Here is a 57671-nt window from a genome sequence, read left to right on the forward strand (position 1 = left end):
CTTTTTCTTACTGATATCGTACTTTTGTTGTCTATTTGTAACGCGTCGCGACCTACGTAATCACACACCGGGAAGCTCGGCGGCAGCGTCAGATGTGGATAAGGGACAGCACCCGCTCCCTCCCGCTTCCCAACCTCGACATCTGTCGCAGATTGCACGGTGAGGGCGGATCACCGCGCCAGCCAGCACTGCCGGTGCTTAACAGCGTGGGAGAATGCCGAAAGCGTCTCCAATCGAGTGATGTTTGCAACTCTTCTGATTGGCATTGCACAGCGCCAGGGACTCAGATGGCGTGCCACCGGAAAAGGGTGGCCGGGCTTCGAATCCCGTGTTGGCTTTGAGTAAGTGCGCTTGCCAGCCGGCGTCACCATGCGTGGCGCCGGCTGGCAATCCGTCTGCCGGCTATGGCGGGCGGTGCGTGGGGGCCTTCGGGCCCGCCGGACTGACATCAACCCGGTGTTCGAACCACGCGCCGTCCGCCACTTTTATGGGTGGCGGCTACCGATTGCCCTGCACGGAGCCTTGCCATGAACGAATCGGACTTTCCGCATTTGCACGCCTACCGCAGTACCGCCCGCGACGACGGTTCGCCACAGGCTGCGCCTGCTGTGGACAGGAACACCTTCATTGCCAACCTCAACCGTATCGGCTCCGGTGCGGCGGCCGACGGACAACCCTGGCCGGAGCGTCACCAGCTGCCCGGGCGCTGCCTGGCCCTGGCCGATGCAGATTGCGCGTTGAGCGGGTTGCGGGTGGTGCTGGAAATATTGCTGGCGGCGGAACGCACCCGGCAGAACGGCGAACCGGAAGAGTACGTGGGCGACCGGGTGATGGAGGGGTTGGTCATGGCCTGCCAGTCGTTGTGCGCGCAGGCGGTGGGGCGGTTGCAGCCCGAAGGGTGAACGCGATGCGCCACGCCCTTCGGCGAGGACCGCTTTCAGCAGGTGTCAGTGCTCGCTGAAAGCGCTCCTCAGATCGAGCCCGATAATCGGTGAGAAGTCCACTTTGCACAGCTCCAGCTCGAAGAGCTGATCGTGATTGTCCAGGCACAGGGTGACTCTCACCGGCACGCCGTCGGCATCGGCAAGCATTGCAGTGGCAATGTCGCTTCCGAAGACCTGGGTCCTGCTGGACAGGAACACCACGCCTCCGAATCCGACGACCTCCACGTCCTCCACCTGGGCGAGCGCCAGATCCTTCAACAACCGTTCGGACAGCTCGGTCGTCTCCGGCAGCAGCCTATGGATGAGGGAGACCTCGTCGGGGGTGAGGAATCTGGGCACGGAATGTCCTTCAGGGCACTGCATCCGCCATCGGCTGATTCTCGATCCGCCATGTCCTGGCGTAGATCAGAATGACGCTTCCGGTTGAGCTGGTCTCGATACGGAAACACTTCAGGCCGGACAGCGGATAGCCGACGGCCTTCCAACGATCAAGAAGATCAGCGAGTCCCGGCTCGTCATCGTCGACCCTGGCGAACTCAATTCCCTCGTCACCCAGTACGCCGAAGTTCATGAGCGCCGAGCACCCGTAGGCTTCCGAGAAGCAAACGGTTGCCTGCCGGCCGTCCGGCCAGCGCACGTGGACCTTTACCTCATCGCATACGCCTGGATTGCTTCTATCGATGTTGATAGCCAGCAACGTGGCGTCACACCATTCGAACGCGTTGAAATCCTCATTCATCTACGGGAACCTCTCAGACGTATACAGCTGGACGACCGAAACGTGACACCGCCGCCATTTGCTATGGCGGGCATAAGTGCTCCTGCGGGCCTTGTGGAACGGCCAGGATCTCGGCACGACGGTCGGCATCAGAGAATCGCTCGTTCCGGCAGACTGTCGGCCTAAGTAGTCATCAAACCCCGACACGGAAACAGCCAGCACTCGGCAGAGCAGCATGGTGGGATAGAGAGTCCTCTGACTGGCGACGAAGGCGTACCTCACGTGGACTCTTTGGCAAAGAACGCCGCCGCCCCTTTTTTAGGATTTCACACTCCATCCGTAGCAAGGAACGACAGAATCGGTAGCAACGGGCGCGGCCTCGCGGAAACCGCCACGTCCATGCGCCTCAGTCTCGCCGCGCATGGCCAGCCCGCTACGGATTCCTGACCCGCCACAAACAGCCCAAGCCTCGCCCCGGCAGTCGGCATCAAGGGGTGAAAGGCTCAGACCTGTAGTCACACCCATTGATGTCGCGAAACACTACTGAGTATTCCTTATGTTCATCTGCCTGCCCGGGAACGAAGAGACCGTTTGCATCAAACAATACTACCTGCGGCTTGCCGCGACTGACACGCAGACTCCGGGTGGGGCCAGCAACCTCCTCAAGGATCGGGTTGAAAATCTTCCAACTTGGGCTTCCCTTCGGTCTCTGCTCGGTGACCGCGCTCCGGGCAGCGACATGACCGTCGGGACCGTCGAGCGCAATCCGGATTGCGGGACCAGACATATGCGTCACCTCGAATCTACCAACCCAGGATTCGGCAACTGAAGCCGATTCGACATACCTTATCTGGGCCTCACTGCAGACCTTGTGACCATCAAGTGTGGAACATGCCGCACTACTCAGTGCGATCGCTAGGAAAAGCGCGACATTCTTCAATTCACCGCCCCCTGATTATCAATCGATGCTTGCCACTATCATCCCACTGTTGCCTTGACCTGATCACCGCAGGAAGAATGCTCTCCGACAAATGGCTCTGCATTGCGGCAGCACTTTGCACCTCACATTCCTGCGCGCTCTGATACCGGTTTGCGCCAATACTAGCTTCGAATCGCTCTGCGGCCGCTCTTGCATTTTCGGCCCAGCCCTGCAGGTCTCCGACATGATCCATTTCGTCACGCATCGTCGAACGCCTGATGGCAGGAGAATCATATCGGTCGCGCATCAGCACAGTGGGGGTGAGGCCAACGGCATATTCTTCAAGATAGTGGCCCGCAGCATCGCAATTGCACTTAGGGCTGATAGTCCATTCCATGGTCGTCCGAGCAAGCGTATTGGCCCTGAATTCAGATGTCGGTGCGCCCGGGTACGTCGCAGTCATGTCGCCATTTCGAGTTCCCCTCTTCCATGCAACCGGATTCAACTCCCAATCCAGCAACCCAAATGGATCCATCGAAGCGACCGGCCTCGCACTCGCATAGAGATACAACAAAATGCCACCATTCAATCCCAACGGATCGCCCTGAGAATACCGCCCGACCTCAGGGTCATACTCTCGCTGCGAGTTGTAGAAGAAGCCGCTCGCATCGGTCGCCTGCTGCCCCGGGAAACGGAGGGCCAATAGAAAGGACAGGCCATCACCATCTGGATCCGCACTCGGAATCTGGTTGCCGAACACCTCGCTCTTGTTGCTCCACTCCCAGATCGCAGCATTCCGCGTCGGGTCGATCACCACGCGCGGTGTACCCAGATGGTCCGGCTGGACATAGGCCAGCTCCGGCACACCTGTGCTTGGCACATTGATGAGTGCCACCGGGTAGTTGTCCAGCCAGATCGCCTGCTGCTGAGCCTCGCCCGTCGCCGAATAATTGCCCAGCCACTTCCCTGCCTCGCCATAGAGCGTAATCTGCGCTGCACCACCGGCCGGCTTGCGCAGCACGCGCTCACCACGATGGTTGTACGCGTAGCTCTCCAGTGTGGCGTTACCCTGCTTCACCACGTTCATGCGGTTGGCATCGTTGTAGGTGAACGTCTTGCTGCCAATGATGGTGGTGTTGCCCACAGCGTCATGGTTGCGCGCTTCGCCATCCACCGCAGTCAGGCGATGGCTGGTTGCGGGATAGGTGTAGCTGGCGGTGCCTGCCGAGGTGGTCAGTGCGGTCCGATTGCCGGTGGCGTCATACGCGTAGGTCTCAATCGGCGTGCCGGTAGCGCCGTCCTGGGTCTGGGTCAGTCGGCCTAGCGCGTCGTAGGCGTACTTGGCGAGTACCGTTGAGCCTGTGCCGTTCTTCAGCTCGGTGATCGAACCGACCGGGTCATAGCCGTAGCCCAGCGACAGGCCGCCCGCGGCCGGGTCGTGCACCGCTTGCGGTCGATAGTCCAGGTCCAACGGACGCTGCAGCTGGCGGCCATTGCCGTAGGTCCAGCCAGTCGCCGGCCCGAAGGCTGCATAGGTCACGTTGTTCACCACGATCTGGCGCGCCTGGCCGGGCCGGGTCAGGCCGATCTGGCTGATGCGGCCCTGGATATCACGCACGTAGTCGGCCACGCTGCCATCGGGGTAGGTCAGCGCGGTCAGGCGACCCGACTTGCTGTAAGCGTAGCGCAGCGTGCTGGCGACGCCGTTGACGGTCTGCACCTTGCGGGTGACCTGGCCGAAGCGATCATGGCAGTACTGGGTGCTGCCATTGGCATGCAGCACCTGGCCCACGCGCCCCTTGGCAAAGCGCTCGTCGGCGGCGCAGGCAGTCGGTGTCACGTCATAGCTGTAGCCCACGTCCAGATTGGGGTCTGGATAGGCAATGCCGATCAGGCGATTGAGCGCATCGTAGTGATAGGTGGTGGTGACGCCGCGTGCATCGGTGGCCGTCTTGCGGTTGCCGGCAGCATCCACGGTGAAGCTGCTGGCGCCACTGTCCGGGCTGACCTGCCCGGTCAGGTCACCGAACCCGTTGTAGGCATAGGTCGTATGCAGGCCTTTCGGGTCGGTGACCTGGGTGACCTGGTCCAGCGCGTTGTACTGGCTGCGGATCTCCGCCGCCACGCCGCCGACATCCTGCAGGGTCTGCGCCAGTCGGTTGAGCGGATCGTACTGCTGGCTGGTCACGCGCTGCAGGGCGTCGGTCACGGTCTGCGGGTTGCCGTTGGCATCGTAGGCAAAGCCGGTGGCGTGATTGCTCGCGTCCTTCAGTGCGGTCAGCTGGCCGAGCGTGTTGAACGTCCGTGCCAGGGTGCGACGCAGGGTGCCGCCAGTATCCAGCGTGTCTTCCTTGAGGCGGTTGCCGGCGTTGTCCAGCGTGTAGTATATGGTGTTGCCGGCGTTGTCGGCGATATCCGTCAGCCGCTGGGCGGCGTCGTAGACATAGGTAACGCTGCTGCCGTCAGGCTCGGTGACCTGTTGCGCCTGGCCGGTCGGCCAGTAGCTGATCTGGGTCACCCGGTCCTCGGCTGTGGCGGCACCGCGCACGGTGACCGAGGTCGGCCAGCCGCGGGCATGGTAGGTGTAGTCGGTCACAACGCCGTTGGTATCCTTGACCGACAACGGCCGCCCGAACGCGTCGTAAGCCAGAGTCTCGGCCGTCTGGCCCAGCGCATTGGTCACGCTGCGCAGGTCGCCCTTGCGATAGCTGCAGGCACCTCCGGTCGCGCACCCTGCATCATCCGCCGAGTAATAGGCATAGGTAACGGCATCGGCCACATCCGTGCGCGGGCCATCCACACTCTTCAGCAGCCCCTCCACCGGGCAGCTGCCTGCCGCTGCCACATCAGCGGCTTCGCAGTACGTGTAGCTGGTGATGCGCGTCTGACCGGAAGCGGTGTCGGTCACCGTGTTGGCCGTCGGCTGGCGTCGGGAATTGAAGGCCGTGCGGGTTTCGCGGCTACCGATCCGGGTGGTCAGTACCGCATTGGTTTCGACGTCGCGCGCCGTGGTCACCATACGCTGCTCGGGCAAGCCGACCGCTTCGGTCACGGTATGGATGCTGACGGCACGACCGCTTACCGGATCGGTGCCCTGCGCATAGGTGTGCTTGGTCTGGATGCCGCGGCGATCGGTGTAGGTATCCAGACGCCGGCGGAAGTCGACACTCTGGTCGTAGTAGGTTCGGCTGACCGTTCCCTGCGAATCCGTCAGGCCGGTCACCTTGCGCGACGGAGCGCTATCGCCTCCGGGTGTCAGGGTGTAGTCGGTCTGCCGCCCCAGCGCGTCGGTCACGACTGCACCGCCGTTGGGGCTGTAGGCCAGTGTCACACCATCGGCACCGCCGGCATGCTGACTGGAGATCACACGACCGATGGAATCGTAGGTGAAGGTGCTGTAGCGGCGACCGTCCTCGGCGGTGATACCGGTCAAGTGCTGGGGGAAGTCCTGGTTCTCGTAGTGATACGTCCGCACACCACCACCCGCATAGGTCACCGTGGCGACCTGGTTCTGCGGCGTGTAGGTATAGGTGGCGAGCGCAACGCCTTCGACCAGCACCGAACTGATCAACGCCTCATAGTCGTTGGACTGGTAAACGAACTCGAGCGTGCGGCCACTGCTGTGGGTGACGGCTGCAAGGCGGTCGCTGTCGTCATAGATGTAGGTCAGCGACGTGCCATCCGGGAAGCGCTTGGCGGCAAGACGCCCGTCCGCGCCGAAGGTAGAGATGGAGCCCGCTGAATACAGCGTCCAGTTGCCGTTCTGGACCAGACGATCGCCACTGTCGTCGTCCGCCTCATAGGCTTGCCCGATCTTCTTGAATGCACGCTGGAAACCAGTGCTTTCAATGATGCCCACACTGTCAACGCCATCCAGTGCCAGGTGGGCGCCCAGCGAATGGGTCCAGCCATAGCCGAAGCCACCGGATGACGTGGAGATGCCGGAGTGATAGAAGCGCGTCAGTGCGATCCAGCCCAGATCAAAGTCCTGCGCGATTTCGTACTTCTCGCCGGTTTTGACGTCACACGGATTGCCGACATTGCCGTCGCAAGGTGCCTTATTCGTCGCCTCGCTGTCCTCTTCCGAGGGACAATTCGTACCGGCGCTGTCCTTGTCGCACTTCTGCGACTTCGAGGTGATGGTAGCAACGAATTCTTCGCTGACGCAGGCGTTGTGCTTGTTGGACCACTGCGTGAACGGGATGGGGCAGTTCAAGCGTCGCGCGCGAACAAGCCCTGTCGTTCCTGCGTCGAAGGGCACGCACGGAGACTCCGCCGAATTGCTGCCCAGCATCCAGGTGACCCGATACTCCCTGACCTCCGAAATTCCATCCATCTCAGGGGCAGTGGCGACCCAGTCTCCTTCCGGCACCGCGGTTTCCCCTGGACACTGGGGATTGATGTCTTGCAAGTCTGCAATAAGCGCTTCCAGCACTTCCTCTTCGGACAAGAAGCCACCATCGCCTGCGCCGTAATAGGTCCACTCGGGGTCTGCGGGTTGAGACTTACCCATCCAGTAGGTGATCGACGTATTGCCGTTCAAGTCCACGACTTTCGACTTGATCTTGTCGACGTACTGCCAGCCGAACTGGAAATCTGGTGGGAACGGGCTGGGTGCGGGCAGGTTCTTGATGGCAGCCACCGCCGCCTGTTGGGTCTTGTACTGAGTCGCATCGCCGCCGGGCTGCGAAATGCGCCAGGTAATCTTGCTTTCCTGCGCCTGTGCCATAGCAGGGGCGAAGCAGCCGAGGGCAACAATCGCCAGCGCGGCACGCGAGAGGGTCTTCAGTCGTTCCAACATCCCTGTTCTCCTTCCTGGACGAACACAGCGCCGGCGGGAACGAGAACGCGGAGGTGTTCCCCGCGCCATGCTTCGGATCGTCCCTGGTCCGGAATGCGGCAGTGCCACATGCCGCTTTTATCGTTGAGGACGCTTACATATTCAAGTGTGGAGACGCGGAACCGATCACAGATTCAAGCATCCGTAACGATTCAGCGGACCGCGCCCTTTCCCCATGACTTCCTGCACAGGGAGTCGGTGTTATACCTCACTACATTACCAGCACGACCTGTCGCGAGGTCGGCAGGCTGCGGCACTCCGCTGCAGACCTGACCCATCGGAAGGGCTGGCACGCGTCACGGCCCAGGGGAATGGCAATGAAGAGCAGCCGAGTGACGTTGTGGGTGCTGGCCGCGATGATGGTCGCTGCAGGCACCGCCCACGCAGGGGAAATCCAGGTGGATCGCGGCGCCTACGCACTGCAGGCCGAAGAGACCGGGGCCGGCCCGATCACCGTAGTCTTTGAATCCGGTTTCGGGCAGGGCGCGGGCGCCTGGAAGGAGGTGGTTGCGGGTCTGGGACGCGACTATCACAGCATCACCTACGCCCGTGCAGGACTCGGCAAATCCGGTAGCGACGGTCACCCCAAGCGCATCGATGGGCATCTGGCCGACCTCACGGCCGTGATCGATACGCTCGCACCCGGTCGCCGCGTTGTGCTGGTGGGTCATTCCTATGGCGGTCTGCTGGCCACGGAGTTCGCACGCCGCCATCCGGAGCGCCTGCAGGGCCTGGTGCTGGTGGACCCGGCCACGATGGGGCAGCGCCATGCGTTCAAGCAGGCCGACAGTGCCCGCCTGCAAGCGGACGATGCCCAGCTGCGGGCAATGCTGCCGCCGGCCATGGCTGCCGACTACGCCGTGCTGACCGAACAACTGGATGCACCCGGTGCGGAGACCCCGCGCACGATGCCGGACGTGCCCGTGGCGCTGCTGACTGCAACCCAGCTCGCTGCCGAACCGCTGTTCTTCGAAGAAACCGCAGTGGGCAAGGCACTCTGGAAGGCACAGCACGCCCTGCTCTTCTCGGGGTTCACCCGCGGTACGCATCGCTATCTGTCGACGGGGCACACCCTCCAGCGCGAGGATCCTGCTGCGGTGGTGGCCGCGATTCAATCAGTCTCCGGTACCTTGAAGTAGCCGTTCCAGGCAACGGCTTTCCGGATTGTTCCCTGCTACTGCCCACGCAGGCGCACCGCAAAATACCGCGTCGGGGAAAGGCCAAGCGCCTTCTTGAACATCGTGATGAAGGCCGTCACCGACTCATAGCCCAGCGTCTCGGAAACGCGTTGTACTGGTGCACCACCGGCGAGTTCACGAATGGCGATGAGCAGATGCAACTGCTGTCGCCAGCGCCCGAAGGACAAACCCGTTTCTCGCTCAATCAGCCGGGTCAACGTGCGCTCGCCCAGGGCCAGGCGCATGGCCCACTGGCGGATGGTGCTGCGGTCTGCCGGATCAGCCGACAATGCCGCAGCCAATGCACGCACCTTCGGGTGATCGCTGACCGGCAACGACAGATGCTCGGCCGGCATCTGCACCAGTTCGTCCAGCAGCACCCGCGCCAGCCGGTCGGTGTGACTGCCATGCGGGTAGTCCAGCGGCACATCGGCCAGGTGCAGGATCATCTCGCGCAGCATCGGGGAGATCGCCAGCGTCACGCACTGCATGGGCAGATCGACGATGCCGGGTTCGACGAACAGATAGCACAGGCGGGCGTTGGCCGTGGCGCGGTTGCTGTGCGGCATGCCACCCGGAATCCAGACGCCACACTGCGGCGGCACGATCCACAACGCATTGGCCACTTCGCAGGTCACCGCTCCATGCAGCGCAAGAATGAGCTGACCCTTGCGGTGCTCATGCACGGGAATTTCCGCGTCATGCTCGGCCACCTGCAGGCGGCTGGCAACCGCCGGGCGATCGGTCTCGTCCGGGTCCAGGTCAAAGCCGGGGAGCGAAATGCGAGCCATTCTCACATTGACCGGTTTTAGCGATTGGTTGTCATTGTAGCGAAATTCGCCGTTGCGGCCGATCACTAGCATGGCCCGCATGCACTTCCCCACGTCTTTCCGTCCCCACGTATTCCAAGCATTTGCCCGGTTGAAAAGCCCCGCCCCCAGGACCGACCAGGAGGCGGTGCTGTTCTCGCTCAAATGCCTGCTCGCCGCGTCGCTGGGGCTGTATGTCTCTCTAAGGATCGGCCTGAATCGCCCGTTCTGGGTGATCGGCACGGTCTATCTGGTGTCGCAGCCCCTTTCCGGGGCAACACTGAGCCGCGGCCTGTTCCGCCTGCTCGGTACCGTGGGCGGGGCCATCGCCACCGTTGCGCTGGTGCCACGCTTCGCCAATGCGCCGCTGGTGCTGAGCGCCGCGCTCGCCACGTGGATGGCGCTGTGCCTGTACCTGGCGATGCTCGACCGCACGCCACGTGCGTACGCGTTCCTGCTGGCCGGCTATACCACCAGCCTGATCGGGTTTCCTGCGGTGATGGTGCCGGGAGAGGTGTTCACCATCGCCATCACGCGCGTGCAGGAAATCGCCATCGGCATCCTGGCCGCAACGCTGGTACATGGGCTGGTGCTGCCGCGCCGGGTCTCGATGCGCGTGCACGCACGAGTTGCTGCCGTGCTGGAAGATGCGGAACGATGGACACGCGACATGCGCGCCAGTGCATCGGACACGGTGCTGGCGACGGACCGCTCAAAAGTAGCAGCCGACCTGCTCGAACTGCATGTGCTGTCGATCCACCTGCCCTTCGACAGCGCCCACGGCGTGGCCCAGGTGCAGATCCTGCGTGCCCTGCATGACCGGATGCTGGACGTACTGATGCTGTCCAGCGCGGTGGAAGATTCCATCGCCCGGCTGCGTTCACCGCAGGCCGGCACAATGGATGCAAGCGGCTGGCGCGATCTGCTGCAGGCCAGCCTCGCCGCGCAACGGGCCGAACTCGACCTCGCCCACGCCGACTGCCGCGTGCTGCAGGCACAACTGCACACTGCCCGCCCCGATTGGCGCCTGCATGTGCCTGACCGTCTTGCGCGGAATGTGCAGGGCGCAGTGATTCACCGGGATCACAGGAACGCCGCGCGCAGCGCACTGGGGGCGTTCGTAGGCATCCTGCTGAGCTGCGTGCTGTGGATCATTACGGGCTGGTCGGACGGCGCCACGGCGGTGTCCATCATCGGCACTGCATGCGTCCTGTTCGGCACCCTCGAAGCACCGGCACCACACGTCACGCGCTATCTGGTGGGATCGTGCATCGGCGTTGCCGTCGGCCTGGTCTACGGTCTGCTGATCTTCCCGGCGCTGTCCGATTTCGTCGGCCTGATTGCCGCGCTCGCGCCGGTGCTGCTGCTGTGCGGATCGTTCCTGGCCCGGCCGCCCTTCATCATGGCCGCCCTGGGCGTGGTACTGACCTTCCCGCTCATCGCAGGCCTGGGTGCGACCAATACGGTCAACATCGTCGGCGCACTCAACAACAGCATTGCGTTGTTCGTCGGTACGACAATGGCACTGTGCAGCATGCAGTTGTTCCAGACCGCCGATGCGGGCCGCAACCGCGCACGGTTGGAGCGTTCGATCCGTCGGGACATCGCACGACATGCCGCCGGCCAAGGTGATGTGACCCGCGCCTGGCTCAGCCGCATGCTGGATCGAATCGGGCTGCTCGCTCCCAGGTTGCAGGGCCGTTCCAGTGCGGCACACGACCTGCGGGCATTGTTTGCGGACGTTCGTGCGGCACGTGCATCCAGCCAACTCCGTGCGCTGGAAAAGCGGCTGCACAACCCGCAGGTCCGGGCGCTTCATGCGGTGCTGATCGAACGCATCGCTGCACATTTCAGGGTTCGCGCCCACTCGGCACGCAGTGTCGACACCCATCTTCTGGAACTGCTGGACCGCATGCGCGAGGCAGCGGCGGCCAGCAGCGGGGCTGATCAGGGGCATCTGTCGCACCTGCTCTGCGGGTTGCGCCGCGACCTGCTGGCATCCCCGCTTACCCATCGGCACTGACCTCATGCTTTCTGACCTTTCCATCGATGGCGTGCTGATCCCCGGCCTGCTCGCCGTGGCCGCCGCCGCGCTGTTGCTGTCGATGCTGACCTCACGTCTGCTCGCCAGCCTCGGCCTGTACCGGTTGTTCGCCGCGCGGCCCTTGGTGGGCCTGTCCCTGTTCGTGATCCTGGCGGAGCTGATGATCCGGCTCTCGCCCCTGCTCGAGAAATGAAATGAAACACCTGCTTGCTGTCACCGGACGCTGGAGCGCAACGCTGGCCGTGTGTGCGCTCGCCGCCATTGCCGCGCTCTCCCTCTGGAATCGTTACGAAATGCGCCCGTGGACGCGGGATGGGCGGGTGCGCGCCGATGTGGTGCGCGTTGCGTCGGACATGGGGGGACTGGTCACCCAGGTGCTGGTGCACGACAACCAGCGGGTCAGCGCCGGACAACTGCTGCTGGTGCTGGATCAACCGCGCTTCGCTGCCGCGCTTGAGAAGGCCGACGCAGCGGTCAGCAGCGCACGCGCGACGCTGGCGCTGGCCCGCCGCGAATCGACGCGGGACAACGCACTTGGCAACCTGGTCGCCTCGGAAACACGCGAACGCAATGCCGCCAAGGTCGATACCGAGCTGGCCGCGCTGGCGCAGGCACGGGCCGAACAGCGCGTTGCCCAGCTCAACGTGCAACGCACCGAGGTACGCGCGACCACCGATGGCATCATCACCAACCTGGACCTGCACGCGGGCGACTACCTGCAACCCGGTGCGCAGGCGCTGGCGCTGATCGACACCCGCAGCCTGCGTATCGAGGGCTACTTCGAGGAAACCAAACTGGCCTGCATCACCGAGGGCGATGCCGCCGTGGCCCGGCTGATGGGCGACGACCACGACGTCCGCGGACACGTGGACACCATCGCCGCCGGCATTGCCGACGATCAGCGCTCAAGCACACACAACCTGCTGCCCGCCGTGGCGCCGACCTATACCTGGGTGAGGCTGGCACAGCGCATCCCGGTACGCATCCGTATCGATGATGCTCCACCGGATACGCGTCTGATCGTGGGTCGCACTGCAAATGTGACCATCACGCCCTCGGCACAGGGAGCCTGCGAGTGAGCTTGCGAACAGTGCGAGGTGGGCTGCTTGCCCTGCTGCTGCCCATGACGGCCTGCGTGTCCGGCCCCGACTATCACCTGCCTGCGAATGCCGTCGCAGCCTCCCCCCGGGCGGCGCAGGCGTTCGTCTCGGGCCAGGAGGCATCGTTCAGCCACGACGCGCCACCGGATCGATGGTGGCAACTGTATGGCGACCCCCAGCTTGACGCCTACGTACGCGAAGCACTGGCGGCCAATACCGACCTGCGCGCCGCCGATGCCAACCTTCGGCGCGCCAGCGCAACCGTGCTGGAGTATCGCGCACGCGGTGCCGTGCAGGCCGACGTGGATGCATCGGGCACGCTCGCCCATGCCGGTGGTTACACCCACGCGTCGGCCGCGCCGCAGTCCTATGCGCTGGGTCTTCACCTCGCCTATCCGCTGGACCTCGCAGGCGGCATCCGCCGCGGCATCGAAGCCGCCAACGCGAACGCGGAGGCGGTTGCTGCGGCACGGGACCAGGTCCGCGTGGTCGTCGCTGCTGCCGTCACCCGTGCCTATCTGCAGGTGTGCACCAGCAATCACACGCTCGCCGCAACCCGGCAGGTGCTGGCGATACAGCGCGCCACGCTGGAGGCAACCCGACGCCTGGCTGCGGGCGGGCGCGGAACGGACTTCGATGTCAGCCGTGCCGGTGCAGCCGTCAATCGCAGCGCGGCGGCGATACCGCACCTGCTGGCGGAACGGCAGGCCTCACTGTTCGAACTGGCCGCACTGATGGGCAAAGTCCCGGCAGACTATCCCAGGGAAGCAGAAGGGTGCCCACAGCCCCCTGAGCTGGAGCAAGCATTGCCGGTCGGTGACGGCTGGCAGCTGCTCCAGCGGCGCCCTGACGTACGCGCAGCCGAACGCAGCCTGGCCGCCGCGACTGCAATGATCGGTGTCGAGACGGCGGGACTCTATCCGCAGATCACTCTGGGTGCCTCTTCGGGCGTGGCTGGCACACCGGCGCATCTGCTGTCAGCCGACAGCTTCGGTGCGAGTATCGGCCCCGTGCTGTCATGGCACTGGCCCAACCGCCGCGCGGCCAAGGCCCGCATCGCAGCGGCGGGTGCCAATACAGATACTGCTCTCGCTTCCTTTGACGGCATCGTGCTGCAGGCACTGCGCCAGACCGAGACCGCGCTTTCTGCCTGCACGCAGGAGCTTGAACGCGAGCGCAGCCTGGCGCAGGCGCGTGGGGACGCAGCGCGGGCCGCTGGGCAGGCACAGCAGCTCTACCGTTTCGGCAGGATCGATTTTCTCGACGTGCTTTCGGCGCAGGCCGCGCTGGCAGATGCCGAGTCCGCGTTGGCCGCCTCGCGCGCGCAGCGCATTGATCGCCAGATGGATCTGTTCCTGTCCCTGGGGGGTGGCTGGACCGCGAGCAGTCCGGCCGAGGGTGTGCCGCGCTGAGTCCGTTTTCGCAACATCGATCGCCCTGCGCGATCTGCCCGCGAAAGCGGCACCCACATCCGTGTTCGCTCGCATGGACTGCCCTGTTCGCAGCTCACGGTGTTGCGTGCTGGGCCGCAGCAGCGAGAGTTCTGGCAGTCCGACACTGAGTGGCTGCGCGTTCAGATCGCCACCGGCTTGATAATCGGCGCGCTGCAGCGTTGAATGCGGAACGCGCCGGAGCTCCGCCACCGTGGGCCCGGGCGTGCTTCCCTCACTGCGGCCGACATGAATGATGACAATCACTGGGTTCCCGGGCGCACTGCTCGTCGCTTGCCTTCTCGCAGGCCCGCCGGCGCAGGCAGGCCAGAGGGAATCATCCTCCGACGTCAAGGCCATCGAACAGGTGGTCGAATCGTTCCGCGCCTCGCTGATCAACAAGGACAAGCCAACCTACATGGGCCTGTTCTTCTCGGACAAACCGGAAGACATCGGCTGGCAGTTCGTATCCGAGGACGTGCGCCTGCAGGACATCCGCAAGGCCAAGCCCGATGCGATCAAGGCACGGCGGATTCCCGCCAACAACTTCATCGCGCTGATCGACGGGGCGGTGGCTTCGCCGAAGCCAAAGGAGGAGAAATTCTCCAACACTAAGATCGAGACAGATGGCGATGTGGCCTCGGTGTCGTTCGACTACAGCTTCCACGACGATGGGGTGAAGACCAACTGGGGCAAGGAGATGTGGCAGCTGATCCGGACCGAACAGGGCTGGAAGATCTTCTCGGTGATCTACTCGGTCCGCGATTCACGCAGCCCAGCCGAATGAGCGATCTGTCAGACTGGTGCACACCGTTCGTCCACGCCAGCCAGACCCGATGACCCGCATTGCCGACCTCAGCGCCGACCAGCTCGCGCACCACGCCCTCAACATCTTCATCGCCCAGGGCCGCCACGTGGAAGGCGCACGGGTGATCTACCGGGCACTGCAACTGGACCCGCACCATCCCGGTGCGCTGCGCTGCCTGAGCGATTTCCTGGCCCACGAGGGCACCGAGCCCTTCGCGGCAGCCACGCTGGAGTACGCCCTGTCCGGCACCGTTCCACTGAATGACGATGCGCGCCGGATGCTGGATGACCTGCGCTTTCTCGACATCTGGTCCTGGGGATTCTCCCGGCACGTCTCCGGCGAAACCAACCTCAGCGGCGAAGCCTTCCAGCAGCGCGAGGACTTCGTCTTCGATGGCCCGGCCTATGCGGCCTTCCTCAACACGGTCACCGAGCCAGCCGGATCGCTGCAGGGCGCCTTCCAGGCGGCCGTCCGCATCTGCGGGTTGATGTGCGGCCTGTTGCGCCATGCGGAGAAGGACAATCCGGCGTTCGATGACGTGCTGCGATCTTCCGATTTCGTCGAGACCGAGGCGTACCCGGCATGGCTGGCCTCGCCGACGGATGAGCTGGACACCCTTGACCAGACCATCCAGGCGCAGCGCCAGGGCGGCTGAAGGAAAATCCAACGGGCGTCCGACGCTTTCCCGACGCCCGCGTGCACATGCTCTCGTCAGGTCATTTCATGGCAGGACTGGCATGCAGCCACCTCACCCCAGGGACAGCGGCAAGTACCCGCACGGCAAGACCGGCCTTCGCCGCATCTTCCATACGCTGATCCATTCGCGCGATGGCTTCATCGCAACGTTCCGCGGCGAAGCGGCCTTCCGGCAGCTGTTGCTGCTGCATGCGCTGCTGATCGCTACCGCGTTCCTGCTGGACATCAGTGCGATCGAACGCGCTGTGGTGCTGGCGGTCTGCTTCATCAGCCTGCTGGTGGAGCTGCTCAACTCGGCCATCGAAGCGGTGGTCGACCGCATCTCGCTTGACCACCACCCGCTATCCAAGAACGCCAAGGACATGGGCAGCGCCGCACAGACCACCGCACTGCTGATGGTCGGCACGGTGTGGGGTGTGATCCTGCTAGGCTAGCTCGTGCCCGACCCGCCGGGCAAGGCCCGGCGCTATCTCGTGTTGATGCGTTACTGCGCCGCCAGGGCGAAATCCAGACCCGCACACACCGCCGCCACCTGGGCGTCGTTGCATTCCTGCGGGTTGGTGCGCGGGCTGTCCGGGTAGACCTCGGTGGTGGTGGCAAAGCGTGCGTCGGTGAAGCCGGCGCAGGCGCCGATCGAACGCGACTCGCCCCAGACCACGCCCGGCGACTGCAATGGCAGGCCGACCAGGTTGCCCTCGGCGTCGGCCGGGGCGATATGGGTGACCGGGGCGACGGCGGTGATCAATGCCTTCTGGAATTCGGCCTGCGGATCTTCGCTGTTGCCGATCACGTAGAAGCCATCCGGAATGGTGTCGCGCTCGAACGGCTTGCCGTCGCGGGCGCAGCGGGCCGGATCGAACTCCTGCAGGTCGCTGTCTGTGGTCTCGTGCAGGTCCAGGTGCACCAGCAGTTTCGGCTTGCGCTCGGCAACCCAGGCCATCAGCGCGGCCGCTTCCTCGATCTGGCCGCCGTCACGGAAACTGCGGTTCGGGTCGATGGCATCCGGGTTCCAGCGCTGGATGCGCTCGTAGCCCCACGGGCTGACGCACGGCGCCACGATCAGGTTCAGCCGGCCCAGGTAGCGCTCGGCCTGCTGTTCCAGGAACTGCAGGGCGCCATGCACGCCGCTGGTCTCGTAGCCATGCACGCCACCGGTGATCAGCGCGGTCGGCAGGGCCGGGTTCCAGTCGTGGTTGACCACGGCGAACAGCGGGTAATGGTCCGGCGCATAGTCCAGCTGGCCGTACTGGATCACGTCGAAGCTGTCGTCCAGGCGCTCAAGGGCGGCCACCACGTCGTCGTGATAGCTGCGCTGGCGCTGCTGGCGGGCCCGCCACTGTGCGCGTTCCGCGTCGCCCCAGGGCTGTCCAGGGGTGCCGATCGGGTAGAACTGCGCAACAGTCATTGGGTACTCCAAGGGTCGAACGGGATGGGTGCAGCCGGTCATTCTAAGCCTTGTCGCGCCTGCGGGTCCCCTCCCCCGGCCCGGCCTTCATCCAGGCCGGGTCATCTGGTTGTAAAATCAACGGTTTTTGGCCCCTCACCCCTTGATGGCGAACGCAGCGCAGCCGGTCCTGGGTGGACCGGAGTTCCTCCGCCTGCTCGCCCGTCTCAGCGACGGCGCGATGCCGGCCACCAGTCCCGCCCTGACCGATCGCCTCGGCCAGTGGGTGGACTGGAGCCGTGCCGTGGCCCTGTCCGGAGCGCTCGGCGGACGCCTGCCCGAGCCCGGTGAAGCCGCCGAAGCGGTCCAGGATGTGCTGGCCGACTGCGCCCAGGCGCACGCCAGCCTGCTGGCCTCGATCCGTGAGGATGCCGAGGCCGAGCGCCTGCTGGACCTGGCCGAAGCCGCCGCTGCACCCAACTTTGCCTCGCTGCGCCAGCGCTATCGGGTGCTGCAGCAGGCCATCCAGACCGCCACTGGGCGCCTGCGCGGCCGCCTGCGCGACCAGCTGGTGCAGGTTTCGCCCGAGCTGGCGCGGCTGGCCGAGGTCGATGCGGTGATGGAACAGACCCTCACCCCGCGCGAGCACAGCCTGCTGGCCACGGCGCCGGCAGTGCTCGGCGCCCGTTTTGAACGCGTGCACGGCCAGCCCGGTTGGCGCGCGGCCTTCCGCCATGACATGCGCACCCTGCTGCTCGCCGAACTGCAGCTGCGCTTCCACCCGATCGAAGGGCTGCAAGACGCCCTGCGCTCCCACTGACCGGAACACCATGTCCAGAACTGCTTTCCATGTCGTTGTTTTCCTTGTCGGCCTGCTGGCCGTGTGCTGGATCGGCATTGGCTACGTTTCGGTGCATCCGCTGGGTGCAGCGGTGGCGGCGATCATCGCGGCCTGCTACATCGCCGGTGGCGTGGAGCTGTACCGCTACCGCCAGGCCAGCAACGGCCTGCGCGCCGCACTGAACGACCTGTCCAGCGCGAAGGAAAGCCTCGCCCCCTGGCTGGAGCGCGTGCCGGTGGGCCTGCGCAACGCCGTGCGACTGCGCGTGGAAGGCGAGCGCACCGCCCTGCCCGCACCGATACTGACCCCGTACCTGGTCGGCCTGCTGGTGCTGCTGGGCATGCTCGGCACCCTGCTGGGCATGATGGACACGCTGCGTGGCACCGGCCTGGCCCTGCAGAGCGCGACCGACATGGCCGCGATCCGCGGCTCGCTGGCGTCGCCGGTGCAGGGCCTGGCGGTGGCATTCGGCACCTCGATCGCCGGCGTGGCCAGCTCGGCCATGCTCGGCCTGCTGGCAGCGCTGCTGCGTCGTGACCGCCTGCAGGCCGTACAGCAGCTGGACCGCGCCATTGCCGGCGACCTGCATCCGTACTCGCAGGCCTGGCAGCGCGCCGAATCGCTGCGCCTGCTGCAGGCACAGTCCGCGGCGCTGCCGGCGCTGGTCGACCGCCTGCAAGCGATGACCAGCGCGTTCGAACAACACAGTTCGTCTGTCAATGAGCGCCTGCTGGCCGGCCAGGCCGAGTTCCTGACCCAGAGCCAGGCCCTGCTGGAACGCCTGGCGGTGTCGCTGCAGCAATCGCTGCGCGAAGGTGCCGAAGCCAGCGCCGCCGCCATCGGTGGTGCGCTGCAGCCGATGACCGAGGCCACGCTGGCTGGCCTGGCCCGTCACGGCGAAGCACTGCACGCCCGCGTCGAGCAAGCCGTGCAGCAGCAGCTGGCCGGCCTGAGCGACGGTTTCGAGCGCAGCCGCGTCGCCACCGAGGCCAGCTGGGCCAAGGTGGTGAGTGAACAGACCCAGGCACAGCAGGCACTGGTGGGCGATCTGCGCCAGCACCTGCAGGCCTTCAGCGATGGCCAGGCCACGCATGCCGAAGCGCTGGTCGCACGTATCGGCGAGCGCCTGCAGGCCGACGCACAGGGCAATGCAGGGGCCTTGCGCGCCGCCGCCGAACAGCAGCAGGCGCTGAACAGCGCGCTGGTCGAGCGCCAGCAGCAGGCGCTGCTCGCAGCCGGTCAGCAGCTGGACGAGCATGCGCAGGCGTTGCTGCAGGCACTGGAACAGCGCCACAGCGCCAGCCAGTCGCTGCTGCAGGACCACGAACAGCAGCGCTCGCAGGATTGGCAGGCCGCGCAGGCCGCCGCCGCAACCGCGCATGCCGAACTGCAGGCCAGCCTGGACAGCCGCGAACAGCAGCGCCAGGCGCACTGGGACGCGGTCAGCGCCGAGCTGCAGCAGGCACACGCCACGCTGCAGGCGCAGCTGCAGGCCGGCGACGAACAGCGCCTGCAGCGCTGGAGCGATGCCTTGCAGCATGTTTCCACCGACCTGGCCGAGCGCCTGCAGGCCAACGGCGAACGCCTGGCCGCGCAGCAGCAGCAGGTCTGCGACACGCTGGCGGCCACCGCGCAGCAGATCGGCGAGAACGGTCGCGCACAGGCCAGCGCCACGCTGGCCGAAGTGTCTACCCTGCTGCAGACCGCCGCCGCCGCACCCAAGGCCGCTGCCGATGTCATCAACGAGCTGCGCAGCACGCTCTCGGAGAGCCTGGTGCGGGACAACGCGATGCTGGAAGAACGTGGCCGCCTGCTGGCCACCGTGCAGACCCTGCTGGATGCAATCAACCACGCCTCGCACGAACAGCGCACGGCGATGGACGCGCTGGTCGGCGGTTCCGCCGAGCTGCTGGAACGCGTCGGCAGCCGCTTCACCGACCATATCGCCGCCGAGACCGGCAAGCTGGATGGCATTGCCGCGGCGCTCAATGGCAGCGCCGGTGAAGTGGGCCAGTTGGCCGGCACCTTCGGCGACGCGGTTGCGCAGTTCGGCAGCGCCTCCACCGAGCTGTCCGGCCGCCTGGAACAGATCGGCGGTGCGCTGGATGCCTCGCTGGCGCGTAGCGACGAGCAGCTGGCCTACTACGTGGCGCAGGCGCGCGAGGTGGTCGACCTCAGCCTGCTGTCGCAGAAGCAGGTGATGGAAGAACTGCAGCAGCTGGCCACGCGCCGCGGCAAGGCCGGTAGCGCATGAGCGACGAGCTGGAGGTCGATGGCGGGTCGCACGCCCCGATCTGGGCCGCCTTCGGCGACCTGATGTCGGTGCTGCTGGGCGCGTTCGTGCTGATCCTGGTCGGCGTGGTTGCCGTGCAGCTGGAACTGTCGCAGCGGCTGGACCAGGAAGTGAAGCAGCGCCAGGCCGAAGCCAAGCGCCTGCAGACATTGGAGCAGGCACTGGCGGGCCCGTTGGCCGCCGGTCGGGTGACGCTGGTGGATGGCCGCATCGGCATCAGCGGCAGCGTGCTGTTCGCGCTGAACTCCGACCAGCTGCAGCCGGAAGGCCAGGAGCTGCTGCGCAGCCTGGCCGCGCCGCTGGCCGCCTACCTGGGCAGTCGCGAAGAGATCCTGATGGTCAGTGGCTTCACCGATGACGCACCGGTGCGGGAAGGCAACCGCCGCTTTGCCGACAACTGGGAGCTGTCGGCACAGCGGTCGCTGACCGTGACCCGCACCCTGATCACCGATGGCGTACCGGCCGACGCCGTGTTCGCCGCTGCGTTCGGCAGCGAGCAGCCGGTCAGTTCCAATGCAAGCGAAGACGGCCGCGCACGCAACCGCCGCGTGGAGATCGCGCCGATTCCCAAGCCCAAGGCTCCGGATGCCAAGTAAGCCACCAGCGCTCGAAGGCCTGCGCGCACTGGTGCGCGACCTCGATGCGGGGTCGCGCTCGCTGCCGCATTACCCGCAGGTGCCCATGCTGCAGCAGGTGCAGCGCGAATGGTCGGAGCTGCGCAGCGAACTGCAGGTGCGCCGCTCCCTGCGCACCGAAGCCCCGGCCGACGGCGGCCCGCTGAACTCGGCGGTGCTGGTGCAACGCATGCTGGACACGATGCAGGCGACCAGCCCCGGCTACCTGCGCCACTTCATCGACTACGTGGACACCCTGTCCTGGCTGCAGGCGCTGCAGGATGGTGCCGCCAGCGGCGGTGATACCGCAAAGCCGAAGCGCACGCGCAAGCCGCGCAACGCGGGTTGATCGCGCTTTGACGCCGACCTCGTTCGGCGCTCCTGGATACGACACTCCTGATCCGCGTTTCTGGTAGACGCCAACCTTGGTTGGCGCTCCACCAACGACGCTGCGCATGCCAACCAAGGTTGGCATCCACCAATGCATGCGTCGGCATGCCACGCGTATAGCGGTGTCACCAGACAGTCATCTGTCTAGCGCACCATTTTCACGTTGACCCACGGCGCCCGCAGCGCCTGCGGTCGCATCGGCTGTCTCCCCTTTTGAACTCCATGAGCTCCGCACCCATGCGGTGGCTCGTGCCTGCCTGAGTGTCCGTAACATGACGAAGACTTTGTTGGCCGCCGCGCTGTCGATCGCGCTCGCTCCCGCGGCCTGGGCGCAGGATGCTGCCCCGACCTCCAGCACGCCCTCCGCCACCACCCTCGATGCGGTCTCGGTGATCGGCAGCGGTGAAGCCCGCCAGGTGCAGCGCATCACCCGCGAGAACCTCGACATCCTGCCGCCGGGTACCAGCCTGCAGAAGACCCTGAACCTGCTGCCGGGCGTCAATGCACAGTCGGCCGATGCGCTGGGCACCAACGAGCAGTCGATGACGCTCAGCCTGCGCGGCTTCAACTCCACCCGTCTCGGTTACACGCTCGACGGCGTGCCGCTGGGCGATGGTGCGTACAACAACTACAACGGCCTGACCATCAACCGTGCGCTGATCAGCGAGAACATGGCCGGCGCGGAACTGGCGGTGGGCATCGGCAGCCTCGGCACGCCGTCCACCAGCAACCTCGGCGGCACCATCTCCTATACCTCCGACCGCCCGGCCCAGGAACTCGGCGGCCGCGTGGTGCAGACCTTCGGCAGCGATGCCAACCGCCGCACCTTCGTGCGTGTGGACAGCGGCGAGTACAACGGTTTCTCCGGCTACGTCTCCGGCATGAATGCCGTCTCCGATCTGTGGAACGACCAGACCGCCTACAACAAATCCACCACCAAACAGTTCAATGCCAAGGGCGTGTGGAACTTCGGCCGCGGCCAGATCACCGGCTTCGTCGATACCTCGCGCACCACCCAGGCGGACTACTTCTACCTGTCCAAGGACGAGATGTCGCGTGGCCTCGGCTGGGACTGGGGCGGCTACGCGCCGGACTGGAACAAGGCCGTGGCCAAGGCCTACTGCAATACCGCCAGCCTCAACGCGAAGAAGTGCGACAGCAGCGGTCCGGACAAGGATGCCGATGGTGCCTTCACCGCCGGGCAGATCCTGCGCGATGACAACCTCTACTACCTGGCCGGCGACTTCTTCCTGGCCGATGGCTTCAGCCTGCGTGCCCTGGCCTACCACCACGATGACCGCGGCGAAGGTCACAACTGGAACAGCGGCGCCTGGTCGAACAAGGGCACGGCGCAGGAGATCCCGATCATCTTCCGCAACACCATCTACACCATCGACCGCGATGGCGGCACGCTGTCGTTCGACTGGGAGCTGGGTGCACATCGCATCGAAGGCGGCGTCTGGTACGAGCGCAACACCAGCAGCGCCGAGCGCTACCAGACCGCCGTGGATGGCCCGCGCGACCTGAGTGGCATGAATACCCTGCCCTCCGACGTCGGCGTGTTCGCCCAGCGCACGCGTTGGAAGACCCATCAGTTCTTCCTGAAAGACACCTGGCGCCTGCTTGATGATCGCCTGACGCTGGAGTTCGGCGCCAAGAGCCCGCATGCCACCTCCGATGCACAAGCACTACCGGGCGACGCGAAGACGCCGATCTCGCCGACCTCGAACAACCAGTTCGCCACCGGCTCGCTGAAGGCCAGCAAGAATTTCCTGCCCAGCATCGGCGCCAACTTCCGCCTGGCCGAGCACCACGAAGTGTTCGCCAGCTACGCCGAGAACATCGCCATGTTCCAGGGCGGGTTCAAGCTGGGCCCGCAGGCGGTCAGCCAGGCCACCTGGAATGCGCAGGGCAACCTGAAGCCGGAGGAGTCCCGCTCGCTCGAAGCCGGCTACCGCTTCGTCACCGATACCCTGCAGGCCTCGATCGCCGCCTACGACGTGCGCTTCGACAACCGCCTGCTGCAGTACAACCCCTGTGACTCGCGTCAGCCGGTCGGCCCGACCTGCGGCAACCGCTTCTACAACGTGGGCGGCGTCGACAGCCGCGGTGCCGAGCTGACCGTGCTGTGGACCCCGAACGAGCACTTCAGCTGGTACACCTCGGCCTCGCTGAACCGTTCGACCTACGCCTCCAACTACGTGCAGGCCGGTGTGGAGCAGCAGATCAAGGGCAAGATCCAGACCGATACGCCCAAGCAGCTGCTGGCCACCGAGATCAGCTGGCGTGACAACGGCTGGTTCGCCAGCCTGCGTGGCAAGTACACCGGCGAACGCTTCTACACCTACACCAACGACCAGGGCTTCGGCGGCTTCACCGTGTTCGATCTGGCCGGTGGCTATGACTTCGGCCAGGTCGGCTTCGCCAAGGGCATGCGCCTGTCGTTCAACGTGACCAACCTGACCAACAAGCGCTACGCCAGCAACCTGGACTCGAGCGTGTTCGCGCCCAGCGACCCGGCCGGCAAGCTGTATGTGTTCCATGCCTCGGCACCGCGCCAGGTGTTCGGTACGATCGACCTTCGCTTCTGATTGACCGCCCGGAGTCCACCGATGCTCACGACCGCCCTGCTGCTGGCCACCCTCTCCGCCAGCGGATACTCCGCGCCGCATGAGGCGACGGGCGCACCGCCGCGCACCCTGCAGCTGGGCGGTCGCACCTATGTGGACAAGGGCCTGGTCGCCGCCGGGCGGCTACCGGCGGGCACGGTGGACTTCCTGGGCGACACGCTGGGCTCGTTCTCGTCGCTGGCGGTGCAGCCCGGTACCTGGAAGCGCACTGCCAACGGCTACGAAGGCGTGCTGTGGACCCTGCCCGACCGCGGCCGCAACGACCCCGAGGCCGGCCTGTTCTACGACTACACCGGCCGCGTGGAGCGCATGCAGCTGCGCATCGACATCTCCCCGGGCAAGCCTGCGCTTGGCACGCTGACCATGGTGCCCGACAAGGGCGTGGTGCTGAAGGACTTCAACGGCCAGCCGTTCACCGGTGCCGACCCGGGTGACCACACGGTCACCCAGCGCGAGGTGGTGCTGCCCTCGCCGGCCAGCGGCGCAGGCGCGGGCAAGGTCTCGCTGGATGCCGAGTCGCTGCAGTTCACCGCCGATGGCCACTTCTATATCGGCGACGAGTACACCGCAAACGTCTACTACTTCGATGCGCAGGGCCAGCTGCAGGGTGTGATCGTGGCACCGCCCGCGATCCGTCCGCAGCGCGATGGCAAACCAGCGTTCGGTTCGCTGGCGCCACCGCAGACCGGCCGCCGCAACAACCAGGGCGTGGAAGGCATGGGCCTGTCACCCGACGGCACCCGCCTGTTCGTGGCGCTGCAGAGCGCCACGCTGCAGGACAGCTCACAGGGCAACGCGGCTGGCCGCATCAACACCCGCGTACTGGTCTACGACGTGACGGCCTCGCCGACGCCACAGCAGCCGATCGGCCATTACGTGATGGCCCTGCCCGCCTACGCCCACGACGGCAAGGGCAAGCTGGACCGCACCGCCGCGCAGAGCGAGCTGCGCGCACTGGGCGACCATCGCTTCCTGCTGCTGGCCCGGGATGGCAATGGGCTGGGCAAGGACGGCGATGACCCGATCGTCTACAAGTCGGTGCTGCTGGTGGATGTGGCCGATGCCAGCAATCTGGCAGGCAGCGCCTATGAAACCGGCACCACCTCGGTGCTGGCCGATGCGGCGGGCACCGTGTTGAAGGACGGCATCGTACCCGCACGCAGCGACGAACTGCTGAACCTGCTCGACCGCCCGCAGCTCGCACGTGCCGGGCTGGATCTGGACACGAAGCACGGCCCGCGTGCCGGACTGCTCTCGGAAAAGTGGGAAGCCATGGACGTGCTGCCGGCACTGGACCCGCAGCACCCGAACGACGTACTGCTGCTGATCGGCAACGACAACGACTTCATCGCCCGCCACTGCCGCATGCAGGGCCAGGCCTGCGACAGCGCCTACGACAACGACAACCGCGTGCTGGTCTACCGCCTGACCCTGCCCTGACCACAACGGGTAGTGCCGGCCGCTGGCCGGCAATCGCCATGTTCGAAGGCCCGGTAGTGCCGGCCGCTGGCCGGCATCACAACCAGACCGACCACGCATACGGATACTCGCCAATCTGCCCAGCAAGACCGGCACGTACCGGATTCCCCAGGATGTACATCGCCTGCCGCGCCAGCGACTCCTCGGCCCTCACGGCATGATCGAAGTAGCCAGGCTGCCACACCGTGCATCGACGCCCCGCCAGGCGATTCAGGGCAAGCGCGCTCGACGACTTCATCCGGCGTGCAATGTCTGGAAGGTGAGCTGCGCGCAGCTCGAACATCCAGTGGACGTGATCCGGCATGACGACCCATGCGTGTGACTGTACGAGCCCGCGCTGTTCGATGTAATGGAACTGGTCGATTACACATGCTGCTGCAGCGTCGCTTTCAAAGAGCCGGCGGCGCTGGTGTGTGGTGGTTGTCAGAACGTAGGACTGGCCGATGATCGAGTGACGGCCCAGGCGGAGGCGATGGCTGCTCATGCGCCATGGTGGGTCGATCATTGGGCGTTGGCTGTCGGGCCATGCCTCGATGGGGGTTGGGAAATGTCGGAAGTTGAATGAGGTTCCCGGCCAGCGGCCGGCACTGCCGGGGCTGTGGGTTGCCGGCCAGCGGCCGGCACTACCGTTGCCGGGCAGCCGCCGTCGGGGCTCAGGCGCGCAGGGTGGCGCCGCCGTCGACGTAGAGGTCGCTCATTGCCACGTGCCCGGCCTGCTCGGAGAGCAGGAACATCACCGAGTGCGCGATGTCCTCCGGGGTGGCGAGTTTGCGCAGTGGAATGCCGGCCTTGTAGGTCTCCAGGTTGCCGGCGATTACCCGCTCGGCACCGCGTTCGTCCTGCCACATGCCGGTCTGCATCGGGGTCAGCGTTGAGCCGGGGGCGACGATGTTGCAGCGGATGCCCAGCGGCGCCAGTTCCAACCCAAGGCAGCGGGTGAACATGGTGGCCGCGGCCTTGGACGCGGCATACGCCGCCATGCCGTGCCGCGGCACGCCGGCCGCATTCGAGCTTACGGTAACGATTGCGCCCTGCCGGCGCGGCGACATCACCCGCGCCAGTGCACGACCGACATGGAACACGCCATCGGCATTGACCGCGAACACCCGGCGCCAGTCGTCGTCGCCGGTTTCGGTCACGCCGCCCACATGCAGCACACCGGCCACGCTGGCGGCCAGCGCGATTGGCCCGATGCTGGACTCGACTTGGTCCACCAGGGCGTCCACCGCGGCGCTGTCGGTTACATCGAGTGCGAACGACGTCACCCGGGTATCTGATACTCGCGGCACCTCGCGATCGGTCGCCACCACCGTGCAGCCGGCCTCTGCCAACAACCGAACCAGTGCCTCTCCGATACCACCGGAGGCACCGGTCACCAACGCTACGCGGCGTTCAAAACCGGTCAACTGCATGTTGCGATCTCCTGTTGCTCGTCCCATTGGCGCAACCGCGCCGACAACCACGGTGCCAGCTGCGCCACCGCATCGCGGCCGGTCAGTTCGGCGTGCAGGAACGGCAGTTCCAGTGCCTGCACCCTGCGCGCGTGGGTCCGCCACAACGCCGACTGCAGCTGTGGCCGCGCCTGGTGATCCCGGCCCGCGCGGACGTGCACCAGCGTGCCGTCGAACGGTTGGTGGATGTGTTCGCGGATCAGTCGATTGGTGCCGGTCACCGCGCGCACCACCCCATCGAGCACCACATCCGGCAGGCTGCCGAGTGCACTACCGCCACGTCGCAGGAACGCCAGAATGCGATCACGGCTGTCCAGTTCCGGATGCGCATCCGGATCGTGGCCGGCAATCGCCAGCAGTGCCCGCAATGCAGCGATGGCATCGGGTTCTGGTTCGGCCCGCCAGCACTCGCTGGGATAGGCGTCCAGCAGTACCAGCTCACCGACGTCGCGGCCGATCTCATGCAGGCGCACCGCCATCGCCTGGGCGAGGATGCCGCCCACCGACCAGCCCAGCAGATGCACCGGCCCCTTCGGCTGCAGTGCGACCACGCGCTGTACGTAGTCGTTGGCCATCGCCTCGATGCTGCTTGGCAGCGGCTGCCGCGCATCCAGTGCCGGCGACTGCAGGCCATACACCGGGCGTGCCGGCTGCAGTGCCCTGGCCAGGGTGCGGTAGTTCCAGACGATGCCACCGGCCGGGTGCAGCACGAACAGCGGCGTGGGCCCGGCAGCGTCAGTCGCGGCCAGCGCGATCACTGGCCCCAGTGCGTGATCGGCCAGCGCGGGCGGCTCGGCAATGCGAACCGCCAGCGCGGCCACGGTGGGCTGCGCGAACAAGGCACCCAGACCCAGATCGCAGCGCCAGCGCTGCTCGATGGCCAGCAGCAGGTGCACCGCCGACAGCGAGTCACCGCCGAGACTGAAGAAGTCCGCATCCACCGCCACCGGCGCCTCACGCCCAAGCGCCTGTGCGAACAGCAACGCCAGCTCCTGTTCCAACGGCGTGCGCGGCGCCAAGCCGGCAACTTCAAGTTGCGGTGGCTTCGGCAACGCGTTGCGGTCGAGCTTGCCGTTGGCGGTCACCGGCCAGTGGTCCACGCCGACAAACGCCGAGGGCACCATGTAGTCCGGCACGCGCGTGGCCAGGTGGCTGCGCAGCATCACAGCATCGGCTAGCGCGGTCGGCACATACGCCACCAGACGCGCTTCGCCGGGAGCATCCTGGCGCAGCAGCACTTCCACCCGCTCCATGCCAGGCAGTTCGCGTAGTGCCGCCTCGATCTCGCCAAGTTCGATGCGCAGGCCGCGCAGTTTCACCTGGTGGTCGCTGCGGCCCAGGTACTCCACCGCACCATCGCGGCGCCAACGGGCTACGTCGCCGGTACGGTAGATACGCTCGTCCGCCAGGAAAGGATCGGCAAGGAAGCGTTCGGCGGTCAGGTCATCGCGACCGAGATAGCCACGTGCCAGTTGCACGCCACCCAGGTACAGGTCACCGGCCACGCCTGCCGGCACCGGCTGCATCCGGGCGTCCAGCACGTACAGGCGGGTGTTCCAGACCGGGAACCCGATCGGCACTGGCCGCGAGCGGTCCTGCGTCGACGCCGGCCAGTAGCTGACATCCACCGCAGCTTCGGTCGGGCCATACAGGTTGTGCAGCTCTGCGTGCACGCGCGTGTGGAAACGGTCGCGCAATGAAGCGTCCAGCGCCTCACCGCTGGTGAACACCCGGCGCAGCTGCAACCCGGCCGAGGCCGGCGCGGCGAGGAAGGCATCGAGCATCGACGGCACGAAATGCGCCGTGGTGATGCCATGCCCACGGATCAAGCGCGCCAGTTCAGTGGGATCGCGATGCGCGTCCGGCCCGGCGACCACCAGGGTGGCCCCGCACAGCAGCGGCAGGAAGAACTCCCAGACCGACACATCGAAGGTTGCCGGGGTCTTCTGCAGCACGCGGTCATCGGCGCGGATGCCGTAGTGCTCGCGCATCCACAGCAGGCGGTTGACGATGGCACGGTGCTCGATGACCACGCCCTTGGGCTCGCCGGTCGAACCGGAGGTATAGATCACATAGGCCGCATCGCTGGGCGCAGGATCGGCCCACGGCGCGGCGAAGCTCAGCGCCGTCCACTGCTCCGGCGCGAGCATCGGTACGCCAGCCATGCGCGCCGAAACCTCGGACGCAGCCAGTACGCACACCGGCTGCGCCGAGGCGAGGATACGTGCCAGCCGCTCGTCAGGATGGGCAAGGTCCACCGGCAGGTAGGCGGCTCCGGCGCGCAGCACCGCCAGCAGCGCGATCACCAGCTCCAGCGAGCGCGGCAATGCCACAGCCACCACGCTGCCCGGGCCGACATCCATCGCCCGCAGCTGTGCCGCCAGCGCGAAACTGCGCGCTTCCAGCGCTGCGTAATCCAAAGCAGCGTCACCGAACACCAGCGCAGGCGCGTGCGGGTCCCGATCCATGCCCTGCTGCAGCAGCTCGACCAGGGTGGTCTCCGGCAGCGCGTGCGCGGTGGCATTGAAACCATGCAGCACCTGCTGCGCCTCCACGGGCGTCGCCAGAGGCACGGCTGCGATATCGTCAGCCTGCAGTGCCGCCGACACGAAATGCAGCAGCCGCGCCGCGTGCGCTTCGACATCCTCGCGACTGTACAGCGCGGGATTGGCCTCGATCTCCAGGTCCAGCAGGTGCTGGCCGTCGCCACGGAAGCCCAGCGTCAGATCATCCACCGGCCCGGTGCACAGCACCTCCAGCGTGGCCTGCACGCCGGTCAGCGCCAGCGGCTTGTAGAACGGCTGTACATTCACCAGCGGGCCGTGCAGGCGCTGCTGCGCGCCGACCAGGCCCAGATCCCGGCGCAGCTGCTCGCCGCGGTAGCGGCCGTGCTTGCGGCCCTGGCTGAGCTGGCGACCCAGGCCGCGCGTAAAGGCTTCAACGCTGCCCTCGGCGGCCGCCACGCGCAGCGGCAACACATTCATCACCATCGCCGGCACCCGCGCCGACGCGTTGCCGAGCCGCCCCATGTAGGGCACCCCCAGCACCACTTCATCGGCAGCGCTCATCCGCCGCAGGTACTCGGCCGACAACGCCGCCAGAACGTCCGGCCAGGCCTGCAGCCAACGTACCGATGCCTGCAGCAGCTGCTCACGAAATGCCGCATCGAGCGGCTGCACCCAGCGCAGCGCGTCGTCACTGGCCGCGAGCGTGCCGGCCAGGCCCACGCCCGCCGGTGCGCCCTGCATGTGCTCGCGCCACCATTGCCCGGCCTGCGTGCGGCGCGGGTCGGCACGATAGGCAGCATCATCGGCCAGCACGCCCGCCAGCCCCGGCAGTGGCTCACCCATGCGGCCGGCATACAACGCGCACACGCGATCAGTGAACAGCGCCATGCCGTAGCCATCGGCCGCCAGATGATGCACCCGCAGGTACCAGACCCAGCGCTGCCCGCCCAGTTCAAGCAGCACCTGCTGACTGATCCGGTCGCGGGTGGGGTCGACCGGGCTCAGCCGGTCGGCATGCATCAGGCTGCGTGCCGCAGCGGCAGCATCCGCCTCGGCGGAAACATCACGCACCGAAAGCAGCGGCACGTGTGCCGGGTCATGCCACTGCTGCGGCTGGCCATCGGCTCCTTCGGCAAACCGCAGCGCAAAGGCCTGGGCCTCGCCCGCTGCCTGGTCTGCCGCTGCAACGAACGCGGCCACGTCCAGCGGGCCATCGATCCACACCGCATGCGCGGTATTGAATGACGGGTTGTCCGGTGCCAACCGCTGTGCGAACCACAGTCCAGCCTGGGCCTCGGTCAATGCCACCGGCGTGGCCAGCGCGACGGCGTTCATGCGTTCTGCGCGGCCTGCAGCGTCTGCACCACGTTCCACCACTGGCGCAGCGTGGTGTGTTCGGCCAACTGCGAGAACTCCAGCGGCAGGCCCGTGTTGCCCCAGGCCAGGACCAGGCCGAGCATGCGCATCGAATCCAGGTCCAGGTCGATCAGGTTGTCGTCGTCACCGATCTCGGCCGGCGTGCACTCCAGCACGCGCGCCACATCGGCACGCATCCGCTCCAGATCCAGCACCTCACCGGTGGCAGCCATCACAGCACCTCCAGCAGCTGGTCGGTGGTCATCGGCACCCCGCTGGTACGCGCGATCCAGTGCAGCGCCTGATCGTGATCGGCGCGCGAGAAGTCCGCCACCGCATCGGCGGCGATGAAGGCCTCGATATCACGCTGGAAGGCTTCGACCACGGTCGCGGTGCAGCCGATATGGGCGTACACGCCGGTCACCAGCAGCTGGTCGCGCCCACGTACCCGCATCAGCGTCTCCAGGTTGCTGCGCTGGAACGCGCTGTAGCGGTGCTTCATCAGCACGTGCTCGCCCGGCTGGGGTGCCAGCGCCTCGATGATCGGTTCGTGATCGGCGCTGCGGCGCATGCCCGGCCCCCACAGGTCGGCCTGCAGGCCACGGTCACGGCGATCCTGGTCGCCATGCTGGGCGGTGTAGAACACCGGAATGCCGTGCGCGCGGCAATGCGCCAACAAGCGTGCGATGTTGTCCACGGCCGGCCGCAGCGGCGCGTTGCCAGCGTCGAATGCGGCCAGGAAGTAACGTTGCATGTCGTGCACCAGCAGCGCAATGCGATCGCGCTGGGGGCGCCACGGGCCACGCGCCTGCGGGAGTTCAGCGGCGGTCGGCAAGGGGTAATCGGTGATACGGGGCAGCGCCATCAGCGCGTTCCTCCTGTCTGTTGCAGATGACGCGCACGCAGCTGCGCGCGCAGTTCGCGGCGGCTGATCTTGCCGACCGCGGTGGTATCGAAACTGTCGACGAACACGATCTGGTCCGGCACCTTGAACGCCGCCAGGCCACGACCGCGCATCCAGGACTTCAGCGCCGGTGCCTTGAACGGCTCGCCCTGCGGAATCACGAAGGCACAGCTGCGCTCGCCCAGGTACTCATCGGGAATGGAGACCACGGCCGCATCGAACACGCCGGGGTGGGCCAGCAGGTGATCTTCGATCTCTTCGGCGGAGATCTTCTCGCCGGCACGGTTGATGTGGTCACCGGCGCGGCCCTGCACCACCAGGTAGCCTCCGGGCAGCTGCTGCACGCGGTCGCCGGTGCGATAGAAGCCATCGTCGGTGAACGAGCGCGCATTGGCCACCGCATCGTTGTGGTAGCCGCGGATGGTGTACGGGCCACGGGTGAGCAGATGCCCCACCTCGCCTTCGGCCACCGGCTGGTCCTGGTCATCGACCACGCGCACTTCGTCATCCGGACTGATCGGCCGGCCCTGGCAGGCCACGATCAGTTCCTCCGGATCATCCAGCCGCGTGTAGTTGACCAGGCCTTCGGCCATGCCGAACACCTGCTGCAGCGTGCAGCCAAGACCGTCGATCACCCGCCGTGCGGCTTCCGGCACCAGTTTGGCGCCGCCCACCTGCAGTACCTGCAGGCTGGACAGGTCATGCTTGCTGGTGGCGGCGGCCTGTGCCCACAGCAGCGCCAGCGGCGGCACCAGCCCGCAGCAGGTCACCTGTTCGCGGGCGATCAGCGGGAAGGCCGCATCCGGCCCGGGGCCGGGGCTGAGCACCACGCGGGCACCGGCATACAGCGCGCCGAAGAAACCCGGCGAGCTCATCGGAAAATTGTGCGCGGCCGGCAACGCGACCAGGTAGACGCTGTCGCGGTCGATGCCGCAGAGGTCATTGCTGGCACGGAACGAATAGATGTAGTCGTCGTGGGTGCGCGGAATCAGCTTGGACAGCCCGGTGCTGCCTCCGGAAATCTGCAGGAACGCCACCGACTGCGGATCCGGATCGGCCGGCAGCTGGCTGCGATCGCCCTGCAGCGCCTCCAGCGCGATGAACTCCGCCGCCTCGCCGTCGATCACCACATGGCGCACGGCCGGCATTTCGGCCTGCAGCGCCCGCGCCAGCCCGCGATGATCGAAGCCATCGTGCAATGCGGTGGTGATGTAGGCACTGGCTTCAGCCTTGTTGGCGAAGTGGACCAGCTCGGTGATGCGGTGCGCCGGCAACGCGTACACCGGCACCAGCCCGGCGCGGAACAGTCCACAGACCGTGGTCATGAAGCCTGCCGTGTTGCCCAGCTGCACCAGCACCCGTTCTCCGGGCTGCAGGCCGAGCGCCAGCAGGCCGGCACCAATCCGCCCGGCCTCGTGCCACAGCTGCGCGTAGCTCAGGCGGACATCACCGGCGACCACCGCGATGTCATCGGCATAGCGTTCCGCACGTTCGCGCAGGAACGCCGGGAAGGTCTCGCCACGCCAATGACCGGCTTCGCGATAGCGCGCCACCAGCGCGTCGGGCCACACCTGCTGCAGCGGCAGGCGGGAAGAGTCAGTGGAGGTACTCATGCGGCAGGCTCGATGGCGGGCGCGGATTCATGGACACCCAGCGCGTTCAACAGGGCAGCGAACTTCGCTGCGGTTTCGGCCACCTCGGCCTCGGGGTGCGACTCGGCGACGATGCCTGCACCGGCATACAAGCGCAGCTGCGTGCCCTGCAGGCGCGCGCAGCGGATCGCCACGTACCAGTCGCCGTCACCCTGCGCGTCCAACCAGCCCACGGCGCCGGCGTAGAAGCCGCGCGGCACCGGTTCCAGTTCGCGGATGCGCTGCAGCGCCGCCAACCGTGGCGTACCGCAGACTGCCGGCGTGGGGTGCAGCTGTGCCAGCAGTTCGGCGGCAGACGTCTGCGGATCCTTCAGGGTGGCGTGGATGCGGGTGCCCAGGTGCCACATGCTGGCCGTGGCATGCAGCACCGGCCGTGGCTGCGCATCGATGTGGCCGCAGTACGGTGCCAGGCCCTCGACGATGGCTTCGACCACGTGGCGGTGCTCGTCATGGTCCTTGGTCGAGGCCAGCAGCGCCTGCGCGGCACGCTCGTCCTCGGCGGCATCGGTGCTGCGCCGCGCGGAACCGGCCAGCGGATGCGACAACAGCTCGGCGCCGCGCTTGCGCAGCAGCAGTTCCGGGGTTGCCCCCACCAGCCAGGCTGGTGCCTGGCCCAGCTCCACCGGCAACGGCACCGCGTAGGTCGCCACCGACGGATCCGCGCCCAGGCGTGCCAGCAGCACGTCCGGGGACAGCGCCTGGCGGGTGCGCGCCAGCAGGCTGCGCGCCAGCACCACCTTGTGCAGGTTCTGCTCGGGAGCACGCAGGACCTGCACCGCCGCGGCAACCGCTGACGCATAGTCCTGAGGCACAGGCTCGGCCTTCAGGGCGCCGTCCAGCGGCGGTGCGGCCTGCGGCTGCAGTGCCAGCGCCGGCAGCAGGCGCTCGGGCTGGTACAACGCATCGTCGGCACGCGGCTCGAACGGCACCGCGCCAACCAGCAGGCCCGGGCCGCCACGCTGCTGGGCAAAGAACTCCGAGACGCGTTCTGCCAATGTCGCCAGTGCACCGGCCGGCAGCGTGGCGCGGCAGCCGCGTGCGTGCACGTGCTGGCCCGCATGCTGCAGCAGGAACAGCGACGCGTCGTCGGTGCTCTCCTGCGGCGCTGGGGCGGCCTCCGGCCACGCGCCCTGCATCAGGGAATCGTTCATGGGGTCTCCTTCATCCGATGCGCTGCAGCCAGCGCGCACAGCAACAGCAGCAGCGCACCGACCAGCAGGTAAGGCAGGCTTGGCCCGCCGCGATACAACAGCGTGCCGAGCATCGGCCCGGCCACCATGCCCAGCCCCTGCGCGGCAGCGACGGTGCCGGCGGCGGCGCCCTGCTCGTGCGCCTCCACCGCATCGGCGGCCAGCGCCTGGAACGAGGGGAATACGAAGCCCATGCCAAACGCGGCCAGCGCATACGCCGCCGGCAACTGCCAGCCCTGCTGCACGCCTGCCACCGAGGCAAAGCCAATGCCGGAAATCAGGGCGCCAAGGACGATCCAGCGACGTGGATGGACCTCCAGCTTCATCACCAGCGCCTGCGCCAGGATCAGGCCGACACCAACGGCGGTGAGTGCGATGCCGGCCATGCGTGCACCAGCCGCCGCATCCAGGCCCAGGCGATCAATCGCGAAGAAGCCAACCGTGACCTGCGCGATGGTCACCGAGACCATGGCGATGAACGCTGCCAGCTGCGGCAGGCGCAGGCGCGTGTCGAGGCGACTCATCGGCGTGCGTCGCTGCGAGGACGCGCCCACCACGGGCGGTGTGGCCGGCAGCCGCCAGGCCAGCAACGCCAGTGCCAGCAACGGCAGCAGCGCGGCCACGTACAGCGCCAACGACAGGTTCGTATAGGCCAGCCAGCCCGCGGCGGCCGGGCCGAGCACCATGCCCAGCGCGTTGGCACTGCCCAGGCGGGCAAGGAATTTCGCACGTTGGCCGGTCGGTGCCTTGTCGGCGATGAGCGCGGCTGCGGTAGGAGGCACCGCCGCATAGAACAGGCCGATCAGGCCACGCGCGCCGACCAGCACCAGCACGGACACCAGTACCGGCGGCACCGCCTGCAGGGCGACGTCGATGAACACCGCCAGCGCGATGTAGACCACGGTGTAGGCACTCATCGCCAGCATCAGCACGCGCTTGCGGCCGATGCGGTCGCTGAGCTGGCCCCAGGGGCGCGCGGCCAGCATCCACAACACGCCTGCGGCGGTGACCGACAGGCCGGCATGCCACTCGGACAAGCCGAGCATGCGGACCACCGGGCCGATCACGGCGACGAAGGACATCATCGCCATGGTGCCGATCAGGGCAGCCAACACCAGCGCCGGCAAGCCGGGAACGACGGGACGTGCGTGCATGGAACACCAGCCGTAACAGGAAAGGATGGGCGGGCGCACCTGCGCGCCCCACCCGGCACCGGCCCTGCTCAGGACCAGACACCATCCTTAAATGATAACGGCTCGTATTTGCATTTGATACCCATTCTCTTGAATGGGCATGCAACAGTGGGTTCAGCGCATTGCACGCAGGCCCAGCAGGCCACGGCGCTTGAACCACCATTCCAGCGGCAGCGTCACCAGCGGCGGGATGGCTGCCAGCAGCGCCAGCGCACTGGCCCACCACGGCCAGCGCAGGCGCACCGCCGCGAACAGGGTGACTGCCACGTAGACCAGGAAGGCCACGCCGTGCAGCGGCCCGAACAGCTTCACCAGCGCCACGTTGGCCATCGGGCCGTACTTCATCCACATGCCGATGAGCAGGCCGGCCCAGGTCACGGCCTCGATGAAAGCGACTGCGGCAAACAGGCGTCCGGTCGGGTGCATGGGGGAACGTTGGGTCACGCGAAGCTCCGGCATCGGGATATCAAATGCGAATGATACGCAGATGCGAACCCCATGTAGAGTCGAGCCGTGCTCGACTGCTGGAGCGTGTCCACCAAGGTGGACACCTACCGGAGCGTGTATGGCAGAACCTGCTCCCCGATCTCACGCAGCACCCCGTCCATCGGCCGCCCGTTGTCGACCAGGTTGAACATCACGTGTGCCACGCCCTGCGCATGCACGCGCAGCAGATAGTCACGCAGGCCATCGCGGCCGACCTTCAGGCCCAGCGGCAGCGGCTCGGCTGGCGCCTGCGGATCTGCCTGCAGATCCAGCAGCATCGACTGCACGAACGGTTTGCCCGGCCCACCACGCTGCACCAGCGCCTGCTGCCACAGGCCGATGCGTCCTTCCTGCGCGGCTTCCTCGCGATGATAGGTGGCCCAGCCTTCGGCCTCGCGCGCGATCCACTGCAGGCTCTGCCGTGCGGTACCCACCACCAGCATCGGAATGCGCGTTGCCGGCGCCGGCAGCACGTCGAAGCCACCGGTCGCCTGCAGTACGGCGGTCCGCTCATCGGCCTCCGGTGACAGCGCCGCGCGCAACAAGGTCCAGCGCTCACGGAACGTCGCCGCCCTGCCCTCCAGGTCCTCGCCGAAGGCGGCGAATTCTTCCGGGCGGTCACCCGAACCCAGGCCCAGCACGAACCGTCCGCCGCTGATCCGGTCCAGGCTCAAGGCCGACTTCGCCACCTGCAGCGGCTGCCGCAATGGCAGCACGATGGCCGCGCTGCCGACCACGATGCGCTCGGTCGCAGAGGCCAGCATACCCAGCCACAGGAACGGGTCATCCAGCGCGCTCGCTGTCGCGTCCGGCCCCTGCGGCACCATCAGCGGGACATCACGCGTCCACAACGCGGCAAAGCCCAGATCATCGGCCAGTCGCGCAATGCGCCGCGCCTCGTGCGGATCGGCCAGCCCATGTGCGGCGACAGGCGTCATCAGGCCCAGGCTCAGGCCCTGTTGCGGAAACAAGGCAGCGTAAGCAGAATTGAAATCACTCATGCCGCCAGCTTAGCGTGCAGGCCTGCGGCAACGATGACGCGCCGCCCACCACCGGAAGAACACTGCATGCCGACGATCCGCCCTGCCCACGTCGATGACCTGCCTGCGATCAGCACGGTGTGCCTGGCCGCGTTCACTGCGGCGGTCGCGCCTTCGCTCAGCGCGGCCGGCATCGCCACCTTCGGCAGTGTCGCCGCTGCCGAAGCGTTCGGCGCGCGCCTGCAGGGCGACAACCACATCCTGGTGGCCGAGCAGGACGGCCGTGTCGTCGGCGTGATCGAACTGAAGGAGGGCCGGCACCTTGCGATGCTGTTCGTCGATCCCGCCTGCCAGGGCCAGGGCATCGGCCATGCTTTGTTCGAGGCGGTGCTTCCACAGGTGCGCGAGCCGGTCATGACCGTGCGCGCCTCGCTCAATGCAGTACCGACCTACCTGCGCTATGGCTTTGCGCTGGACGGTGACGTCGGCGAGTTCAATGGGTTGGTGTATCAGCAGATGGTGCGGGCAGCGGCCTGAAGGCATCCGCCCGGCGTTGCCCGGCAATGCCCGGTGGGCGTCATGCCCTGCAGCACGCCCGTCATAAGCAAACTGAATCAGCGGGCTCCCCGGCGGTTCCTACAATGGCCTGTCACCCTGCCCTTCGAGATGCTGCCGATGCGCGTCGCGCTTTCCGTGTTGCTGCTGGCTTCGGCGCTGAGCGCCTGCACCCCGGCCCCGGTTTCCACCGCCAACTCCGCCGAGGCACCCGCGCCGGCGTCCGCCATTGCCTGGCGCCAGGGCGATGTGGACGATGCCTTCGCCGAAGCCGCCGACAGCGGCAAGCCGGTGCTGCTGTACTGGGGCGCGGTCTGGTGCCCACCGTGCAACCAGCTCAAGGCGGGCCTGTTCAAGGACCCGGCCTTCATCGCGTTGAGCAGCAAATTCGTGCCCGTCTACCTGGATGGCGACGAGGAAGGTGCGCAGGCCTGGGGCGAACGCTTCGGCGTACGCGGCTATCCGACCCTGATCGTGCTGGACCCACAGCGCAACGAAATCACCCGCGTGGCCGGCGGCAACGACGCCGCCGAACTGACCCGGGCTCTGACCGTTGCCGCAGGCCGCCGCAGTGCCGTTGCCGCCACCCTGGCCACCGCGTTGGCAACGCCGGACCGACTGGCCACCGAAGACTGGCAGGTACTGGGCGACTACGGCTGGGAAGTGGACGCCAACCGCCTGGCCGGCGAGCGCAGGAGCCAGGACGTACTGCGCCAGTTGTCCAAGGCGGCACCGGGTGCCGCCCTGCAGCGTCGCTTCGCTCTGCTTGCCTTGGCAACAGCCGAAAAACCCGATGCCTCGCCCACCGAAGTACGCGAGCTGCTGCAGGCAGTGCTGGCGCAACCGGCGGAAGTGCGCCGCAACCGTGAGTTGCTGGGCTATGCAGGCGTGCAGCTGGTCAAGCAGGCCAGTGCCGGGCCGGCCACCAGCAACACGCTGGGACAGCAGCTGCTGGTCGCACTGGAGCGCGCGGACGCCGAGCGCGGTGATCGCGCCGACGACGCGTTGTCGCGTGCGCTGACCGAAGTATCGCTGGCCCGCCAGCAGCAGTCGAAGGGCGCACTGCCCGCGGCCCTGGTTGAGCGGGTCAAGCAGCGCGTGGCCGCTGCCGATGCCGCCGCCACCGATGCGCATGCGCGCCAGGCCACGATCAGCAGCGCGGTCTATGCCCTGCGCGAGGTTGGCGACGACGCAGGTGCCGAGGCGCTGTTGCTGGCCGAGCTGAAACGCAGCGAGCAGCCGTACTACTACATGCCCGAGCTGGCCGAACTGGCCGAGCAGCGCGGCGACACCGCCGGTGCGCTGGAGTGGCTGAAGCGCGCCTACGACGGTGCACAGGGCCCGGCTACCCGCGTGCAGTGGGGCGTGCTGTACGTGGAAGGCCTGCTGAAGCTGGCGCCGGACGATGCACCGCGCATCGAGCAGGCGACCGCGTCGCTGATCGCCGAGCTGGAGGCACAACCGTCGGGTTACCACCAGCGTACCCGCCAGCGTTTCGAGCGGCTGGCCGGGCAGTTGAAGACGTGGAGCGGCAAGCACCAGGGTGCGGAGACGCTGGCGCGGCTGCAGCAGCGGATGCAGCAGGCATGCGGTGACCAGGTGGATGGTGCGTGCAAGGACTGGTTGAGTTGATGATAACGCTGGCAGCGGGCACGTCAGCGCGCCGGTGAGGTTCGAAAAGCGGGTTCTGGTAGTGCCGGCCGCTGGCCGGCAACCCGACCTTCGCTGATTGCCGGCCAGCGGCCGGCACTACCATGCCGCTCTTGCTCCCTTTCACGCATTTCAATCCTTCCCCTTGACCTCAACCAATGTTGAGGTGCGATAACAGTCTCCCCACGGCCAGCCCTTTGGCCTTCCCCACGGAGATTGCTTCGATGTCGTACTCGCTTCCCCCGCTCCCCTATGCCTACGACGCCCTCGAGCCGCATTTCGATGCGCGCACGATGGAGATCCACCACAGCAAGCACCACCAGACCTACGTCAACAACCTCAACGCCGCCATCGAGCAGGCCGGCATCGCCGAGCAGCCGGTCGAGGCGCTGATCGCCAACCTCGATGCCGTGCCCGAGGCGCAGCGTGGCGCAGTCCGCAACAACGGCGGTGGCCACGCCAACCACAGCCTGTTCTGGACCGTACTCAGCACCCACGGTGGTGCACCCGATGATGAGCTGGCCGCCGCCATCGACCGCGATCTTGGCGGCTTCGATGCCTTCAAGGACGCCTTCACCAAGGCGGCGCAGACCCGCTTCGGCAGCGGCTGGGCCTGGCTGACCAGCGATCGCGATGGCCGCCTGCAGGTGGAAAGCAGCGCCAACCAGGACAGCCCGCTGATGGGTGCAGCCGTGGACCTGTCCGGCAACACCCCGATCCTCGCACTGGATGTCTGGGAACACGCCTACTACCTGCACTACCAGAACCGTCGCCCGGACTACATCGGTGCGTTCTTCAACATCATCAACTGGGCCGAGGTCGGCCGGCGCTACCGCCAGGCCAGGGCCTCATGAGCGGCGAAACACTGCCGTACGCCGGGCCGTGGGCGGGGGTCTTCCCCGCCCCGGCCCCGGTGCCGTCGGTCGAGATGCCGCCGCGTGCACTGCGGCGGCTGCTCGGCCACTTTCCTACCGGCGTGGCCATCGTCTGCGCACGTGATGCGCAGGGCAAACCCATCGGCCTGACCATCAATTCGTTCGTGCCGGTGTCATTGCAGCCGCCGCTGGTGCTGTGGAACCTGGCGTTGCACGCGCAGAGCCTGTCCACCTTCCAGCGCGCCACCCGCTTTGCGATCAGCGTGCTGGCGGCCGACCAGGAAGCGCTGGCCCGGCGCTTTGCCGATCCGCAGGTACGCAACCGCTTCGACGGCCTCGCATTGCTGGATGACGACGAGGACGCCCCGCCACGCATCGCCGGTGCGGTAGCGCATCTCAGCTGTACCCGCCACGCACAGTGGCCGGTGGGCGATCATCTGCTGCTGGCCGGCCGCATCATCGAAGTGCACGAGAACGGCGGCGCGCCGCTGCTGTTCCATCGGGGCCGCTTCCAGCCCGGCCCGGCCGAGCTGCTGGTGGAGGTGCGCTGATGAACATTGAAGCTCTGGAATGCATGCTTGCCGCCGGCAAGGATGGCGCGCTGCTGCGCTTCGGCCTGGGCAAGGGCTGGCTGGATGCCGGCAACCCGGTGCGCGCGGCCACCCATCTGGGCCGTTGCGTGGTGCTTGATCCGCAGTACTCAGCGGCGTGGAAGCTGCTGGGCAAGGCCTGGCTGGCCAGTGGCCAGCCGCAGGCGGCGCGCGAAGCATGGCAACGCGGCCTGAGCGTGGCCGGCAGCAAGGGCGACCAGCAGGCACGCAAGGAAATGCAGGTGTTCCTGCGACGCCTGGACCGCGAGCAGGCGGACCTGGCGAAAGCGGGCTGAGTCGATCAGCCCGCGTTGGCCGATGCCGGTGCGGACATGATGTCCGACATCGGCAGGCGGCGCGGCTTGCTCGGGAACGCGTGACGCAGGATGCGCCAGACCACCTGGCCGAACTGGCGCGGCAGCGAGCCGTTGTTGTAGTGCTGGCCGTAACGGCGGCAGATGTCCTTCACTTCCTTGGCAATGGCCGCATAGCGGTTGGCCGGCAGGTCCGGGTAGAAGTGGTGCTCGATCTGGTGGCTGAGGTTGCCCGACAGCACGTTGATCAGGAAGCCGCCGCTGATGTTGGACGAACCCCGCAGCTGGCGCAGGTACCAGTGACCGCGCGATTCATTGCGCAGGCATTCCTTCGGGAAGGTTTCCGATTCGGCGGTGAAGTGGCCGCAGAAGATGATCACGTAGGTCCAGATGTTGCGCAGGCCGTTGGCCACCATGTTGCCCAGCATCACGGTGAGGAAGAACGGGCCGGCCAGCAGCGGGAAGAACACGTAGTCCTTCAGCACCTGGCGGGCCATCTTCCGCGCCACCGGGCGGGTCTGCATCCACATCGCACGGCCGCTGATGCGACCCTTCAGCCAACGGCCCAGGCGCAGGTCCTGCGCGGCCACGCCCCACTGGAACAGCAGCGCGAAGATCGGTGCGATGATCGGCTGCAGCAGGTAGAACGGCTTCCAACGCTGTTCCGGGAAGATGCGCAGCAGGCCGTAGCCGATGTCATCGTCCATGCCACGCACGTTGGTGTAGGTGTGGTGGCGGAAATTGTGGGTCTTGCGCCAGTTGTCGGCGGTGGCAACGATGTCCCACTCGTAGGTGTTGCCATTGAGCTTGGGGTCGCCGGTCCAGTCGAACTGGCCATGCATGACGTTGTGGCCCAGCTCCATGTTCTCCAGGATCTTCGACAGCGCCAGCAGCAGCGTGCCGGTGATCGCAGCCGGCCACAGCAGCGGCATCCAGAACAGCGGCGAGAATGCCGCCAGGAACAGCAGGCCGCGGCCACCCACGCCAAACCAGCGCACGGCGGCAGCCACGCGGCGGATGTAGCGGGTATCGGAGGCGCCGAGGCTGCCGATCACACGGTCGCGGATCGCATCGAGTTCCTCACCGAAGGCATGCATCTCGGCGGTGCTCAGGGCACGGTCGGTAGCGCGGGTCATGGCAGGCGTCCTCAGAGATCCAGGGTCAGGTCGGTAGTCGGTGCGCTCACGCAGATCCGTACCGGCTGTGCCGATTCGGACTGCAGGTCGCCGGTGCGCAGATGGCGGGTGGCGCCACTGACGCGGTCACAGCTGCAGCTGTTGCAGATGCCCATGCGGCAACCATGCTTGGGCTTGATGCCATGGGCTTCGAGGCTTTCCAGCAGTGAGCGGCCACGCGGCACGCTCAGCTGGCGGCCACTGCGCGCAAGCGTCAGCGACACCTCGCCTTCGCTGCTGGCATCGCGCAGCGGCGCCGGCGGGGTGAAGGCTTCGGCCTGGAAGCCAGCCACCTGCTGCGCCAGGCGTTCACGCGCGGCGGCAACAAAGCCGTCCGGGCCGCAGGCCAGCACATGGCGCTGCGCCAGCGGCGTGTCATCGCCGGCCACCTGCAGATCATGGATATCGATTCGCGCGGCCGGCACCTCACCCTCGCGGGTGGTCAGCAGGTGCACGCGCAGGTTCGGATGCGCCGCGGCCAGCGCCTGCAGCTCATCACGGAACTGCAGATGGGCAGCGGTGCGCTCCCAGTAGAACAGGTCCACCGGCGCTGCCAGCGGGCGCTGGCAGGCGTCGCGCAACAGGCTGCGCATCGGCGTGATGCCACTGCCGGCAGCCAGCAGCAGCACCGGCGCCGCGGCCGGCATATGGAACTCGCCGAAGGCGGCATCGAGGCGGAACAGTTCGCCCGGCTGCGCATGGTTGACCAGATGCTGACTGACCCGGCCGCCGTCGATCGCCTTGACGGTGATCGCCAGCTCGCGCCGCCCCAGTGCGGTAGGGCTGTAGCTGCGCTGCCACAAGCGCCCTTCAATCTCGACGCCGAGGGTGACGTGCTGGCCAGCGCGCATGCCGGCCCAGTGCCGGTTGGTGCGCAGGACCAGGGTCGCCGCGCCCTCGCCGGCCGGCTCGCGCCGGACCAGGCGGGCCACCGGCTCGCGCAGGGTCCACAGGGGATTGAGCTGGCCCGCCCAGAAATCGAACAGCGACGGCGAGACCCAGCGGTACGGAGAGAACAGGGACGGACGGACGACAGCGCTCATGAGCGAACTATACGGGCGCACATACACCTGTGTATACATGTGTATATTGAACCGGATTGGGTATGATTCAGCCTCGCCCCACCGGAACCCCCATGGCCGCCGCCACCGCCTTGTCGACGCCCGAAGATGCCAACAGCCCGGCCCGCCGTACGGTGAGCCGCGAGGATCTGCTAGCTGCTGCCCTGAAACTGATCGGGCCGCATCGCAGCCTGTCCACGCTCAGCCTGCGCGAAGTGGCACGTGAGGCCGGCATCGCGCCGAACAGCTTCTACCGGCAGTTCCGCGACATGGACGAACTGGCCGTGGCGCTGATCGATGCGGCCGGCCGCTCGCTGCGCACCATCATCGGCGAGGCCCGGCAGCGCGCCACCTCCACCGCCACCAGCGTGGTGCGGGTCTCGGTGGAGACCTTCATGGAACAGCTGCGCGCCGACGACAAGCTGCTGCACGTGCTGCTGCGCGAGGGTGCAGTGGGCTCGGACGACTTCAAGCATGCGGTCGAACGCGAGCTGCACTACTTCGAGGAAGAGCTGCAGCACGACCTGGTGCGCCTGGCCGCACTGGATGGCGCCGTACTGCATGCCCCGGAACTGGTGGCCAAGGCCATCACCCGGCTGGTGTTCGCGATGGGCGCCACCGCCATGGACCTGCCGCCGGAGAAGGATCCGGAGCTGGTCGAACAAATCTCCACGATGATCCGCATGATCATCGTCGGCGCCCGCACCCCCGCCGCGTTCCGCCGCGGCTGATCGAGGCCCCTGGGTCGGATCCCTTTCCAGAGGAAAGGGCTCTGACCCGCCCCAGCTCCATGAAGCCCGCCACGCAGCGCCACGGCGCCGATGAACCGTGGCCGCCATCACAGATCTAGATTGCAGATGCGCAGCTTGAGCATCCTGCACGCGCCATTCACTGCGCTCTCACGCACGCTGAATTATTCAGACCGCGCACTCCATTCAGTTTGGTGAGTTATTGAACGGGGTTTGAATCCGGCAAGTACCGCTGCAGTCGTTTCAGATTAATTGCATGGCCCAGGCAAGACCCGATCCGCACAGTGCCGCCTCCGGTCCTGCGGATGCGGGTCCACCCCAGTAAGCTTCAAGGAGAAACACCCATGCGCATGATGCAGTTCACGCCGTCCACTTCTTTCACCTGCGCCCCGCTGGGGCTGGCAATTGCCACAAGCCTTTTGTTGGCCGCTACGCCAAACGCACAGGCCATCATCCTTGTTGGCAACGGCCAAACCGTGACCCTCAACCCAGGAGATCCACGCGAAGGGGACGCTGCACAGGTCTCGGGCGGTACGCTCATCGTCAACAGTGCCGCCATCGGAGAGATTCAGGCCGCCCACAGCAGCGGCAATCCGGCCCAGCTGCTGCTGAGCAATGCAACCGTAAACAATGCCGGGAGCACCGTGACCAACGGGCTCCGCAACAGCACGGCAATCATTCAGGATTCCACCATCAATGGCCGGTTCGCGCTTGCAACCGATATCGGTGCCAACTCGCTCCCACGCAGCAAGTTGACCGCCATCCGCAGCAGCTTCGGCCGTTCGGGGCTGCTTGGGCTGGGCGCCAACGCGGGCGCCACACTGGAGTCTCAGGGAAGCACATTCCGCGGTACCAGTGGCATTTCCATCGGCGGTGCCGTGGTCAACCTGCGCGCAGGATCAGCAGTCATCGGAGACACGTCGGGCCTCAACATCTCCTACAACTCGACCGCATCCGGACGTGCCGACAATCAGGCAACCTGGGGCGTCCTCATCGACGCCTCTCGCGTGGAGTCTGGTAGCGGCCCGGCCATCCTCGTCCGTCGCAGTGACATCAACGAAACCGTCCGCATCACCGCTCAGAACGGCGCCGCGCTTACCGGCGGCAATGGCGTAATGATCGAAGTCCGCGACAACGCCCTGCTCGACTTCACCGCCCGTGCCTCCACACTCAAGGGCGATATCACCATCGCCGATACCGCCACCGGCACGCTGCGCTTCCTTGACGGCCTCGACCTCACCGGCCGTATCCTCGGCCCGGCCGACGTCATCGTCGACCAGGGCGGCCGCTGGACGCTGTCCGGCGACAGCAACACCGGTAATCTCACTCTGGGTGCAGGCAGCGACATCCTGCTCGGGCCGGGTGAGTTCCGCCAGCTGACCGTCAACGGCAACTATGTCGGCCAGGGCGGCACGCTGCACTTCAATACGGTGATGGCCGCCGACGATGCGCCGACTTCGAAGGTGCACGTCACCGGCGATGCAAGCGGCAGCACCCGGATCGTGGTCAACAACATCAATGGCGCCGGTGCGCAGACCATCAACGGCATTCCGCTGGTGCAGGTCGATGGCACCTCCACCGCAACTTTCGCCATGCAGGGCCGCGCCATCGGTGGCATGTACGAGTATTTCCTGCGCAAGGGCACTCCGGGCGCGACCAACGGCAACTGGTACCTGACCTCGGCCTACACCGGCAATCCGTGCGACATCAATCCGGCGCTGCCGGAGTGCCAGGGCACTGGTCCGGTGGATCCGGTCGATCCTGTGGACCCGGTCGACCCGGTCAATCCCGTCGATCCGGTCCCCGTGCTGCGTCCGGAGCCGGGCGCATACCTGGCCAACCAGGCCGCGGCCGTGCAGATGTTCCAGCTGCGCCGCCATGACCGCGGCGAGCCCGGTTTCGACCGCGCCCGCATCGGCACCTGGGTGCGCGCCGGGCGTGACCAGCTGCAAGCCAACGTGGCCGGCCAGGTCGACGCCCGTACCCACATCAATACGTTGCAACTGGGCAGCGATGTCTGGCGCTGGGGCGATGGCCGTGGCCAGGTCGGCGTGATGTTCGGCACCGGCGAGGCGACCACGCAGGCGGTGTCGACGCTGAGCGGTTATGGCACCCGCGGCAAGGTCAAGGGCAAATCGGCCGGTGTCTACCTGGGCTGGGTGCAGGATGCACAGAGCAGTGCCGGCCTGTATGTGGACGGCTGGCTGCAGGCGGCGCGCTTCGACAACGAGGTGCAGGGCGAAGGCATCGCCCGTGAGACCTACGACTCCAGGACCCGTAGTGCATCGCTGGAAGCCGGTTATGCCTGGGCCATCCGCAGCACTGAGGCCAGCACGCTGTACCTGCAGCCGCAGGCGCAGCTGACCTGGACCGACTACGACGGCGACAGTCTGGTCGAAAACAATGGCACCACGGTGGAAGACGGTCGCGGCGGCGGCCTCAACAGCCGCCTCGGCGTGCGCCTGTTTGGCCAGAGCACGCTGCAGGGCAGCCGCGTGCAGCCGTTCCTGGCAGCGAACTGGCTGCGTGGCCAGCGCGATGAGGCCATGCGCTTCAACAGCGAGTCGTTGAGCGCGAAGACGCCGGAGAACCGTTACGAAGTGCAGGCCGGTGCCCAGCTGCAGCTGGGCCAGCGTTGGAGCGCATGGGGTGACCTGCGTGTGCAGCGCGGCGACAGCGGCTACCGCAACCATGGAGCCCAGGTGGGTCTGCGCGCCGCCTGGTAAGGCCAACGCCGCCCCGGGCCCAGGCCCGGGGCGGCGTTCCTCAACTCCCCTCGCACCCTGCCGGGCATGACATCCGGCAGGGTTCTGCCGCTTATTTGTAATGTTATAACACCGTCGTCCGCGATGTTCTGATCCCGCTTTCGGCTTCGTGATTGCACGGACTTATTTATATAGCCGTTGCTATATCTATAACCCTCTGCTTTCATATGCGTCAGCCAGGTCGCCCTCGCCGCCTTTCCTCTCCCAAGGACGACGCCTTCATGCCCGTTGCCACACCCCTCTTCCATCGGCTGCCCCTGGCCGCCGCCATCGCCCTGACCCTGCCGCTGCCCGCACTGGCCGCCACACCGAAGCCGACCGAGCTGGACCGCGTGCAGGTGAAGGTCAGCACCGCCACCCGCAGCGAACGCCTGCTGTCCGATGTCCCGATCCGCACCGAAGTGCTGCGCAAGGAAGACATCGCGCTGCGCGCGGCCACCGACTTCTCGCGTGCCGCCGAGCTGATCAACGGCCTGCGCGTGGAAAGCAACTGCCAGAACTGCAACACCAGCGAAGTACAGCTGCTGGGCCTGCCCGGCGCCTACAACCAGCTGTTGTTCGATGGCATCCCGCTGCTGTCCACGCTGGGCAGCGTGTACGGCCTGGAACAGATCCCGGCCGGGTTCGTCGACCGCATCGAAGTGGTCAAGGGCGGTGGTTCGGCGCTGTATGGGCCGGGTGCGGTCGCCGGTGTGATCAACCTGATTCCGCCGCTGCCGGCGCGCAGCGGTGGCCATGTGCAGGCCGGCGTGGATGTATTGAAAGGCACGCCGCAGAAGAACGCCGACGTGCGACTGGACCTGGTGGCCAAGGAAGCAGACGCCGGCCTGTCGGTGATTGCCCAGCGCAACTGGAACAGCGGCATCGACTACAACGGTGACGGCTACACCGAAATCACCCGCAAGAACCTCAAGGTCGGCGGACTGCAGGCCTGGTACGCGCCCACGCCGGGTACGCGGCTGCGCCTGGACCTGCAGGTGACCGATGAAACCCGCCGCGGCGGCAACCGCCTGGACCAGCCCGAGTACCTGGCCAACATCGCCGAATCGCTGGATACGAAGTACCGGCGCGGCAGCGTGTCGTGGGACCAGGAGATCAATGCCGACGTCGATTTCCGCCTGGCCTATGCCTTCGCCGACATCGACCGCGACAGCTTCTATGGCGGTCTGGGCGATGTCGTCACCGATCCGTCCGCGCCGGGCTATGACCCCTCGCAGCTGGACCCGAACGTGGCCGGCAGCGCGGCCTCGCGTTCCTGGCGCCAGTACGGCCGCACCCACAACCCGCTGCACTACATCGACAGCCAGTTGAACTGGCGGTTGGGTGCGCACGCCCTGGCCTTCGGCGTGCAGTACAAGCACGAGGCGCTGCGCGACGACAATCGCACCGGTGACGGCCAGCGCCTTGCGGTGCTGGAGGACGCCACCTTCCACAACCTGGGCGCCTTCATCCAGGACGAGTGGAGCCTGCGCGACAACGTCGACCTGGTCCTGGGTGCACGCGTAGACAAGAGCTCGGAGCTGGACAGCGCGGTGTTCTCGCCGCGCATCGCGCTGGCCTGGCAGGCCACGCCCAACCTGAAGTGGCGTGCCGGCATCGCCACCGGCTTCCGTGCTCCGGAGATCTTCGTCGAGGACGTGCATGTCGATACGCTGGGTGGCGAGCAGGTGCGCGTGCGCAACACCGACGGCCTGAAGGAAGAGCGCGCGTTGACCACCCTGTTCGGCTTCGACTGGCGATCGGACCCGGCCAATCCGGTGTGGAGCTGGGATGCCACTGCCTCCTATGCACGCATCCGCGACACCTTCGCGCTGGGCGAGATCCAGCGTGGCGATGACGGACAGCTGAGCCAACTGCGCTACAACGCCTCCGGTTCCAATGTGCTGGGCGCGGAAACCAACCTCGGCTGGCAACCCTCGCCGCAGTGGCGCCTGACCGCCGGTGCCTCGTGGTACCGCTCGCGCTTCCGCGAACCGCAGCGCATCTTCGACGACACCGGTGATGGTGGCGACACCGTGATCGAAAGCCGCGACTACCTGAAGACCCCACGCTGGACCGGCCTGGCCCAACTCAGCTGGATGCCGGCCGAGCCGTGGGAGACCTTCGTCGCGCTGCGCCACACCGGCCCGATGTCGGTGCTGAACAACCGGCTGGGCGAGCTGCACCGTACGCGCTCGTTCCTGGTCACCGATCTCGGGGCGCGCTGGCACCGGCATCTGGGCGCGCAGGCGCAGCAGGAAGTGTCGGTGGCCGCAGGCGTCAAGAACGTGTTCGATCAGCGCCAGAAGGATCTGGAGATGGGCGCGCTGCGTGACAGCGACTATGTCTATGGGCCGCGTTTCGCGCGTTCGTGGTACGTCAACCTGCGCTATGCGTTCTGAAGCACTGCGAGCGCTGTTGCTGGCCTGTGCCTTGGTGCTGGCCGCACCGGCGATGGCTGCGGACCTGCACGCGCAGGTTTCGGCCTCGCTGATGCGGCCCGAGCAGCGATCGCTGCGGCCGATGCAGTGGTCTCCACCGCCGAAACTGGTAGCGCTGTACTTCGGCGCCGACTGGTGTGCACCGTGCCATGCCTTCGTACCCACGCTGCGCAGCGTGCGTGATGCATTGCGCGAGGCTGGCGCCGATACCGAAGTAGTGTACGTCAGCCTGGATGAAAGCGAGGCTGCATTGCGCCGCTACATGCACGCGCAGGACATGCCGTGGCCGGTACTGGACCCGCGCCGCGCAGCGCGCATGCCGGCGCTGCAGGCATTGGCCGGGCTGGCCCCGCCGAATCTGGTACTGATCGATGCCGACGGCACGGTGCTGGCCAATGGCTGGCAAGGCCGGCGCTATGAAGGCCTGCAGCCGGTGTTGAAGGAATGGACGAAACGGGCGTGCGCGCAGGAACAGGCACGCTGCCCGCCTGGATTGTAGGGTCGCGCGAAATGCCGCCGGGCACGGCCCGGCGCTACCGTTACGGCGCCCCGCCCTCGGCCTTGCGCACGAACGCTTCAAACAACGCCAGCGTCTGCTCGCTCACATGGTGCTCGATGCCCTCGGCATCGCGCCGCGCGGTATCCGCGTCCACGCCCAGCGCCAGCAGGAAACGCTCCACGGTCTGATGACGCTGGCGGCTGGCATGGGCCAGTGCCTCGCCTTCCGGGGTCAGGAACACGCCGCGGTACGGCCGCTGCACCACCCAGCCATCGCGGGCCAGGCGCCGCAGCATCTTCGCCACGGTGGGCTGGGCCACGCCCAGGCGGGTGGCGATATCGACCTGGCGGGCCTCGCCGCCGTCGGCCAGCAGGTCCGAGATCAGCTCGACATAGTCCTCCACCAGCTCCATCCGGTGCGCCTCGCGCACTTGCCGGAAGCTCTCGACCTGGCGCTCGGCCTCGATCAAGGGGGTGCTTTTCAGCGATGTCGAATCGTCGGTCTTGCCCACGCCTGCGCCTGTCCTTCCGGGGTGATCCGGTGTTGAACCTGAATTCTGGACCAGTAACGCGATAAAGACGATTGTTTCACATTGCTAATGACTATAGCAGGAGCTATATTCGGACCCATGAACACCCTGGCACCCCGCGACCCTTCGGCCTCCACTGCGGCCAGCCTGGGCGCGCTCAACGCCTCGGTGGCGGTGCCCGACAAGGGTCACTGGTGGTTCCGCCTGCTGGCCTTCCTCGGCCCGGGCTACATGATCTCGGTCGGCTACATGGACCCGGGCAACTGGGCCACCGACCTCGCCGGCGGTTCGCGCTTCGGCTACCTGCTGCTGTCGGTCATCCTCATTTCCAACCTGATGGCGGTGATCCTGCAGGCGCTGTCGGCGCGGCTCGGTATCGCCACCGGCATGGACCTGGCCCAGGCCTGCCGCGCGCGTTACCCGAAGCCGGTGAACCTGGCGCTGTGGGCGCTGTGCGAGGCGGCGATCATCGCCTGCGACCTGGCCGAAGTGATCGGCACCGCGATCGCATTGAAGCTGCTGTTCGACCTGCCGCTGCTGTGGGGCGCGGTGATCACCGCCCTGGACACGCTGCTGGTACTGCTGCTGATGAACCGCGGCTTCCGGGCGCTGGAAGCCTTCGTGATCGCGCTGCTGATGGTGATCTTCGGCTGCTTCATGGTGCAGATCGCGCTGGCCGCACCGCCGGTGATGGACGTGCTGGGCGGATTCATTCCGCGCGCGCAGGTAGTGACCGATCCTCACGCGCTGTATATCGCCATCGGCATCATTGGTGCCACGGTGATGCCACACAATCTCTACCTGCATTCGTCCATCGTGCAGACCCGCGCCTACCCGCGCACCGACGAGGGCCGTCGCAGTGCCCTGCGCTGGGCAGTGACCGACAGCACCCTCGCGCTGACCCTGGCATTGTTCATCAACGCCAGCATCCTGATCCTGGCGGCGGCGGTGTTCCATGCCAACGGCCGGTTCGATGTGGAAGACATCGAGCAGGCGCATCAGCTGCTGGCGCCGATGCTGGGCGTGGGCGCAGCGGCGACGTTGTTCGCGGTGGCCCTGCTGGCCTCGGGCCTGAATTCAACGGTGACCGCTACGCTGGCCGGTCAGATCGTGATGGAAGGCTTCCTGCATCTGCGACTGCCACCGTGGCTGCGGCGGCTGATCACGCGCGCACTGGCGATCATTCCGGTGGTGGTGGTGATCATGCTGTTCGGCGACCAGGGCGCGGTAAAGCTGCTGGTGCTGAGCCAGGTGGTGCTGTCGATGCAGCTGCCGTTCGCGATCATCCCACTGGTGCGGATCGTGACCGACAAGGTGACGATGGGTGCCTTGGTCGCACCGCGCTGGCTGGGTGCGATTGCCTGGGTGATCGCGCTGGTGATCGTGGTATTGAACGTGAAGCTGCTGGTGGATACCTTCAGCGGCGGGTGATGCCAGATCCAGGGGTTGGACCCAGTAGATCCACGCCATGCGTGGATGCTCTTGTGGAGTCGAGCCATGCTCGACTCATCGCTCACCGCGCGAACAGCAGCCGAGCATGGCTCGGCTCTACAAATGCAACGCGATCGCGGCCTCGATCTGTTGCGGCGACTGGAACCCCGCCAGGCGCGTACGTTCGTCACCGTCACGGAACAGCGACAGCGTCGGCGTCTGCCGCAGCCCCAGCTCCCTGAAGAACGCCTCACCCAGCACTTCCAGCTGCACGCGCAGCAGGGTCGTGCCCTGCCCCGCCACGCTGTTGGCCACCCGGTGCAACGACATCTCCAGCATCCGGCACCCCGGGCACTGGTCCTTGTGGAAATCCACCAGCACCCGCGGGTGTTCGGCCAGCAGCTGCTGGAACTGCTCAGGCGTGGTGGCGTCGATGATCTGCATCGGTGTTGCTCCAATAGTGGGCCAGGACCGCGTCGGTCCAGGCCTCGATGGCCCCGGCATGGCGTTGGCCATGCGGCATCTGTTCGATTTCCAGCGGCGGGTAGTCGCTGCGGAAGTAGCGGATCAGGCGGTGCACGGCGCCGCAGTAGTACTCCTGCCCCCACTGCGTTTCGCCGGTGCCGAACACCGCCAGCTGCCGCGGCCGCTCGCCGCGTTCGGCAATACCTGCCACCCACGCCTTCATCTCCGACGGCGTGCGGCCGGCGTTGTCAGTCCAGCAGCCCAGCAGCACCAGGTCGGCCTCGTCGGCCGCCAGTGGCGGCGCCTGGCGCAGGTCGTCCGCCTCCTGCCAGTGCACCGCATGGCCGGCGGCGCGGCAACGCTCGGCAATCTGCCGGCCGAGTTCGCGGGTGTTGCCGCTCAACGAGGCGACCACCACCAGGATGCTCAGCGCGGCGCTGGGCTCAGAGGTCGTCGAAGCCGTTGTCGACGTTGGTCTTCTTGTAACTTGCATTGCGCATCTCGAAGAAGTCGGTCTTGGTTTCGGTGAAGTTGTCGGCGTAGGCCTTGATCCACGGCATCACGTTGTCGGTGGTGTCGCTGTACAGGCGCTCGATGCCGAGCATGCCGGCCATCTTGTTGGCACGGTACTTCACGTAACGCACCATTTCGTCCACGTCGATGCCGTCGATGCCATCCAGCACCTCCGACGACCACTGCGTCTCCAGCTCGATGGCATGCTCGAACGACTGGTGCACATAGGCGGTCAACTCGTTGGTCTGCAGCTCCGGGTTCTCGCCGATGATGGCGCGGATCAACTCGCTGATGAACTTGGTGTGCGCCAGCTCGTCGCGGTTGATGAAGCTGATGATCTTGCCGGTGCCGTTCATGCGGTTCTGCCGCACCATGTTGTAGAAGTACGCAAAGCCGGAATAGAAGTTGATGCCTTCCAGGATCGAGGACTGGATCAGCGACTTCAGCAGGGTCTCGGCGGTCTTCTCGCGCATGAAGTCGTCATACGCGCCCATGATCGGTGCGTTGCGCTTGATGATGGTCGGGTGGGTGCGGGCGATCTCGAAGATGCGGTTCTGGTTCGGCAGGTCGGTGATCGAGGCCAGCACGTAGCTGTAGCTCTCGTTGTGGATCACTTCCTGCTGCCCGATGATCGCCGCGTTGGCGTGCGCGGCCGGGTCGGTGATGTACTCGGCCACGTTGTAGATGAAGCGGGTCTGCGGTGAATCCAGCGTGGCGAGCAGACCGATGATCGAGTCGTAGGCGTTCTTCTCGCGCGCGTTGAGCTCGCCGTACTGGCGGGCATCCAGCTTCATGTCGACCTCGTCGGGAATCCAGAAGTTGGTCGACAGCTCCTTGTAGGCCCGATAGAACGACGGGTACGGGATGTCGTTCCAGTTGAGGATGCCGCTGGTGCGGCCGTTGATGATGCCGGTGCTGCGGTTGGGATGGCGCGGTTCGAGGATCTTGATGCGGTCGAGGGGGGTTGCCATGGTTTTATGCCTTCGTTCTCTTTCTATCGTGTTGCCGGCCAACGGCCGGCACTACCGTAGATCGCGGTGTTGCCGGCCAGCGGCCGGCACTACCGTAGATCGCGGGGTTGCCGGGCAGCGGCCGGCATTGCCGTAGATCGCGGGGTTGCCGGGCAGCGACCGGCATTGCCGTGGGTCGCCGGCGATCAGCTGGAGCACCATTCGCATTCGCTGATGTCGATGTCGTTGGAGCGCACGTAGTAGGTGGTCTTCAGGCCTTCGCGCCAGGCGCTCAGGTGCAGCTCCAGCAGCGTGCTCGCGCGGATGGTGCTGGGCACGTACAGGTTGAAGCTGATCGACTGGTCGACATGGCGCTGGCGGCGCGCGTTCTGGCGCACGCTGGCGAACTGATCGACCTTGTAGGCGCCCTTCTCGTAGTACGGCCAAGTTTCCAGCGACAGGCCCGGTGCGGCCACCGGCCGCCGGAAGTCCTTCTTTTCCTCGTAGTAGAACGCGCTGTAGATCGGGTCGATCGAGGCGGTGGAGCCGGCAATCTGCGCGGTGCTCATGTTCGGCGCCACCGCCAGCAGCCAGCCGTTGCGCAGGCCGTGCGTGGCCACTTCGCGGGCCAGGCTGTCCCATGCGGCGCCACTGTAGTCGCGGTCACGGAAGTAACGCCCGTTGTGCCAGTCACTTCCCGCGAACATCGGGTAGCTGCCCTTCTCCTTCGCCAGCTGCGCGCTGGCCTGGATGGTCAGGAAGTTGATGCGTTCGTAGAGCCGGTCGGCCAACGCCTCCGCATCCGGTGATTCCCACTGGATTGCCTGCTGCGCCAGCAGGTGGTGCCAACCGAACGTGCCCAGGCCGATGGCGCGGTACTTGCGGTTGGTGATCGTGGCCTGCGGCACCGGCAACGCGTTGAGGTCGATCACGTTGTCGAGCATGCGCACCTGGATCGGGATCAGCCGCTCCAGCACATCGGTGGCCAGCAGGTCATCCGGCGCACTGATCGCCCGGCCGAGATTGATCGAGGACAGGTTGCAGACCACAAAGTCACCGGCACGGCGTGTGGTGACGATCTGGTCGCCGCTGACGATCTCCTGGATCATCCGCGTCGGGCTCATGTTCTGCAGGATCTCGGTGCACAGGTTGCTGGAATAGATCATGCCCGCGTGCTTGTTCGGGTTCCGGCGATTGACCTCGTCGCGGTAGAACAGGAACGGGTTGCCGGTTTCCAGCTGGCTGAGCATGATCCGCTTGAACAGATCGATGGCCTTCACCGTGCGGCGGCTGATGCGCTCATCGGCGACCAGTTCGGCGTAGCGGTCGCGGAAGCTGCCTGAGCCGCGCTTCTCGTCGTAGAAGTCCTGCAGGTACCAGCCCTTGGCCTGCTTCACCTCGTGCGGGTCGAACAGGTACCAGTCGGCGCGGCGCTCGACCGCTTCCATGAACAGGTCGGGCACGCACACCGAGGTGAACACATCGTGCGCGCGCAGGCGCTGGTCGCCGTTGTTGAGGCGCAGGTCCATGAACGCTTCGATGTCGCGGTGCCAGATGTCCAGGTACACCGCCACCGCACCCTTGCGCTGGCCAAGTTGATCAACCGACACCGCGGTGTTGTTGAGCTGCTTGATCCACGGCACCACGCCGCCGGAGGAATTGGCCACGCCACGGATCGGTGCGCCGCTGCTGCGCACATAGCCCAGGTAGGCGCCAACGCCACCGCCATGCTTGGACACGCGGGCGATATCGGTGTTGGAGTCATAGATGCCCTGCAGGCTGTCGTCCACCGTGTCGATGAAGCAGCTGGACAGTTGCCCCCCCACCTTGCCGGCATTGGCCAACGTCGGTGTGGCCACGGTCATGTACAGATTGGACAGCGCCCAGTACGCCTCGCCAACCAGCTGCATGCGCCGCTCACGTGGCTTTTCCTCCTGCATCAGGTACAGCGCGATGGTCAGCCAACGCTCCTGTGGCAGCTCGTAGACCTCGCGGCTGCGGTCGCTGGCCAGATAGCGCGTGGCCAGCAGGTACAGGCCGTTGTAGGCGAACAGTCGGTCGCGCTCCGGGTCGATCATCTCACCGGCCTGCTGCAGCTCTTCCTTGGAATAGCAGCGCAGGATGTCGTTGCTGTAGATGCCGCGGTCGGCCAGGCTTTCCTGCAGGCCCACATACGAGCCGTACTTCAGGCCGACGTCGTAGAAGCGGTTGCGGCTGGCACGCTTGTACAGGCGGCGCAGGTAGATGCGCGCGGCAAACTGTTCCCACTCGGGTGCGACCAGGTCCACCCGCGACTCGGCCTCGCGGATCAGCAGATCGACCAGGTCATCGGCGCTGATGCTGGGTTTGCGTTCGACCATCGACTGCACTACGCGGCGGTAGTCGCTCACATCCAGCTGCGGGAACTCGGCATGCACGGCGTCGATGCTGCGCTGCAGGCGCTCGGCCTCGAACGGCAGGCGACGGTTGCCGGCCTCCTTGGTGATCCAGGTCGGCACGCGCTCGCCACCGGCGCGCAAGGCGTCGCCAGCGCCGGCCAGATCGGCCACGCGGAAGGTACTGTCGGTCATGGTGGTGAAACTCCAGGCTCGCACGCGCTTTGGCGGTCGATGCCATGGCGGCCCTGAACGCGATACCGGCGCACGGGGCGAACGGGTGGATTGCCAGGGCACGGGAACGTAGGTCGTCGGCATCTGCCTGCGCCTGCGGCCGGTATCCGGGCCGTGGGGGCGACCTGCGTCCGCACGATGGCGGCCGCGTCGACACGGCAAGCCTCAGGGGCGGGCCGCGGGACGTTTGCTGCATGTCCGGCGGCGGCGGCTGACCGGGAGTGACGGCCACAACATAGTGGGGATATCCGAACTCGTCAACACAAGATGCGGTAATCAGCACATGTCGCGACGATCAGTCGCAGGATGCCGTGTTGCACCTGCGGCGCCTTGTCGACAGCGCCTGCGTCCCCAGTTCGGTACAACATCAACTTTCCCCGGAACACCGCCCATGCGCGCTGCCCAGTACCCCTCCTTCGGCGACCCAACCGACGTCCTTGCCATTGCCGATGCGCCGCTGCCTGAGCCCGGCCCCGGCGAGGTGCGCATCCGCACCGTGCTGGCCTCGATCCACAACCACGACCTGCTGACCGTGCGTGGCCTCTACGGCTACAAGCCGACGCTGCCGGCGATCGGTGGCAGTGAAGCACTGGGCGTGGTCGATGCACTCGGCGACGGTGTCGACGGCCTGCAGATCGGCCAGCGGGTTGCCGCCGCCTCGGTGCACGGCACCTGGGCCGAAGCGTTCATCGCACCGGCACGCATGGTGATTCCGATGCCGGAGGCGATCCCCGACGAAATGGCCGCACAGCTGATCGCCATGCCGCTGAGCGCGCTGATGCTGCTGGAGTTCCTGCACGTCGAGCCGGGCCAGTGGATCGTGCAGAACACCGCCAACGGCGCGGTGGGCAAGTCGCTGGCGATGCTGGCGCGGGCGCGTGGCGTGCATGTGGCCAACCTGGTGCGCAATGCCGATGCGGTCGCACAGTTGATGGCGCTGGGCATCGATCATGTGTTCGACACCTCGATGGACGGCTGGAAGGATCGCGTGCGTGAGGCGACCGGCGAAGCACAGGCCGCGGCCGCGGTGGATTCCATCGGCGGCGACGCCAGCGGTGACCTGGTTGACCTGCTCGGCCACCACGGCACCCTGGTGTCGTTCGGTGTGATGAGCGGCGAACCGATGCGCATTCCCGCCGGCGGCCTGATCTACAAGGAAGCCACCGTGAAGGGTTTCTGGGGCAGCAAGGTCAGCCAGGCGATGGCGGTGGAGGACAAGCGCCGGCTGGTTGGCGAACTGCTGAAGCGCGCCGCTGGCGGCGAGCTGACCCTGCCGGTGGAACAGATCTTCGCACTGGACGACATTGCCCAGGCAGCGGAGGCTGGCGCCGGTTCGGGCCGTAACGGCAAGGTGCTGCTGCGGCCTTGATGCAATGCGCTGGATTCGGCGGCGCTGCGCGCCGCCGCCGTCCCAATGGATAATGCCTACTTCGTCTCTGCTGAAGAAGGAATCACGTTGAGCGCATTGAATGGTCGGAAGGTGCTGCTGGCGACCTTTCTCGGAAGCAAGCACCCGCCTGACGGTGTTCGGCCCTCCGAAGACTACTGGAGGTTGATCGGTACCAACGGAACCATTGTTCTTGAGGAATCCCAAACTTCCATGGCCAGGCATCAACGCGGCCTGCGGGTGCTGGTCCAGTTTCCTGAAAGCATCAGGGGTATGGGGCTTGTGTGCCACAACGAGG

49 protein-coding genes (1 of these 49 running past the window's edge) are annotated in these 57671 nt (G+C 66.4%); 27 read left to right on the forward strand and 22 right to left on the reverse strand.

Annotated features, from left to right (window positions below):
* Positions 1 to 527 precede the first annotated feature (527 nt).
* A complete protein-coding gene (locus tag EKL94_RS03090) occupies positions 528 to 902 on the forward strand; it encodes a hypothetical protein (RefSeq protein ID WP_126927937.1) in 375 nt (124 codons plus the stop codon).
* Positions 903 to 947: 45 nt separating this feature from the next.
* On the opposite strand, the gene EKL94_RS03095 is transcribed toward EKL94_RS03090, so the two are convergent.
* The 3 genes from EKL94_RS03095 to EKL94_RS03105 all read right to left on the reverse strand — a co-directional run bounded on the left by EKL94_RS03095 (position 948) and on the right by EKL94_RS03105 (position 7382).
* Complete coding sequence (locus EKL94_RS03095) at positions 948 to 1283, reverse strand: DUF6984 family protein (RefSeq protein ID WP_126927938.1); 336 nt, start codon at positions 1281 to 1283, stop codon at positions 948 to 950.
* A gap of 10 nt (positions 1284 to 1293) precedes the next feature.
* Positions 1294 to 1683, reverse strand: coding sequence for a hypothetical protein (locus EKL94_RS03100; protein ID WP_126927939.1), 390 nt, complete (start codon positions 1681 to 1683; stop codon positions 1294 to 1296).
* A 920-nt stretch (positions 1684 to 2603) separates the two neighbouring features.
* Positions 2604 to 7382 carry an RHS repeat-associated core domain-containing protein gene (locus EKL94_RS03105; protein WP_260473367.1) on the reverse strand — a complete coding sequence of 1593 codons (4779 nt, stop codon included), beginning with the start codon at positions 7380 to 7382 and terminating at the stop codon, positions 2604 to 2606.
* A gap of 356 nt (positions 7383 to 7738) precedes the next feature.
* Here EKL94_RS03105 and EKL94_RS03110 point away from each other — a divergent pair, with 356 nt between their 5' ends.
* Positions 7739 to 8560 carry an alpha/beta fold hydrolase gene (locus tag EKL94_RS03110; protein ID WP_126927940.1) on the forward strand — a complete coding sequence of 274 codons (822 nt, stop codon included), beginning with the start codon at positions 7739 to 7741 and terminating at the stop codon, positions 8558 to 8560.
* Positions 8561 to 8595: 35 nt separating this feature from the next.
* Here the strand turns inward: EKL94_RS03110 and EKL94_RS03115 are convergent, their stop codons facing one another.
* The gene (locus EKL94_RS03115; protein WP_126928006.1) at positions 8596 to 9390 is read right to left on the reverse strand and encodes an AraC family transcriptional regulator; all 795 of its coding nucleotides are present in this window, start codon (positions 9388 to 9390) and stop codon (positions 8596 to 8598) included.
* A gap of 166 nt (positions 9391 to 9556) precedes the next feature.
* Between EKL94_RS03115 and EKL94_RS03120 the strand changes: the two genes are divergently transcribed.
* The 7 genes from EKL94_RS03120 to EKL94_RS03150 all read left to right on the forward strand — a co-directional run bounded on the left by EKL94_RS03120 (position 9557) and on the right by EKL94_RS03150 (position 15920).
* A complete protein-coding gene (locus tag EKL94_RS03120) occupies positions 9557 to 11431 on the forward strand; it encodes an FUSC family protein (RefSeq protein WP_126928005.1) in 1875 nt (624 codons plus the stop codon).
* Positions 11432 to 11435: 4 nt separating this feature from the next.
* Entirely contained in the window at positions 11436 to 11645 is a 210-nt protein-coding gene (locus EKL94_RS03125; RefSeq protein WP_126927941.1) for a DUF1656 domain-containing protein, read from the forward strand.
* Position 11646: 1 nt separating this feature from the next.
* Positions 11647 to 12531: an HlyD family secretion protein gene (locus tag EKL94_RS03130; RefSeq protein ID WP_126927942.1), complete on the forward strand. Its 885-nt coding sequence runs from the start codon at positions 11647 to 11649 to the stop codon at positions 12529 to 12531.
* Positions 12528 to 13964, forward strand: coding sequence for an efflux transporter outer membrane subunit (locus EKL94_RS03135; protein WP_126927943.1), 1437 nt, complete (start codon positions 12528 to 12530; stop codon positions 13962 to 13964). Before EKL94_RS03130 ends, EKL94_RS03135 begins: the two co-directional genes overlap by 4 nt.
* A 274-nt stretch (positions 13965 to 14238) precedes the next feature.
* On the forward strand, positions 14239 to 14769 hold the full coding sequence (locus EKL94_RS03140) for a nuclear transport factor 2 family protein (RefSeq protein ID WP_440086137.1): 531 nt from the start codon (positions 14239 to 14241) through the stop codon (positions 14767 to 14769).
* Between the two features lie 49 nt (positions 14770 to 14818).
* Positions 14819 to 15445: a hypothetical protein gene (locus tag EKL94_RS03145; protein WP_126927945.1), complete on the forward strand. Its 627-nt coding sequence runs from the start codon at positions 14819 to 14821 to the stop codon at positions 15443 to 15445.
* Between the two features lie 82 nt (positions 15446 to 15527).
* Positions 15528 to 15920: a diacylglycerol kinase gene (locus EKL94_RS03150; RefSeq protein ID WP_126927946.1), complete on the forward strand. Its 393-nt coding sequence runs from the start codon at positions 15528 to 15530 to the stop codon at positions 15918 to 15920.
* Between the two features lie 50 nt (positions 15921 to 15970).
* On the opposite strand, the gene EKL94_RS03155 is transcribed toward EKL94_RS03150, so the two are convergent.
* On the reverse strand, positions 15971 to 16891 hold the full coding sequence (locus EKL94_RS03155) for a M14 family metallopeptidase (protein WP_126927947.1): 921 nt from the start codon (positions 16889 to 16891) through the stop codon (positions 15971 to 15973).
* A gap of 145 nt (positions 16892 to 17036) precedes the next feature.
* Between EKL94_RS03155 and EKL94_RS03160 the strand changes: the two genes are divergently transcribed.
* The 6 genes from EKL94_RS03160 to EKL94_RS03185 all read left to right on the forward strand — a co-directional run bounded on the left by EKL94_RS03160 (position 17037) and on the right by EKL94_RS03185 (position 25078).
* Positions 17037 to 17690: a DUF3348 family protein gene (locus EKL94_RS03160; RefSeq protein WP_126927948.1), complete on the forward strand. Its 654-nt coding sequence runs from the start codon at positions 17037 to 17039 to the stop codon at positions 17688 to 17690.
* A 10-nt stretch (positions 17691 to 17700) separates the two neighbouring features.
* Complete coding sequence (locus EKL94_RS03165) at positions 17701 to 19965, forward strand: DUF802 domain-containing protein (protein ID WP_126927949.1); 2265 nt, start codon at positions 17701 to 17703, stop codon at positions 19963 to 19965.
* Positions 19962 to 20600 carry an OmpA family protein gene (locus EKL94_RS03170; protein WP_126927950.1) on the forward strand — a complete coding sequence of 213 codons (639 nt, stop codon included), beginning with the start codon at positions 19962 to 19964 and terminating at the stop codon, positions 20598 to 20600. Before EKL94_RS03165 ends, EKL94_RS03170 begins: the two co-directional genes overlap by 4 nt.
* Positions 20518 to 20967, forward strand: a complete 450-nt coding sequence (locus EKL94_RS03175) for a DUF2894 domain-containing protein (protein WP_343202936.1) — start codon at positions 20518 to 20520, stop codon at positions 20965 to 20967. The genes EKL94_RS03170 and EKL94_RS03175 overlap by 83 nt, the downstream gene beginning before the upstream one ends.
* 313 nt (positions 20968 to 21280) lie before the next feature.
* Positions 21281 to 23599, forward strand: a complete 2319-nt coding sequence (locus EKL94_RS03180; protein WP_126927951.1) for a TonB-dependent receptor — start codon at positions 21281 to 21283, stop codon at positions 23597 to 23599.
* 21 nt (positions 23600 to 23620) lie between these two features.
* On the forward strand, positions 23621 to 25078 hold the full coding sequence (locus EKL94_RS03185) for an esterase-like activity of phytase family protein (protein ID WP_126927952.1): 1458 nt from the start codon (positions 23621 to 23623) through the stop codon (positions 25076 to 25078).
* Between the two features lie 76 nt (positions 25079 to 25154).
* Here the strand turns inward: EKL94_RS03185 and EKL94_RS03190 are convergent, their stop codons facing one another.
* The 10 genes from EKL94_RS03190 to EKL94_RS03235 all read right to left on the reverse strand — a co-directional run bounded on the left by EKL94_RS03190 (position 25155) and on the right by EKL94_RS03235 (position 36857).
* Positions 25155 to 25601: an REP-associated tyrosine transposase gene (locus EKL94_RS03190; RefSeq protein WP_126927953.1), complete on the reverse strand. Its 447-nt coding sequence runs from the start codon at positions 25599 to 25601 to the stop codon at positions 25155 to 25157.
* Positions 25602 to 25770: 169 nt separating this feature from the next.
* Positions 25771 to 26529, reverse strand: a complete 759-nt coding sequence (locus EKL94_RS03195; protein WP_126927954.1) for a 2,3-dihydro-2,3-dihydroxybenzoate dehydrogenase — start codon at positions 26527 to 26529, stop codon at positions 25771 to 25773.
* Positions 26520 to 30410: an enterobactin synthase subunit F gene (locus EKL94_RS03200; protein WP_126927955.1), complete on the reverse strand. Its 3891-nt coding sequence runs from the start codon at positions 30408 to 30410 to the stop codon at positions 26520 to 26522. The genes EKL94_RS03195 and EKL94_RS03200 overlap by 10 nt, the downstream gene beginning before the upstream one ends.
* The gene (locus EKL94_RS03205) at positions 30407 to 30664 is read right to left on the reverse strand and encodes a phosphopantetheine-binding protein (protein ID WP_046986169.1); all 258 of its coding nucleotides are present in this window, start codon (positions 30662 to 30664) and stop codon (positions 30407 to 30409) included. The genes EKL94_RS03200 and EKL94_RS03205 overlap by 4 nt, the downstream gene beginning before the upstream one ends.
* Positions 30664 to 31296, reverse strand: coding sequence for an isochorismatase family protein (locus EKL94_RS03210; RefSeq protein WP_126927956.1), 633 nt, complete (start codon positions 31294 to 31296; stop codon positions 30664 to 30666). Before EKL94_RS03210 ends, EKL94_RS03205 begins: the two co-directional genes overlap by 1 nt.
* Positions 31296 to 32948 carry a (2,3-dihydroxybenzoyl)adenylate synthase gene (locus EKL94_RS03215; protein WP_126927957.1) on the reverse strand — a complete coding sequence of 551 codons (1653 nt, stop codon included), beginning with the start codon at positions 32946 to 32948 and terminating at the stop codon, positions 31296 to 31298. The genes EKL94_RS03210 and EKL94_RS03215 overlap by 1 nt, the downstream gene beginning before the upstream one ends.
* Complete coding sequence (locus EKL94_RS03220; protein ID WP_126927958.1) at positions 32945 to 34138, reverse strand: isochorismate synthase; 1194 nt, start codon at positions 34136 to 34138, stop codon at positions 32945 to 32947. Before EKL94_RS03220 ends, EKL94_RS03215 begins: the two co-directional genes overlap by 4 nt.
* The gene (locus EKL94_RS03225) at positions 34135 to 35331 is read right to left on the reverse strand and encodes an MFS transporter (protein WP_126927959.1); all 1197 of its coding nucleotides are present in this window, start codon (positions 35329 to 35331) and stop codon (positions 34135 to 34137) included. The genes EKL94_RS03220 and EKL94_RS03225 overlap by 4 nt, the downstream gene beginning before the upstream one ends.
* 153 nt (positions 35332 to 35484) lie before the next feature.
* Complete coding sequence (locus EKL94_RS03230) at positions 35485 to 35796, reverse strand: DUF3817 domain-containing protein (protein WP_032129991.1); 312 nt, start codon at positions 35794 to 35796, stop codon at positions 35485 to 35487.
* Between the two features lie 125 nt (positions 35797 to 35921).
* Positions 35922 to 36857, reverse strand: a complete 936-nt coding sequence (locus tag EKL94_RS03235; RefSeq protein WP_126927960.1) for a TIGR03571 family LLM class oxidoreductase — start codon at positions 36855 to 36857, stop codon at positions 35922 to 35924.
* A 66-nt stretch (positions 36858 to 36923) separates the two neighbouring features.
* Here EKL94_RS03235 and EKL94_RS03240 point away from each other — a divergent pair, with 66 nt between their 5' ends.
* The 5 genes from EKL94_RS03240 (at position 36924) to EKL94_RS03260 (ending at position 40802) form a co-directional block, all read left to right on the forward strand.
* A complete protein-coding gene (locus EKL94_RS03240; protein WP_126927961.1) occupies positions 36924 to 37373 on the forward strand; it encodes a GNAT family N-acetyltransferase in 450 nt (149 codons plus the stop codon).
* A gap of 129 nt (positions 37374 to 37502) precedes the next feature.
* Positions 37503 to 39023: a thioredoxin family protein gene (locus tag EKL94_RS03245; protein ID WP_126927962.1), complete on the forward strand. Its 1521-nt coding sequence runs from the start codon at positions 37503 to 37505 to the stop codon at positions 39021 to 39023.
* 242 nt (positions 39024 to 39265) lie between these two features.
* Complete coding sequence (locus tag EKL94_RS03250) at positions 39266 to 39895, forward strand: superoxide dismutase (protein ID WP_126927963.1); 630 nt, start codon at positions 39266 to 39268, stop codon at positions 39893 to 39895.
* On the forward strand, positions 39892 to 40467 hold the full coding sequence (locus EKL94_RS03255; RefSeq protein WP_126927964.1) for a flavin reductase family protein: 576 nt from the start codon (positions 39892 to 39894) through the stop codon (positions 40465 to 40467). Before EKL94_RS03250 ends, EKL94_RS03255 begins: the two co-directional genes overlap by 4 nt.
* A complete protein-coding gene (locus EKL94_RS03260; protein WP_005409958.1) occupies positions 40467 to 40802 on the forward strand; it encodes a tetratricopeptide repeat protein in 336 nt (111 codons plus the stop codon). Before EKL94_RS03255 ends, EKL94_RS03260 begins: the two co-directional genes overlap by 1 nt.
* A 5-nt stretch (positions 40803 to 40807) precedes the next feature.
* On the opposite strand, the gene EKL94_RS03265 is transcribed toward EKL94_RS03260, so the two are convergent.
* Together EKL94_RS03265 and EKL94_RS03270 are read right to left on the reverse strand one after the other, a co-directional pair.
* Positions 40808 to 41956 (reverse strand): fatty acid desaturase family protein, encoded by a 1149-nt coding sequence (locus EKL94_RS03265; protein ID WP_005413710.1) that lies wholly within the window; start codon positions 41954 to 41956, stop codon positions 40808 to 40810.
* Positions 41957 to 41967: 11 nt separating this feature from the next.
* Positions 41968 to 43038, reverse strand: coding sequence for a ferredoxin reductase (locus EKL94_RS03270; RefSeq protein ID WP_185829982.1), 1071 nt, complete (start codon positions 43036 to 43038; stop codon positions 41968 to 41970).
* Positions 43039 to 43130: 92 nt separating this feature from the next.
* Between EKL94_RS03270 and fabR the strand changes: the two genes are divergently transcribed.
* The 4 genes from fabR to EKL94_RS03290 all read left to right on the forward strand — a co-directional run bounded on the left by fabR (position 43131) and on the right by EKL94_RS03290 (position 49489).
* Positions 43131 to 43787: an HTH-type transcriptional repressor FabR gene (gene fabR, locus EKL94_RS03275; protein WP_005409961.1), complete on the forward strand. Its 657-nt coding sequence runs from the start codon at positions 43131 to 43133 to the stop codon at positions 43785 to 43787.
* Between the two features lie 494 nt (positions 43788 to 44281).
* On the forward strand, positions 44282 to 46531 hold the full coding sequence (locus EKL94_RS03280; RefSeq protein WP_260473368.1) for an autotransporter family protein: 2250 nt from the start codon (positions 44282 to 44284) through the stop codon (positions 46529 to 46531).
* A gap of 260 nt (positions 46532 to 46791) precedes the next feature.
* Positions 46792 to 48951 carry a TonB-dependent receptor plug domain-containing protein gene (locus EKL94_RS03285; protein WP_126927967.1) on the forward strand — a complete coding sequence of 720 codons (2160 nt, stop codon included), beginning with the start codon at positions 46792 to 46794 and terminating at the stop codon, positions 48949 to 48951.
* Positions 48941 to 49489: a thioredoxin-like domain-containing protein gene (locus EKL94_RS03290; RefSeq protein WP_126927968.1), complete on the forward strand. Its 549-nt coding sequence runs from the start codon at positions 48941 to 48943 to the stop codon at positions 49487 to 49489. The genes EKL94_RS03285 and EKL94_RS03290 overlap by 11 nt, the downstream gene beginning before the upstream one ends.
* 40 nt (positions 49490 to 49529) lie before the next feature.
* On the opposite strand, the gene mntR is transcribed toward EKL94_RS03290, so the two are convergent.
* Positions 49530 to 50000, reverse strand: coding sequence for a manganese-binding transcriptional regulator MntR (mntR, locus tag EKL94_RS03295; RefSeq protein ID WP_005413716.1), 471 nt, complete (start codon positions 49998 to 50000; stop codon positions 49530 to 49532).
* 117 nt (positions 50001 to 50117) lie between these two features.
* Between mntR and EKL94_RS03300 the strand changes: the two genes are divergently transcribed.
* Positions 50118 to 51449 (forward strand): Nramp family divalent metal transporter, encoded by a 1332-nt coding sequence (locus EKL94_RS03300; protein WP_126927969.1) that lies wholly within the window; start codon positions 50118 to 50120, stop codon positions 51447 to 51449.
* A 117-nt stretch (positions 51450 to 51566) separates the two neighbouring features.
* Here the strand turns inward: EKL94_RS03300 and EKL94_RS03305 are convergent, their stop codons facing one another.
* The 4 genes from EKL94_RS03305 to EKL94_RS03320 form a co-directional block, all read right to left on the reverse strand.
* Entirely contained in the window at positions 51567 to 51893 is a 327-nt protein-coding gene (locus tag EKL94_RS03305) for a thioredoxin family protein (RefSeq protein WP_005409967.1), read from the reverse strand.
* Entirely contained in the window at positions 51865 to 52332 is a 468-nt protein-coding gene (locus tag EKL94_RS03310) for a flavodoxin (protein WP_012480523.1), read from the reverse strand. The genes EKL94_RS03305 and EKL94_RS03310 overlap by 29 nt, the downstream gene beginning before the upstream one ends.
* A gap of 25 nt (positions 52333 to 52357) precedes the next feature.
* Positions 52358 to 53398, reverse strand: coding sequence for a ribonucleotide-diphosphate reductase subunit beta (locus tag EKL94_RS03315; protein WP_024957408.1), 1041 nt, complete (start codon positions 53396 to 53398; stop codon positions 52358 to 52360).
* 185 nt (positions 53399 to 53583) lie between these two features.
* Positions 53584 to 55947 carry a ribonucleoside-diphosphate reductase subunit alpha gene (locus tag EKL94_RS03320; protein WP_126927970.1) on the reverse strand — a complete coding sequence of 788 codons (2364 nt, stop codon included), beginning with the start codon at positions 55945 to 55947 and terminating at the stop codon, positions 53584 to 53586.
* A 430-nt stretch (positions 55948 to 56377) separates the two neighbouring features.
* On the opposite strand from EKL94_RS03320, the gene EKL94_RS03325 reads away from it, so the two are divergent.
* Both EKL94_RS03325 and EKL94_RS03330 read left to right on the forward strand, forming a co-directional pair.
* Complete coding sequence (locus EKL94_RS03325; RefSeq protein WP_126927971.1) at positions 56378 to 57355, forward strand: zinc-binding dehydrogenase; 978 nt, start codon at positions 56378 to 56380, stop codon at positions 57353 to 57355.
* Between the two features lie 45 nt (positions 57356 to 57400).
* Positions 57401 to 57671: the 5' portion of a hypothetical protein gene (locus tag EKL94_RS03330; RefSeq protein WP_088430467.1), read on the forward strand. Its footprint extends 56 nt past the window's final position; the window shows 271 of its 327 coding nt (coding positions 1–271); the start codon lies at positions 57401 to 57403; its stop codon lies beyond the right edge, outside the window.

This window comes from Stenotrophomonas maltophilia (assembly GCF_003970865.1).
GTDB lineage: Bacteria > Pseudomonadota > Gammaproteobacteria > Xanthomonadales > Xanthomonadaceae > Stenotrophomonas > Stenotrophomonas maltophilia_AR.

Bases quoted from the DNA above. Each gene is read 5' to 3' on its own strand.
- EKL94_RS03165 (WP_126927949.1), top strand. From the start codon at position 17,701: ATGTCCAGAACTGCTTTCCATGTCGTTGTTTTCCTTGTCGGCCTGCTG.
- EKL94_RS03300 (WP_126927969.1), top strand. From the start codon at position 50,118: ATGAACACCCTGGCACCCCGCGACCCTTCGGCCTCCACTGCGGCCAGC.
- EKL94_RS03160 (WP_126927948.1), top strand. From the start codon at position 17,037: ATGGCGAACGCAGCGCAGCCGGTCCTGGGTGGACCGGAGTTCCTCCGC.
- EKL94_RS03255 (WP_126927964.1), top strand. From the start codon at position 39,892: ATGAGCGGCGAAACACTGCCGTACGCCGGGCCGTGGGCGGGGGTCTTC.
- EKL94_RS03265 (WP_005413710.1), bottom strand. From the start codon at position 41,956: ATGACCCGCGCTACCGACCGTGCCCTGAGCACCGCCGAGATGCATGCC.
- EKL94_RS03155 (WP_126927947.1), bottom strand. From the start codon at position 16,891: ATGACTGTTGCGCAGTTCTACCCGATCGGCACCCCTGGACAGCCCTGG.
- EKL94_RS03250 (WP_126927963.1), top strand. From the start codon at position 39,266: ATGTCGTACTCGCTTCCCCCGCTCCCCTATGCCTACGACGCCCTCGAG.
- EKL94_RS03185 (WP_126927952.1), top strand. From the start codon at position 23,621: ATGCTCACGACCGCCCTGCTGCTGGCCACCCTCTCCGCCAGCGGATAC.
- EKL94_RS03225 (WP_126927959.1), bottom strand. From the start codon at position 35,331: ATGCACGCACGTCCCGTCGTTCCCGGCTTGCCGGCGCTGGTGTTGGCT.
- EKL94_RS03215 (WP_126927957.1), bottom strand. From the start codon at position 32,948: ATGAGTACCTCCACTGACTCTTCCCGCCTGCCGCTGCAGCAGGTGTGG.
- EKL94_RS03190 (WP_126927953.1), bottom strand. From the start codon at position 25,601: ATGAGCAGCCATCGCCTCCGCCTGGGCCGTCACTCGATCATCGGCCAG.
- EKL94_RS03105 (WP_260473367.1), bottom strand. From the start codon at position 7,382: ATGTTGGAACGACTGAAGACCCTCTCGCGTGCCGCGCTGGCGATTGTT.
- EKL94_RS03270 (WP_185829982.1), bottom strand. From the start codon at position 43,038: ATGAGCGCTGTCGTCCGTCCGTCCCTGTTCTCTCCGTACCGCTGGGTC.
- EKL94_RS03205 (WP_046986169.1), bottom strand. From the start codon at position 30,664: ATGGCTGCCACCGGTGAGGTGCTGGATCTGGAGCGGATGCGTGCCGAT.
- EKL94_RS03175 (WP_343202936.1), top strand. From the start codon at position 20,518: ATGCAAGCGAAGACGGCCGCGCACGCAACCGCCGCGTGGAGATCGCGC.
- EKL94_RS03210 (WP_126927956.1), bottom strand. From the start codon at position 31,296: ATGGCGCTGCCCCGTATCACCGATTACCCCTTGCCGACCGCCGCTGAA.
- EKL94_RS03140 (WP_440086137.1), top strand. From the start codon at position 14,239: ATGACAATCACTGGGTTCCCGGGCGCACTGCTCGTCGCTTGCCTTCTC.
- fabR (WP_005409961.1), top strand. From the start codon at position 43,131: ATGGCCGCCGCCACCGCCTTGTCGACGCCCGAAGATGCCAACAGCCCG.
- EKL94_RS03110 (WP_126927940.1), top strand. From the start codon at position 7,739: ATGAAGAGCAGCCGAGTGACGTTGTGGGTGCTGGCCGCGATGATGGTC.
- EKL94_RS03090 (WP_126927937.1), top strand. From the start codon at position 528: ATGAACGAATCGGACTTTCCGCATTTGCACGCCTACCGCAGTACCGCC.
- EKL94_RS03220 (WP_126927958.1), bottom strand. From the start codon at position 34,138: ATGAACGATTCCCTGATGCAGGGCGCGTGGCCGGAGGCCGCCCCAGCG.
- EKL94_RS03145 (WP_126927945.1), top strand. From the start codon at position 14,819: ATGACCCGCATTGCCGACCTCAGCGCCGACCAGCTCGCGCACCACGCC.
- EKL94_RS03230 (WP_032129991.1), bottom strand. From the start codon at position 35,796: ATGCACCCGACCGGACGCCTGTTTGCCGCAGTCGCTTTCATCGAGGCC.
- EKL94_RS03290 (WP_126927968.1), top strand. From the start codon at position 48,941: ATGCGTTCTGAAGCACTGCGAGCGCTGTTGCTGGCCTGTGCCTTGGTG.
- EKL94_RS03240 (WP_126927961.1), top strand. From the start codon at position 36,924: ATGCCGACGATCCGCCCTGCCCACGTCGATGACCTGCCTGCGATCAGC.
- EKL94_RS03315 (WP_024957408.1), bottom strand. From the start codon at position 53,398: ATGGCAACCCCCCTCGACCGCATCAAGATCCTCGAACCGCGCCATCCC.
- EKL94_RS03320 (WP_126927970.1), bottom strand. From the start codon at position 55,947: ATGACCGACAGTACCTTCCGCGTGGCCGATCTGGCCGGCGCTGGCGAC.
- EKL94_RS03195 (WP_126927954.1), bottom strand. From the start codon at position 26,529: ATGCAGTTGACCGGTTTTGAACGCCGCGTAGCGTTGGTGACCGGTGCC.
- EKL94_RS03180 (WP_126927951.1), top strand. From the start codon at position 21,281: ATGACGAAGACTTTGTTGGCCGCCGCGCTGTCGATCGCGCTCGCTCCC.
- EKL94_RS03170 (WP_126927950.1), top strand. From the start codon at position 19,962: ATGAGCGACGAGCTGGAGGTCGATGGCGGGTCGCACGCCCCGATCTGG.
- EKL94_RS03125 (WP_126927941.1), top strand. From the start codon at position 11,436: ATGCTTTCTGACCTTTCCATCGATGGCGTGCTGATCCCCGGCCTGCTC.
- EKL94_RS03235 (WP_126927960.1), bottom strand. From the start codon at position 36,857: ATGAGTGATTTCAATTCTGCTTACGCTGCCTTGTTTCCGCAACAGGGC.
- EKL94_RS03285 (WP_126927967.1), top strand. From the start codon at position 46,792: ATGCCCGTTGCCACACCCCTCTTCCATCGGCTGCCCCTGGCCGCCGCC.
- EKL94_RS03245 (WP_126927962.1), top strand. From the start codon at position 37,503: ATGCTGCCGATGCGCGTCGCGCTTTCCGTGTTGCTGCTGGCTTCGGCG.
- EKL94_RS03130 (WP_126927942.1), top strand. From the start codon at position 11,647: ATGAAACACCTGCTTGCTGTCACCGGACGCTGGAGCGCAACGCTGGCC.
- EKL94_RS03325 (WP_126927971.1), top strand. From the start codon at position 56,378: ATGCGCGCTGCCCAGTACCCCTCCTTCGGCGACCCAACCGACGTCCTT.
- EKL94_RS03200 (WP_126927955.1), bottom strand. From the start codon at position 30,410: ATGAACGCCGTCGCGCTGGCCACGCCGGTGGCATTGACCGAGGCCCAG.
- EKL94_RS03115 (WP_126928006.1), bottom strand. From the start codon at position 9,390: ATGGCTCGCATTTCGCTCCCCGGCTTTGACCTGGACCCGGACGAGACC.
- EKL94_RS03260 (WP_005409958.1), top strand. From the start codon at position 40,467: ATGAACATTGAAGCTCTGGAATGCATGCTTGCCGCCGGCAAGGATGGC.
- EKL94_RS03150 (WP_126927946.1), top strand. From the start codon at position 15,528: ATGCAGCCACCTCACCCCAGGGACAGCGGCAAGTACCCGCACGGCAAG.
- EKL94_RS03100 (WP_126927939.1), bottom strand. From the start codon at position 1,683: ATGAATGAGGATTTCAACGCGTTCGAATGGTGTGACGCCACGTTGCTG.
- EKL94_RS03305 (WP_005409967.1), bottom strand. From the start codon at position 51,893: ATGCAGATCATCGACGCCACCACGCCTGAGCAGTTCCAGCAGCTGCTG.